Source organism: Breoghania sp., assembly GCF_030066895.1.
Taxonomy (GTDB): domain Bacteria; phylum Pseudomonadota; class Alphaproteobacteria; order Rhizobiales; family Stappiaceae; genus Breoghania.
In genome coordinates this window covers 1-57,671 of sequence record NZ_JASJAV010000015.1, presented here as the reverse complement: position 1 = coordinate 57,671, position 57,671 = coordinate 1, and the positions used below count along the sequence as shown (strand labels likewise).

At 62.1% G+C, this 57,671-nt stretch carries 31 protein-coding genes and 29 pseudogenes (1 of these 60 running past the window's edge); 46 read left to right on the top strand and 14 right to left on the bottom strand.

Translation table 11 applies throughout. The features are described 5' to 3' along the window. From QNJ43_RS15165 to QNJ43_RS15150, 4 genes and pseudogenes are all read left to right on the top strand, one after another. Positions 1 to 219, top strand: the 3' end of a protein-coding gene (locus tag QNJ43_RS15165; protein WP_300471308.1) for a chemotaxis protein CheW. The gene continues 273 nt to the left of window position 1, outside the view; only the last 219 of its 492 coding nucleotides appear in the window; its start codon lies off the left edge, out of view; its stop codon occupies positions 217 to 219. Positions 220 to 262: 43 nt separating this feature from the next. Next, complete coding sequence (locus tag QNJ43_RS15160) at positions 263 to 628, top strand: response regulator (RefSeq protein WP_300471476.1); 366 nt, start codon at positions 263 to 265, stop codon at positions 626 to 628. A 49-nt stretch (positions 629 to 677) separates the two neighbouring features. Next, positions 678 to 1,866, top strand: a pseudogene (locus tag QNJ43_RS15155) (chemotaxis response regulator protein-glutamate methylesterase). Beyond that, a pseudogene (locus tag QNJ43_RS15150) lies at positions 1,863 to 2,744 on the top strand (protein-glutamate O-methyltransferase CheR). The pseudogenes QNJ43_RS15155 and QNJ43_RS15150 overlap by 4 nt, the downstream one beginning before the upstream one ends. A gap of 206 nt (positions 2,745 to 2,950) precedes the next feature. Here the strand turns inward: QNJ43_RS15150 and QNJ43_RS15145 are convergent. Continuing rightward, positions 2,951 to 3,646, bottom strand: coding sequence for a response regulator transcription factor (locus QNJ43_RS15145; protein ID WP_300471306.1), 696 nt, complete (start codon positions 3,644 to 3,646; stop codon positions 2,951 to 2,953). Between the two features lie 379 nt (positions 3,647 to 4,025). Here QNJ43_RS15145 and QNJ43_RS15140 point away from each other — a divergent pair, with 379 nt between their 5' ends. From QNJ43_RS15140 to preA, 5 genes and pseudogenes are all read left to right on the top strand, one after another. Then, a complete protein-coding gene (locus QNJ43_RS15140) occupies positions 4,026 to 4,715 on the top strand; it encodes a hypothetical protein (RefSeq protein WP_300471303.1) in 690 nt (229 codons plus the stop codon). Continuing rightward, on the top strand, positions 4,600 to 5,361 hold the full coding sequence (locus QNJ43_RS15135) for a FliI/YscN family ATPase (RefSeq protein WP_300471474.1): 762 nt from the start codon (positions 4,600 to 4,602) through the stop codon (positions 5,359 to 5,361). Before QNJ43_RS15140 ends, QNJ43_RS15135 begins: the two co-directional genes overlap by 116 nt. Positions 5,362 to 5,403: 42 nt before the next feature. Continuing rightward, complete coding sequence (locus QNJ43_RS15130; protein ID WP_300471301.1) at positions 5,404 to 5,808, top strand: flagellar FliJ family protein; 405 nt, start codon at positions 5,404 to 5,406, stop codon at positions 5,806 to 5,808. 865 nt (positions 5,809 to 6,673) lie between these two features. Then, positions 6,674 to 8,012, top strand: a pseudogene (locus QNJ43_RS15125) (NAD(P)-dependent oxidoreductase). A 14-nt stretch (positions 8,013 to 8,026) separates the two neighbouring features. Beyond that, a pseudogene (preA, locus tag QNJ43_RS15120) lies at positions 8,027 to 9,342 on the top strand (NAD-dependent dihydropyrimidine dehydrogenase subunit PreA). 274 nt (positions 9,343 to 9,616) lie between these two features. On the opposite strand, the gene QNJ43_RS15115 reads toward preA, so the two are convergent. Next, positions 9,617 to 10,381, bottom strand: a complete 765-nt coding sequence (locus QNJ43_RS15115; RefSeq protein ID WP_300471472.1) for a branched-chain amino acid ABC transporter permease — start codon at positions 10,379 to 10,381, stop codon at positions 9,617 to 9,619. Between the two features lie 288 nt (positions 10,382 to 10,669). On the opposite strand from QNJ43_RS15115, the gene QNJ43_RS15110 reads away from it, so the two are divergent. After that, positions 10,670 to 11,122, top strand: a complete 453-nt coding sequence (locus QNJ43_RS15110; RefSeq protein ID WP_300471299.1) for a hypothetical protein — start codon at positions 10,670 to 10,672, stop codon at positions 11,120 to 11,122. Positions 11,123 to 11,464: 342 nt separating this feature from the next. On the opposite strand, the pseudogene QNJ43_RS15105 reads toward QNJ43_RS15110, so the two are convergent. Beyond that, a pseudogene (locus QNJ43_RS15105) lies at positions 11,465 to 12,132 on the bottom strand (TetR family transcriptional regulator C-terminal domain-containing protein). Positions 12,133 to 12,562: 430 nt separating this feature from the next. On the opposite strand from QNJ43_RS15105, the pseudogene QNJ43_RS15100 reads away from it, so the two are divergent. The 16 genes and pseudogenes from QNJ43_RS15100 (at position 12,563) to QNJ43_RS15025 (ending at position 28,415) form a co-directional block, all read left to right on the top strand. Then, positions 12,563 to 13,868: pseudogene (locus QNJ43_RS15100) on the top strand (aspartate aminotransferase family protein). A gap of 238 nt (positions 13,869 to 14,106) precedes the next feature. Continuing rightward, positions 14,107 to 15,020, top strand: a pseudogene (locus tag QNJ43_RS15095) (M20/M25/M40 family metallo-hydrolase). Positions 15,021 to 15,037: 17 nt separating this feature from the next. After that, entirely contained in the window at positions 15,038 to 15,226 is a 189-nt protein-coding gene (locus tag QNJ43_RS15090) for a hypothetical protein (RefSeq protein WP_300471297.1), read from the top strand. A 407-nt stretch (positions 15,227 to 15,633) separates the two neighbouring features. Beyond that, positions 15,634 to 16,368, top strand: coding sequence for an acyltransferase (locus QNJ43_RS15085; protein ID WP_346433004.1), 735 nt, complete (start codon positions 15,634 to 15,636; stop codon positions 16,366 to 16,368). A 41-nt stretch (positions 16,369 to 16,409) separates the two neighbouring features. Continuing rightward, positions 16,410 to 17,046: pseudogene (locus QNJ43_RS15080) on the top strand (LysE family translocator). A 121-nt stretch (positions 17,047 to 17,167) separates the two neighbouring features. Further along, a pseudogene (gene hydA / locus QNJ43_RS15075) lies at positions 17,168 to 18,621 on the top strand (dihydropyrimidinase). A gap of 5 nt (positions 18,622 to 18,626) precedes the next feature. Further along, the gene (locus QNJ43_RS15070) at positions 18,627 to 18,980 is read left to right on the top strand and encodes a LysE family transporter (protein WP_300471295.1); all 354 of its coding nucleotides are present in this window, start codon (positions 18,627 to 18,629) and stop codon (positions 18,978 to 18,980) included. After that, positions 18,977 to 19,249 (top strand): hypothetical protein, encoded by a 273-nt coding sequence (locus tag QNJ43_RS15065; RefSeq protein ID WP_300471292.1) that lies wholly within the window; start codon positions 18,977 to 18,979, stop codon positions 19,247 to 19,249. Before QNJ43_RS15070 ends, QNJ43_RS15065 begins: the two co-directional genes overlap by 4 nt. A 95-nt stretch (positions 19,250 to 19,344) precedes the next feature. Beyond that, positions 19,345 to 19,764 (top strand): hypothetical protein, encoded by a 420-nt coding sequence (locus QNJ43_RS15060; protein ID WP_300471289.1) that lies wholly within the window; start codon positions 19,345 to 19,347, stop codon positions 19,762 to 19,764. Positions 19,765 to 19,978: 214 nt separating this feature from the next. After that, positions 19,979 to 20,806 carry an ABC transporter ATP-binding protein gene (locus QNJ43_RS15055; RefSeq protein ID WP_300471468.1) on the top strand — a complete coding sequence of 276 codons (828 nt, stop codon included), beginning with the start codon at positions 19,979 to 19,981 and terminating at the stop codon, positions 20,804 to 20,806. A 462-nt stretch (positions 20,807 to 21,268) separates the two neighbouring features. Beyond that, positions 21,269 to 22,159, top strand: coding sequence for an ABC transporter permease (locus tag QNJ43_RS15050; RefSeq protein ID WP_300471287.1), 891 nt, complete (start codon positions 21,269 to 21,271; stop codon positions 22,157 to 22,159). A gap of 419 nt (positions 22,160 to 22,578) precedes the next feature. Next, a pseudogene (locus tag QNJ43_RS15045) lies at positions 22,579 to 23,384 on the top strand (ABC transporter permease). Between the two features lie 89 nt (positions 23,385 to 23,473). Beyond that, a pseudogene (locus QNJ43_RS15040) lies at positions 23,474 to 24,428 on the top strand (ABC transporter substrate-binding protein). A gap of 410 nt (positions 24,429 to 24,838) precedes the next feature. Continuing rightward, positions 24,839 to 25,390 carry a ferric reductase-like transmembrane domain-containing protein gene (locus tag QNJ43_RS15035; RefSeq protein WP_300471284.1) on the top strand — a complete coding sequence of 184 codons (552 nt, stop codon included), beginning with the start codon at positions 24,839 to 24,841 and terminating at the stop codon, positions 25,388 to 25,390. 33 nt (positions 25,391 to 25,423) lie between these two features. After that, positions 25,424 to 26,053 carry a hypothetical protein gene (locus QNJ43_RS15030; RefSeq protein WP_300471281.1) on the top strand — a complete coding sequence of 210 codons (630 nt, stop codon included), beginning with the start codon at positions 25,424 to 25,426 and terminating at the stop codon, positions 26,051 to 26,053. Positions 26,054 to 26,375: 322 nt separating this feature from the next. Next, positions 26,376 to 28,415: a bifunctional DedA family/phosphatase PAP2 family protein gene (locus QNJ43_RS15025; protein WP_300471278.1), complete on the top strand. Its 2,040-nt coding sequence runs from the start codon at positions 26,376 to 26,378 to the stop codon at positions 28,413 to 28,415. 506 nt (positions 28,416 to 28,921) lie between these two features. On the opposite strand, the gene hpaR is transcribed toward QNJ43_RS15025, so the two are convergent. After that, positions 28,922 to 29,353 carry a homoprotocatechuate degradation operon regulator HpaR gene (gene hpaR / locus QNJ43_RS15020; protein ID WP_300471275.1) on the bottom strand — a complete coding sequence of 144 codons (432 nt, stop codon included), beginning with the start codon at positions 29,351 to 29,353 and terminating at the stop codon, positions 28,922 to 28,924. Between the two features lie 338 nt (positions 29,354 to 29,691). Here hpaR and QNJ43_RS27265 point away from each other — a divergent pair. The 8 genes and pseudogenes from QNJ43_RS27265 to QNJ43_RS14980 all read left to right on the top strand — a co-directional run. Continuing rightward, positions 29,692 to 30,033, top strand: a pseudogene (locus QNJ43_RS27265) (hypothetical protein); the annotation flags it as partial. A gap of 85 nt (positions 30,034 to 30,118) precedes the next feature. Further along, a complete protein-coding gene (locus QNJ43_RS15010) occupies positions 30,119 to 31,066 on the top strand; it encodes a lytic murein transglycosylase (RefSeq protein WP_300471273.1) in 948 nt (315 codons plus the stop codon). Positions 31,067 to 31,336: 270 nt separating this feature from the next. Continuing rightward, complete coding sequence (locus QNJ43_RS15005) at positions 31,337 to 32,314, top strand: PAS domain S-box protein (protein WP_300471271.1); 978 nt, start codon at positions 31,337 to 31,339, stop codon at positions 32,312 to 32,314. Beyond that, positions 32,217 to 32,867, top strand: a pseudogene (locus tag QNJ43_RS15000) (PAS domain-containing protein). Before QNJ43_RS15005 ends, QNJ43_RS15000 begins: the two are co-directional and overlap by 98 nt. A 69-nt stretch (positions 32,868 to 32,936) precedes the next feature. Beyond that, entirely contained in the window at positions 32,937 to 33,434 is a 498-nt protein-coding gene (locus QNJ43_RS14995) for an ATP-binding protein (protein ID WP_300471268.1), read from the top strand. Continuing rightward, complete coding sequence (locus QNJ43_RS14990) at positions 33,431 to 33,640, top strand: hypothetical protein (protein ID WP_300471266.1); 210 nt, start codon at positions 33,431 to 33,433, stop codon at positions 33,638 to 33,640. Before QNJ43_RS14995 ends, QNJ43_RS14990 begins: the two co-directional genes overlap by 4 nt. A 57-nt stretch (positions 33,641 to 33,697) precedes the next feature. After that, positions 33,698 to 33,919: a hypothetical protein gene (locus QNJ43_RS14985; protein ID WP_300471265.1), complete on the top strand. Its 222-nt coding sequence runs from the start codon at positions 33,698 to 33,700 to the stop codon at positions 33,917 to 33,919. Positions 33,920 to 33,976: 57 nt separating this feature from the next. Continuing rightward, a pseudogene (locus QNJ43_RS14980) lies at positions 33,977 to 34,676 on the top strand (fumarylacetoacetate hydrolase family protein). A 58-nt stretch (positions 34,677 to 34,734) separates the two neighbouring features. On the opposite strand, the gene QNJ43_RS14975 reads toward QNJ43_RS14980, so the two are convergent. The 5 genes and pseudogenes from QNJ43_RS14975 to QNJ43_RS14955 all read right to left on the bottom strand — a co-directional run bounded on the left by QNJ43_RS14975 (position 34,735) and on the right by QNJ43_RS14955 (position 40,704). Beyond that, entirely contained in the window at positions 34,735 to 35,670 is a 936-nt protein-coding gene (locus QNJ43_RS14975; protein WP_300471261.1) for a hypothetical protein, read from the bottom strand. Positions 35,671 to 35,978: 308 nt separating this feature from the next. Next, positions 35,979 to 36,760 (bottom strand): annotated as a pseudogene (locus QNJ43_RS14970) (ABC transporter permease). A 22-nt stretch (positions 36,761 to 36,782) separates the two neighbouring features. After that, a pseudogene (locus QNJ43_RS14965) lies at positions 36,783 to 37,522 on the bottom strand (ABC transporter ATP-binding protein). Positions 37,523 to 37,780: 258 nt separating this feature from the next. Further along, positions 37,781 to 38,806, bottom strand: a pseudogene (locus QNJ43_RS14960) (ABC transporter substrate-binding protein). Positions 38,807 to 39,231: 425 nt separating this feature from the next. Beyond that, on the bottom strand, positions 39,232 to 40,704 hold the full coding sequence (locus QNJ43_RS14955) for a glycosyltransferase family 39 protein (protein WP_300471258.1): 1,473 nt from the start codon (positions 40,702 to 40,704) through the stop codon (positions 39,232 to 39,234). Between the two features lie 358 nt (positions 40,705 to 41,062). Here QNJ43_RS14955 and recQ point away from each other — a divergent pair, with 358 nt between their 5' ends. Beyond that, positions 41,063 to 42,937, top strand: coding sequence for a DNA helicase RecQ (recQ, locus tag QNJ43_RS14950; protein WP_346432998.1), 1,875 nt, complete (start codon positions 41,063 to 41,065; stop codon positions 42,935 to 42,937). A gap of 189 nt (positions 42,938 to 43,126) precedes the next feature. Here recQ and QNJ43_RS14945 read toward each other — a convergent pair. The 5 genes and pseudogenes from QNJ43_RS14945 to QNJ43_RS14925 all read right to left on the bottom strand — a co-directional run bounded on the left by QNJ43_RS14945 (position 43,127) and on the right by QNJ43_RS14925 (position 47,372). Further along, positions 43,127 to 44,498 (bottom strand): annotated as a pseudogene (locus tag QNJ43_RS14945) (aminotransferase class III-fold pyridoxal phosphate-dependent enzyme). A gap of 100 nt (positions 44,499 to 44,598) precedes the next feature. Then, positions 44,599 to 46,080 (bottom strand): annotated as a pseudogene (locus tag QNJ43_RS14940) (NAD-dependent succinate-semialdehyde dehydrogenase). A gap of 175 nt (positions 46,081 to 46,255) precedes the next feature. Beyond that, positions 46,256 to 46,522 (bottom strand): annotated as a pseudogene (locus tag QNJ43_RS14935) (Txe/YoeB family addiction module toxin). Continuing rightward, the gene (locus tag QNJ43_RS14930; protein WP_300471256.1) at positions 46,519 to 46,761 is read right to left on the bottom strand and encodes a type II toxin-antitoxin system prevent-host-death family antitoxin; all 243 of its coding nucleotides are present in this window, start codon (positions 46,759 to 46,761) and stop codon (positions 46,519 to 46,521) included. Before QNJ43_RS14930 ends, QNJ43_RS14935 begins: the two are co-directional and overlap by 4 nt. Before the next feature lie 96 nt (positions 46,762 to 46,857). Next, positions 46,858 to 47,372, bottom strand: a pseudogene (locus tag QNJ43_RS14925) (Lrp/AsnC family transcriptional regulator). An 87-nt stretch (positions 47,373 to 47,459) separates the two neighbouring features. Between QNJ43_RS14925 and QNJ43_RS14920 the strand changes: the two are divergent. From QNJ43_RS14920 to QNJ43_RS14870, 11 genes and pseudogenes are all read left to right on the top strand, one after another. After that, positions 47,460 to 48,845 (top strand): PLP-dependent aminotransferase family protein, encoded by a 1,386-nt coding sequence (locus QNJ43_RS14920; RefSeq protein WP_300471253.1) that lies wholly within the window; start codon positions 47,460 to 47,462, stop codon positions 48,843 to 48,845. A gap of 133 nt (positions 48,846 to 48,978) precedes the next feature. Next, positions 48,979 to 49,776: pseudogene (gene ehuA / locus QNJ43_RS14915) on the top strand (ectoine/hydroxyectoine ABC transporter ATP-binding protein EhuA). 122 nt (positions 49,777 to 49,898) lie between these two features. After that, positions 49,899 to 50,678: pseudogene (ehuB, locus tag QNJ43_RS14910) on the top strand (ectoine/hydroxyectoine ABC transporter substrate-binding protein EhuB). A 309-nt stretch (positions 50,679 to 50,987) separates the two neighbouring features. Then, positions 50,988 to 51,647 (top strand): annotated as a pseudogene (ehuC, locus tag QNJ43_RS14905) (ectoine/hydroxyectoine ABC transporter permease subunit EhuC). Positions 51,648 to 51,650: 3 nt separating this feature from the next. Further along, positions 51,651 to 52,340: an ectoine/hydroxyectoine ABC transporter permease subunit EhuD gene (ehuD, locus tag QNJ43_RS14900; protein ID WP_300471251.1), complete on the top strand. Its 690-nt coding sequence runs from the start codon at positions 51,651 to 51,653 to the stop codon at positions 52,338 to 52,340. After that, positions 52,315 to 53,094, top strand: a pseudogene (gene eutA / locus QNJ43_RS14895) (ectoine utilization protein EutA). Before ehuD ends, eutA begins: the two are co-directional and overlap by 26 nt. Further along, complete coding sequence (gene eutB, locus QNJ43_RS14890; RefSeq protein ID WP_300471249.1) at positions 53,091 to 54,104, top strand: hydroxyectoine utilization dehydratase EutB; 1,014 nt, start codon at positions 53,091 to 53,093, stop codon at positions 54,102 to 54,104. The pseudogene eutA and the gene eutB overlap by 4 nt, the downstream one beginning before the upstream one ends. Next, a pseudogene (locus QNJ43_RS14885) lies at positions 54,052 to 54,854 on the top strand (ornithine cyclodeaminase family protein); the annotation flags it as partial. The gene eutB and the pseudogene QNJ43_RS14885, both read left to right, overlap by 53 nt. Before the next feature lie 77 nt (positions 54,855 to 54,931). Next, positions 54,932 to 55,943: pseudogene (locus QNJ43_RS14880) on the top strand (M24 family metallopeptidase); the annotation flags it as partial. A gap of 15 nt (positions 55,944 to 55,958) precedes the next feature. After that, a pseudogene (gene doeB, locus QNJ43_RS14875) lies at positions 55,959 to 56,921 on the top strand (N(2)-acetyl-L-2,4-diaminobutanoate deacetylase DoeB). Positions 56,922 to 57,056: 135 nt separating this feature from the next. Beyond that, positions 57,057 to 57,623 (top strand): annotated as a pseudogene (locus tag QNJ43_RS14870) (UbiX family flavin prenyltransferase). The last annotated feature ends 48 nt before the right edge of the window (positions 57,624 to 57,671 follow it).

Genomic DNA, 57,671 nt, shown 5'->3' with positions numbered 1-57,671 from the left:
GGTATCGAATACAAGGGGGAATCGTACGGACTGGTCATCGACACTGTCGGTGAGGTACTCACGCTTCCGGTCAGTTCGCGCGAGCCAAACCCGACCAACCTTGATCAGCGCTGTGCGGAGATTTCCGCCGGCGTGCACCGTCTGGAAGGCCAGTTGATGGTCATTCTGGATGTAGAGCGTCTTCTGGGCGCAATGATGAACGAGCCTCTCGCTGCTTAACGGAGCCATATCTGGGCGTGCCCCGTGATCAGGAGTTCAGGTGATAAAAACATGCCTCGTGATCGATGATTCCAACGTCATTCGAAAGGTTGCGCGCCGGATCCTGGAAGACCTCGATTTCACCATCGTGGAGGCCGAAGACGGCAAGGCGGCACTGGATAGTTGTCGGAAGGAAATGCGCGACGCTATCCTGCTCGACTGGAACATGCCGGTCATGGACGGCCTGGAATTCCTGACAGCCCTTCGGCAGGAAGAGGGCGGGGATCGCCCGACGGTGGTCTTCTGCACGACGGAGAACGACGCCGGGCACATTGCCAAGGCCATCCGTGCCGGCGCCAGCGAGTACATTATGAAGCCGTTCGACCGAGAAATCGTCGAGGCGAAATTCCACGAAGTCGGTCTCATTTAGGCCTCTTCGAATGCGGTCTCGTGGTGAGACCTTTATCGGTGAACCAAAAATGGCTACAGCGACCCAAACTGCCGCTCCGCCTGCCGGAACGGTAACGGACTCCATTCGCGTAATGGTCGTCGACGATAGCGTCGTGATCTGTGGTTTGATCAGTCGTTGGGTCGATGCCGATCCTGCGCTGGTCGTCGTTGCCTCTCACCGCAACGGCAAGCTCGCGGTGGACGATATCGAACGTTCCAATCCGGACGTCGTCGTTTTTGATATCGAGATGCCGGAAATGGACGGGCTCACGGTCTTGCCGCTGATGCTCGCCAAGAAGCGCAACCTCGTCGTCGTCATGGTCTCGACACTGACCCGGTGCAACGCCGAGATCAGCCTCAAGGCCCTGTCGCTGGGTGCGCAGGATTACGTCCCCAAGCCGGAATCCTCCTCCTCGATCTCCACCTCCGTCGATTTTCGGCGCGAGCTGATCGAGAAACTGAAGAATCTGGGACCGAAGGCCCGTCAGGGCGGTGCCGCCGACCGTCGGCCGATGCGTGCGTAAACGCAGGCCGAGCGCACGGATGCGACCGCCGCAACCGCCGCTGCCGCTTCACCCGCGCGCCAGCCCGCCTTTCAGAAGCCGGCCTTCACCCTTGCGCGACTACTCCTCGGTGCGCCCGCGCATCCTGGCGATGGATCTTCCACCGGCGGACCGCAGGCTCTTCAGGAACTTTTCCGGGTGATCGGCAGTGCGGTGAACGACATACCCGTCGTCGTTACCCAGCACATGCCGCCAACCTTTACCGTCATTCTGGCCGAACATCTGGCCAAGACCGCGCTCCGGCCCGCCGCGGAAGCGCAGAACGGCGAGGTTCTCAAGGCGGGACAGATCTATGTGGCGCCGGGTGGCAAGCACCTGGTTCTTGAAAAGACCGCAGGCGGTGCGCAGGCGCGCCTGACGGACGATCCGCCGGTCAATTTCTGCAAGCCCGCCGTCGATCCGCTGTTCGACAGTGTGGCGGGCATCTATGGATGCTGCGGCGCTCGCCATTGTTCTGACCGGCATGGGCCATGACGGCGCAGCCGGCGTCAAGACGATCGCGGGAGCAGGCGGAAGCATCATCGCGCAGGACGAAAAAATCAGTGTCGTGTGGGGCATGCCGGGTGCGGCTGCCCAGACCGGTCAGTGTTCGGAGGTTCTGCCCTTAGACGAAATCGATCCGAAAGTGATCCGAATCCTGGGAGGCCGGCGGTGACACCGACTGAATTTGAATTCCTCAGAACGTTCCTGAAAAGCCGTTCCGGCCTGATGCTATCCAACGAGAAGCAGTACCTGGTCGAAAGCCGCCTGCTGCCGCTGGCGCGCAAGAGCGGCCTGGGCTCCCTGTCCGACGTGATCACGCGGTTGTAGAAGGGCGGCTCCTCGAAGCTGGAAAACGACGTGGTGGAAGCGATGACGACCAACGAGTCGTTCTTCTTCCGCGACAAGACGCCGTTCGATAAGTTCACCAACACGATGCTGCCTAAGTTGTTGAAGGCACGGGCGGACAAGCGCCGCATCCGGATCTGGTGCGCGGCGGCCTCGACCGTCCAGGAACCCTATTCGCTGGCGATCCTTCTGAAGGAAGCGGCGGCAAAGTTGTCGGGCTGGCGCGTCGAGATCATCGGCACGGACATCTCCACCGAGGTGCTGGAGAAGGCCAAGACCGGCGTCTTCAGCCAGTTCGAGGTGCAGCGCGATCTGCCGATCCAGATGCTGCTGAAATATTTCACGCAGAACGGCGATGTGTGGCAGGTCAACCTCGAGATTCGCGGCATGGTGCAGTGGCGCATGCTCAATCTGCTGGATTCGTTCTCCTCGCTCGGTGAGTTCGGCGTGATCTTCTGTCGCAACGTGCTGATCTACTTCGATCAGGAGACCAAGTCCGACATTCTCAACCGGCTTGCCAGGCAGATGCCGGGAGATGGCTACCTGGTGCTGGGCGGCGCGGAAACCGTGGTGGGACTGAGCACAGCATTCCAGCCGGTTCCGGGATTGCGCGGTCTCTACAATCGCGGCGGGAGCGGTGCCGGATCCTCGGCCGCATCCGGCACGGGAACCGATTTCAAGTCGCGGGTGTTCGCCGGCGGGTAAGCGACGGCTTTCTCTCCGACCTATTCAAAAAAGGCGCCGCCCTTCGGGGCGGCGCCTTTTTCATTCGGGTTGTCTCGACGTCGGGGCGTGCCGAGGGGATGCAGGCATGAAAAAAGCCTGGGCGTTGCCGGGCTCTTTCACACATGCCAATCTGGCACGAACATCGTTTTTATGGCACGAACATTGTTTTCGAAGTGGCGCCGTCCTCAGGAAGCGACGCGCTCTTCGTCGGGTTCGCGCAGCACGTAGCCGCGACCCCAGACTGTCTCGATATAATTGCGCCCGGCCGTCGCAGCGGCCAGCTTCTTGCGCAGCTTACAGATGAAGACGTCGATGATTTTCAGTTCCGGCTCGTCCATCCCGCCATAGAGATGGTTGAGGAACATTTCCTTGGTCAGCGTCGTGCCCTTGCGAAGCGAGAGAAGTTCGAGCATCTGATATTCCTTGCCGGTCAGATGCACGCGCTGGCCGTTGACCTCAACCGTCTTGGTGTCGAGATTGACCGTCAGGTCGCCGGTGGTGATGACCGACTGGGCATGACCCTTCGAACGGCGCACGATTGCGTGAATGCGTGCGACCAGCTCGTCCTTGTGGAAGGGCTTGGTCATGTAATCGTCGGCGCCAAATCCAAGGCCACGGACCTTGTCTTCAATGCCTGCCAGACCCGAAAGGATCAGGATCGGCGTTTTCACCTTGGAAACGCGCAAGGTGCGAAGGACCTCGTAGCCCGACATGTCGGGCAAGTTCAGGTCAAGCAGAATGATGTCGTAATCATAGAGCTTGCCGAGGTCGATACCTTCTTCGCCAAGATCCGTCGTGTAGACGTTGAAGTTTTCGAACTTGAGCATCAGCTCGATGCTCTGGGCCGTAGCGCCATCGTCTTCTATGAGCAGTACTCGCATGCCAATATCCTCGTCTTTCCTATTCTGGGCAAACCGCACCAACCTAGGTAGGCGATCGCGGCGAAGGACTGCTGCTAACCGCGTCTCGAAACCTCGAGGTTCTAGTTAACAAATTCCGATTCGCAGCGGAAGCGTTTTGATACATAAGCTCTGAAACTGACGAGAATTTCTTAAAATTCCCGCCGAATTTGCGCCCGTTGCTATCGACAATCCACATGAAGAATTGCCTCTAACCGATTCAACGGACTCACAGCTTCGACTCTTCGGCCTATAAAGGTTCCTAATCTGTGAACATTCTCTTCAATATGATTAACCAGAACCGTAAACGATCGGTTACCATCGCTGTTAACCGGCTTAATCAGTCCCCGGAGCGGCGCACGTGCAATCTTTGATCAACGAAATCGAATCACTGGAGGCCGTCGAGGTCTACGGTCGGGTTGTCGGTGTGCAGGGCCTGCTAGTGGAGGTTTCCGGTCCCGTGCATGAGATGAGCGTCGGTTCGCGGTTGTCCATTGAAGGGGGGACGTCGAACCACGTGCTCGCGGAGATTGTCGGCTTTCGCGATGGGCGCGCGCTTTGCCTTCCTTTCAGCGGTTTGCAGGGCGTGCGCATAGGCTGCCGTGCCGTTCTGGCGGAGCGCGAAAGCGTGGTGCGCATGTTGGACGCCTGGCTCGGCCGGGTGGTTAACGCCATGGGCGAGGCGATCAACGGCAAGGGCCGACTTTCCAAGGGCGGGGAGGCGCGCCAGTTGCGCTCCAGTCCGCCGCCTGCGACGGATAGGGCGCGAGTCGGCGGGTCGATCGATCTGGGCGTGCGGGCACTCAATACTTTCGTGACGTGTTGTCGCGGGCAGCGCATGGGCATCTTCGCGGGCTCCGGCGTCGGCAAATCAGTGCTTCTTTCCATGTTGGCACGCAATACGGCCCATGTTGGCACGCAATACGGCCGCCGCTGTGGCGGTGATCGGGCTGATCGGCGAACGCGGGCGCGAGGTGGCGGAATTCGTGCAGAACGACCTGGGCGAAGAAGGCCTGAATCGCGCTGTGGTGATCGTGGCCACATCGGATGAAAGCGCGCTGATGCGTCGCCAGGCGGCCTATCTGACGCTGGCGACGGCAGAATTTTTCTGCGATCAGGGCCTGTCCGTGCTGTGCATGATGGATTCGGTGACCCGTTTCGCCATGGCGCAGCGCGAAATCGGACTGGCTGCGGGCGAGCTGCCGATCTCCAAGGGGGTTATACACCGACGGTTTTCACCGAATTGCCGCGACTTCTGGAGCACGCGGGACCCGGGGTGGTCGGATCCGGTTCGATTACGGGGCTTTATCACCGTGCTGGTGGAAGGCGATAGCCACAACGAGCCGGTGGCCGACGCGGTGCGCGGTATTCTCGACGGGCACATCGTGATGGAGCGCGCAATCGCGGAACGCGGCCTTTATCCGGCGATCAACGTGCTGAAATCGGTCTTTCGTACCATGCCCGGTTGTGTCCAGCCGGAGGCTCTGCCCATCATTCGCGAGGCCAAGCGGCTGATGTCGACCTACGCGGATATGGAGGAATTGATCCGTCTGGGCGCCTACCGTCGGGGATCTTACGCCACGGTGGGTCTTGCCATCGACCGTCACGACGCGCTGGAAGCCTTTCTGGACAGGGAAATGGTGAGTCATCCACATTGGATGACGGTTATGGTGAACTCGCCAACCTTTTGGAAATGAGTTTGGGCTAGGGTCATCGCTCGTTAGGGGGAGTAGTGCCCGATGAAGTCCAGAGAGAGCATTATTCGGTTGAAGCGTTTTCAAGTCGACGACAAGCGTCGGCAGGTGGCGCAGATTGAGGCGATGATCGCCGATTTCGACCGTAGGGTGAAGGAACTTGACGATCAGATCCTGGCCGAACAGGAACGCGTCGGTATCACCGACGTGGCGCATTTCGCCTATCCGACCTTTGCCAAGGCGGCTATGCAGCGTCGAGATAATCTGAAAGCTTCGGCCGATGAACTGAACGGTCAGCTCGAACGCGCCCAGGATAAACTTGCCGAGGCGGTGGAAGAGCTGAAAAAGATCGAACTGATGGAAGAACGCGATCAGGAACGCGAGCGTGAGGCCGCCGACGAAGCCGAACTCGACGAAATCGCAGGGCGGAATCACGCCTTCGGATCCTGATCCCCGGCGTTTGCCGTGCTGCCTGCCTGAAGGCCCTCGGCACGCGCAACCGGTTTTGCGCGAATTTTTCAGGAGAGTGAAACAGGGTCGGCTTTGTCCGGCCCTTTCGCCGTTGGGGCGGGTGTTTTTCCCGGGAGCGACTCGCGGTTGACGGTCGAGCCGTCGGAACGGCATCGACGTTTTTTTCAGAATCTGCCTCACATCCGGTAGAGGTTTCTGCCGAATATAGTTCCCCCGTCATTGCCGGCTCCGACCGGCAATCCATGCCGTGATGCCTCATCCCGACAAGGGGCGGGACGGGGCTCTCTCTCCGGGGTTTCCTCCTGCTGCGGATCCTGAAAAGGACAAGGACGGCGCTCGCGCGCCGACTGAACCCTGGATTGCGGATCTCTCGATACACGCTTCGCGCGCACTCGGTCCGGAATGAGGAGCTCGGGGGAGGTCGCCTGGATCTGCAGCTATAGTCGGGGGATGACGACGGGGAGGCCGGCGCGTGCTTCTTCTCCCTCCCATTTCCCTGCCTTTCGCACGCAGAACGGGCAAAAGCCCGGCAAATTGCTCGAAATTGGTGCGAACGTAGCGTCAGATTGGATTTGACTATTTGGTCAAAAAAACCGCAACTGACGTTGCGATCTGCCCGCGACAAATGACGGGCGACGCGACGATCACCTGGAGTATATCCGCCGCGCGGATCCGAGACCGTCCCTGAGGCGGCGGAAGATGCGTTGCGGAAAAGGGAACATCGTCCGGATTCGCCGCGCAAGTGCTAGGGCGGGAAGATTCGGCGTATGTTCTGAGAGATGGGAAACGTGTGGGGATTCGTGCCGTTCAGCGGTGCGCCGGTTCTGCGCGACGAGGAGGTTCCATGACCGACATCGCGTCCGGTCCGGATATCGCGCGCGGGCGTCTGCCTGCGGAAGCTTACCTGACGAATTTCACCGATCTGCATCCGCCGCTCGACGCCCATGAGGCGGTGGTGGAAGCGGATCGCTTACTTCTGTTTCGATGCACCGTGCACGGTCGAGTGTCCGACTTCCATCGATATTCCGCTGTTCATTCGCCAGATCTCCACCGGCAACGACATGGGCGCGGCAAAGACTATTTTCGCGCAGAACATTCTGGGCGGGATGTGTGCCCGCGTCTGCCCGACGGAGATCCTGTGCGAAGAGGCCTGCGTGCGCATGGAGGCGGAGGGAAAGCCGGTTAAGATCGGCCTTTTGCAGCGCCACGCGATCGACCGTTTCATCGAGACGAAACCTTCAAACCTGGCGGTGCGCCCGCCTGATACGGGCAAGCGCGTGGCGGTGGTGGGCGGCGGCCTGGCCGGGCTTTCCTGCGCGCATTGGCTTGCAGAACTGGGGCACGCGGTCACCCTTTTCGATGCCCGGCCGAAACTCGGCGGGCTCAACGAATACGGCATCGCCGCCTACAAGACCGTGGACGGGTTCGCGCAGGCGGAGGTTGATTTCGTCCTGTCTGTTGGTGGGATCACGGTGGAAATGGGCAAGGCGCTCGGGCGCGACATCACGCTCGCCGGTCTCAAGGCGGATTACGATGCCGTCTTCCTCGGGATGGGACTTGCCGGGGTTAACGCCTTGAAGATGGAGGGCGAGTATCTGGACGGCGTGCTCGATGCGATCGATTTCATCGCCGGGCTTCGACAGGCCGAGGATCTGTCCACCTTGCCGGTGGGGCGCCGGGTCGTGGTTCTCGGCGGCGGCATGACGGCCATCGATATCGCGGTGCAGATCAAGCGGCTGGGTGCGGAAGAAGTGACCATCGCCTATCGTCGCGGGGCCGATGACATGAAGGCGAGCCGGTTCGAGCAAGAACTGGCGCTGACGAACGGGGTGACCATCCGCCACTGGATGAAGCCCGCCGTGCTGCTTGGCGGGGGCGGGCGCATCTCCGGCATCGTGCTTTGAGCATACGGAGCTCGATGTGGGCGGGCGGTTAGTCGGCTCGGGCGAGACCGTGCGTTTGGCGGCCGATCCGGTCTTCAAGGCGATCGGGCAGACGTTCGAGGACGATCTGCTCGAAGGGGCGATGGTGGCCGTATCGCGGTTGACGAGGAGGGACGCACGTCGCTTGAGGGCGTGTGGGCCGGGGGCGATTGCGTGGTGGGGGGAGAGGATCTCACTGTAGCCGCGGTTGCCGACGGCAAGGCTGCGGCCGATTCCATCCACCGTTCCTTTGGTCTTTGAGGGAGAAGAGGATCATGGCCGATCTTTCCAGCAGTTTCGTCGGCATCAAGTCGCCGAACCCGTTCTGGCTGGCATCCGCGCCGCCGACGGACAAGGAATACAACGTGGTGCGCGCCTATCAGGCGGGGTGGGGCGGCGTCCTGTGGAAGACGCTCGGCGACGGCGATCCGGTCGTCAACGTCACCGGCCCGCGCTACGGGGCAACCCACGGCAAGGACCGGTCGCTGACCGGCTTCAACAATATCGAGCTGATCACCGACCGGCCGCTGCAGCTCAATCTGCAGGAGATCAAGCGGGTCAAGAAGGCGTGGCCCGACCGGGCTCTCGTCGTCTCGCTGATGGTGGCGTGCGAGGAGGAGAACTGGGCCAATATTCTCAAGCTCGTGGAGGAGACGGAAGCCGACGGGATCGAGCTGAATTTCGGCTGTCCACATGGCATGTCGGAGCGCGGCATGGGCTCCGCCGTCGGTCAGGTGCCGGAATGTATCGAGATGGTGACGCGCTGGTGCAAGAAGCACACGCGCATGCCGGTGATCGTGAAGCTAACGCCGAACATCACCGATATCCGCTATCTAGCATGCGCGGCGAAAGCGGGCGGGGCGGACGCGATCTCGCTGATCAACACCGTCAATCCCATCACCTCGGTCGATCTCGACCTGATGGCGCCGCAGCCGACCGTCGACGGCAAGGGAACGCATGGCGGCTATTGCGGCCCGGCGGTCAAGCCGATGGCGCTCAACATGGTGGCGGAAATCGCGCGTAATCCCGAAACCCACGGCGTGCCGATTTCCGGTATCGGCGGGGTGACGACGTGGCGCGATGCGGCGGAATTCATGGCGCTGGGGGCGGGCAACGTGCAGGTCTGCACGGCGGCGATGACCTACGGTTTCAAGATCGTCGAGGAGATGATTGCCGGATTGTCAGACTGGATGGACGAGAAGGGCTATGCCTCGATCGACGAGGTCGTGGGCCGCGCGGTGCGCCGAATATCACCGACTGGAAGTACCTCAACTTCAACTACATCGCCAAGGCGCGGATCGATCAGGATCTCTGCATCAAGTGCGGGCGGTGTTACATCGCTTGCGAGGATACCTCGCATCAGGCGATTTCCTCCACGATCGCGGGCAAGCGCGGTTTCGAGGTGATTGAGGCGGAATGCGTGGGCTGCAACCTGTGCGTCAATGTCTGCCCGGTTGAGGGATGCATTTCCATGGAGGCGATGGCACCGGGTACGGTCGATCCGCGAACGGGTCGGACGGTGTCGGCGGACTACGCCAACTGGACGACGCATCCGAATAACCCGAGCCGGGTGATGGCGCCTGCGGAGTAAGGGGCGGGGCAGAAATGCCCGACAGCCGCTTCCCATCTTCCCGTCATTGCCCGGCTTTGTCCGGGCAATCCAGCACGATCGTAATATGCGGAGAGTGATGGATCCCCCAGACTTTGCCGGGGGATGACGATGGAGAGAGCGAGAGGTTCTCTACCTTCAGGGGGCAGTGCAAGGAGGTGGCACCTGGATCAGTCGCCTCTCTCCCTCTCTCACACCTGCGCCTTGGCCAGCGGATCGCCCGCGATGCCTCCGGGGCGCAGGATGAGGAGCAGCGTCATGGTGGCGAAGCTTGCCACGTCGCGGTAGGTTGCATCGAAAGCCGTTGACCACGCGGTCTCGAAAATGCCCAGCGCCAGAGGGTCGAGAAGCGTGCCGACGGGAGAGGCCAGGCCGCCCAGAATGGCGACGTAGAGCGCCTACAGGCCGATGGCGAGGCCGCTGTGGAATGAGGAATTTCCGTAAAGCACCGCCTCAGGGCCCCGGCCGTTCTCGCATAAAGCGAGGCGAGGAGGACCGTTCGGGCAATGATACAGTCGATGTCGACGCCGAGAAGACGGGCCATGACCGGATCCTCGCTGACCGCGCGCCACAGGCGGCCGAAGGGCGTGCGTTTCAGAAGATAGAGCAACCCGGCAACGAGAGCCGCGCAGGCTCCGAGCGTGGCGAGACGGATCGGGATGGTGCGGGCATCGAAGCCGCCGTCGGTCAGGCTGAGCGCGGTGTTGTAGACCGGTTCCATCCACAATTCGCGCGAGTCGGATGCCATGCGGATGATTTCTTCCAGAACGATGGCAAGGCCGATGGTGGCGATCAGCATGGCAAGGCCCGGCTGGCGCGCAAGTGGGCGGATGGTGAAGACGGCGATTATCAACCCCAGCAGGAAGGTTGCCGAAATCCCGTAAAGGAGCGCGAAGGCCAGCGGCAGGGCGGCACCTGCGATCAGGAACCCGGCGATCGTCATTGATCCGTCCCACATGGCGACCGCGCCGAAGGCGAGTTTGATGCGGTTGGTGGTGCCGTGCAGCAGGACATAGGCGATGGCGATGAGCGCTTAGAAAGCCTGCGATCTGCACCGTGTTCAGCCCCTGTTGCACCAGATAGCCCAGAGACATCCTTCCTCCTCCCCGCTCGCCCTTCTTCGGCCCCTCCTCCGGTCGCCCGTCGCGCGAGCGCGCTCAGGGGCACAACTTCACACCAGAGAGAGGATTTCGGTCAAGAAGACTGTCGTATCGCGCGCGCTGTTTGCAGGCAGATTGGCGGAAGATAACAATTCCTGTTAAGTTTACGTTTGGTCATTTCGCGCGGAGGGTGCTGAGGGAGGTGGAGGATGTTCCGGTACCGCTGGATTCTCGTTTTGATCCTTGCGCTTGTCGGCGGAGCTCTCTCCGGTTGCGGTGAGGACGGCGACTATATCGAGGTGGTCGGTGGGGGCTTCCTCTACAATTACCGGATTGCGGAGGCTACCTGCGAGATCGTCGCCAAGCCGCTCCGGGCCGCGCCGGAGGAGGCGAGCCTGGAGGCACGCTTCCAGAACCCGGACGGCGGAGAGGAGCTGGTCGTGCGCAAGAAGGTGTTCCCGGCGGAACGCCGATATGCCGTGGTCTCGCCGCCGCTTGCCGGGATCAAGGCCGGGCACGAATACAAGGTCTCGCTGCTGTTGCTCGATGCCGACGGCAAGACGCTCGAGACGCACGAGAAGAACTTCAAGGCGAAGATCGATCGGTCGGCGCTGCCTGAAAAACCGCTCACGATCGGGCCGGGATACGTGAAGAATCCGTAGGCGCAGTAGGGGGGCGGGGAGAGGAACTGGAGGGCCGTCCTTCGATGTTGCCCGCCCCGCCTCCGTCATCATTCCGGACCGAGCACGCGCGGGAGTGCGTGTCGAGAGATCCGGAATCCAGGGTTCAGTTGGCGCGCAAGCGCCGTCCTTGGTTCTTTCTCTGGTCTCAGTATGTCGTGATGTCGGAAAATTAAGGGCGCTGGTCGCGCCTAAGGCGCCTGTCGGCGCTTCTTGCGCTGGATCCCGGATCTGTCGACACGCGCTCTTGCGCGTGCTCGGTCAGGGATGACGACGGAGAGATACGACAAGCAGGCGTCTCGAAGGATGGGCGGCGAAAAAACTTTACCTGCGCCTCCCCCACCGAACGCTCCTCACGGGATCACCGCACTTTAGAAACAGCGTCTTCAGCGTTTCCTCCGCGCCTTTTCGGAATTTCGGTTCCCGCACGGAGTGACCGGTGATTGCCTCGATCTGGATCTCGAAATCCGCATAGTGCTGGGTCGTTGCCCAGATCATGAAGACGAGGTGATAGGGATCTATCGGTTTCATCCGGCCCTCGTCGATCCAGGTGCGGATGACGCCGACCTTGGTGTCGACCAGATCCTTCAGCGGGCCTTTCAGTACCTCCATCATCATCGGCGCGCCTTCCAGCACCTCGTTGGCGAAGAGGCGCGAGGCGGTGGGGTTTTTGCCGAATGTTCGAGCTTGCGGGAAATGTAGTCGCCAAGTTCGGTGGTGGGATCGCCTGCGGCGTCGAGCGCGCGCAACGGCTTCAGCCAGGCATCCAGGGTTTCTTCCAAAATCGCCTTGTAAATCAGTGTCTTGGATGAATAGTAGTAGAGCATGTTCGATTTCGACATGCCCGCTTGACGGGCGATCTGGTCGAGCGTGGTGCCGCGAAAGCCGAAGCGGGAAAACACGTCCAGCGCTGCGGTGAGAATCCTGGAGCGATTGGCCGTCTGGATCCGCGTCGCCTTGCGCGGCGCGGTCTCGTTCAAACTCATCGGCATCGCTCCTCGGCAGGCGTCATCACAATATATGGGCCTCCTCTGCCCCGTCCCCGGCGAATATGGGGTCCGCTATAGCGCGTTTCGAGCATCTTGCCCCATCTTCCGTGAACGACAATTCCGCCAAGCTGTCCCAAACGCCCATTTTTCAGGCGGTCCGTTGCGTAAAACGAAGAAAATTCCGGCTTTTGCGCTGATTGCTTTTGCATCGGCATGGATAGAAAATGGCCTTGACCGCCCTTGTGCGGCGCTCCTATCACTATCTGGTCAGAATTCGCAACGTGAGACGCCTGAAAAGTCTTGATCCTCGCGTAGGGTTTCGATGTTTCGTTCAGGCGTCTGGTCGTTTGGTTTCGGACGGCGCAAGGCGGTCGGACGCAGCGAAGTCTGATTCAGATGCGTGCGCGGGCAACGCGCCGTTTCCGGAGGTGTTATGTCGCAGGCCGTCACCAACAATCTCGAAGCTTTCTGGATGCCGTTCACGGCGAACTGGCAATTCAAGAAGAATCCACGCATGCTGGTGGGTGCCAAGGACATGCACTACACCGCCGCCGACGGGCGGCAGGTCCTGGACGGTACGGCGGGTCTGTGGTGCTGCAATGCCGGGCACGGGCGGTCGAAGGTGGTGGAAGCCATCCAGAAGCAGGCCGCCGAACTCGATTATGCGCCCGCCTTCCAGATGGGCCCACCCGAAGGCGTTCGAATCGGCCGCACGACTTTCCGCACTGATGCCGAAGCCGCTCGACCACGTGTTCTTCACCAATTCCGGTTCGGAATCGGTGGAAACGGCACTGAAGATGACGATCGCCTATCACCGGGCCAAGGGCAACGGGGCCAAGACGCGGCTGATCGGCCGTCAGTGCGGCTATCACGGCGTGAATTTCGGCGGCATTTCCGGCAACCGCAAGATGTTCGGCTCGCTCTTGACCGGCGTTGACCACATTCGCGATACGCACGACATCGAGCGCAACGCCTTCTCGCGTGGCCAGCCGGAATACGGGGCGGAATTCGCCGACGATCTTCTGAATGTTATCAAGCTGCACGATGCCTCGGCGATTGCGGCCGTCATCGTGGAGCCGATGGCGGGTTCGACCGGCGTTCTGATCCCGCCCAAGGGCTATCTGGAACGGCTGAGGAAGATCTGCACCGAGAACGACATTCTGCTAATCTTCGATGAGGTGATCACTGGGTTCGGGCGTCTCGGCTCACCCTTTGCTGTCGATCATTCCGGTGTGGTGCCGGACATGGTGACCACCGCCAAGGGCATCACCTCGGGCACGGTGCCGATGGGCGCGGTGTTCGTTTCCTCCTCGATCTACGAGGCCTTCATGCAGGGGCCCGAGCACGTGATCGAGTTCTTCCACGGCTACACTTATTCCGGTCATCTGCTGGCTTGTGCAGCGGCGCTCGGCACCCTCGAAACCTATGAGGAAGAGGGGCTGATGACGCGCGGGGCGGAGCTTGAGGATTACTGGGCGGATGCGCTCAACAGCCTGCGCGATCATCCGCACGTCATCGACATCCGCAATCTCGGGCTGATCGGCGCGGTGGAGCTGGAGCCCATCGCGGGCGAGCCGACCAAGCGCGCCTTCTCCGCCTTCCTGGAGGCTTTCGAGCAGGGGCTGATGATCCGCACCACCGGTGACATCATCGCGCTGTCGCCGCAGCTGATCATCTCCAAGGCGCAGATCGGCGAGTTGTTCGGGATTCTCGGTAATGTGCTGAAGTCGGTCGACTAGAATTCGTTTGCCTTCGGGCGAACAGAGATACGGCGTCATCCCCGCATGAACCCGCGTGAAAAAGCGGGGGCGGAGCTGACGGACAATAAAGACTTGGGAACAGTTGAACACACAGGCGGCATGCAAGTGATGGACAGGACATCGGTCACCAGGGGAACAGAACCTGGCCGCAACAACCAGTGCTCCGGGCGAGAGCCTGCGCATCAACCCGGATCGGCTGTGGGACAGCCTGGTGGAGATGGCCAAGATCGGGCCGGGCGTTGCGGGCGGCAAAACCGCCAGACCGTGATCGACGAGGATGCGGCAGGCCGCGCGCTCTTCAAGAAGTGGTGCAAGGACGCCGGCATGACCATGGGGCTCGACACCATGGACAACATGTTCATGACGCGGCCGGGCACAGAGTCGGATCTTCCCGCCGTCTATGTCGGCTCTCACCTCGATACCCAGCCCACTGGCGGCAAGTATGACAGCGTGCTCGGCGCGCTGGAAGTGTGCCGTTCGCTCAACGATCTCGGCATCAAGACCAAGCATTTGATCGTCGTCACCAACTGGACGAACGAGGAAAGCACCCGCTTTGCCCCCGCCATGCTGGCGTCCGGTGTTTTTGCCGGGTTGTAGGAGGAGGAGTGGGCGAAGGCGCGCGAGGACGCCAAGGGTCTGAAATTCGGCGACGAACTTGTTCGCATCGGCTGGCAGGACGACGAGCCGGCGGGTTCGCGCAAGGATAGGATCAAGGCGTTCTTCGAACTCCACATCGAGCAGGGGCCGATCCTGGAGCCGAGGGCAAGAACATCGGCGTTGTCACGCACGGCCAGGGGCTGTGGTGGCTGCAGGTGACGGTAACCGGCAAGGACGCGCATACCGGCTCCACCCCGATGCCGATGCGCCGCAACGCAGGGCTTGGCATGGCGCGGATGGCGGAGCTTGTGCACGAGATCGCCATGAGCCACCAGCCGGATGCGGTCGGGGCCATCGGGCGCTGGGCACAATGCCTGCTGGATCAACCGCGTGGCGCCGACCTCGATGGTCATGTGCCCGTGCGTCGACGGGCTGTCGCACAATGAGGCGGAAGAGATTTCCAAGGATTGGGCGAAGGCCGGGGCCGACGTGCTGTTCCACGCGGTGGTGGAGACGGCGGAGATCGTGGGGTGAGACATGCGGCGGGGGGCGTGGCGAGGGGGGGCGTCGGCACGACCTTCCCGCCCGCCATCGCCGATCTGATCGGGGATGACGGATGGCCGGTTCTCGGAAGGAGCCAGGGCTTGTCACGGGCGTCCCCCTCTCCCGGAGGGACAGGTGACTGGGCGCGGAGTGAGGAGCTTTATGAGGAGGAAGCGTGGCGGCTGCTGTCGGGGTAGAGAAGGCTGCCATTTGAACCTGGCGAACCCGACAATTGCCGCGGGACCGGTGCCGACCACGGCTATTCCCAAACTCAACGTGCTGCAGGCCGGCCGTGGCCTGGCGGCGCTGGCCGTGCTGCTTTTCCATGTGAATGTCGTCTACGCAAAGGAAGTGGCGCAGGGGTTGAAACTGTTCTCCATTCTCGGACTGGGCAGTGTCGGTGTCGAATTCTTCTTCGTTCTCAGTGGCTTCATCATGATGCTCGTGCACCAGCGCGATATCCGTGCTCCCGCGCGCGTCAAACGCTATGCGCTGGCGCGGCTTGTGCGGATCTATCCGGTCTTTTGGGTGGTGTTCACGCTGCTGCTCGTTGGGCAGGCCGTCATGGCGCGCGCTGAGCCCTCTCTGACGGGGCCGCTTTCCTATCTCTGGGATCTACGCGCTGCTACCGTTCGATGGTCATCCCCCGCTGTCGGCGGCGTGGACGCTGTCGTACGAAATGCTGTTCTACCTGATTTTCGGTCTGGCGATCGTGAACCGCCGGCTCGGCGTTGCCGTGCTGTGCCTGTGGACGTTCACCTGCGCTGCCGCGATGCTCAGGCGCGCGCTCGACCTGATCGATCTGTCCTATCCGCTCTCCTTCCTGCTGACCGATTACAACATCCTGTTTGCGTTTGGCATCGTCTCTGCCCTCCTGTTCCGCTCGCTGTCGGTGAACGGCGCCAGTGGTGTTCTAGCCGCGGGCGGGGTCGTGTTCGCGATCGCCGCCTATCTCGTGGTGTGGCACGACCAGTCGGGGTTGGCGGTGGTGTTCGGACTGGCGGCGGCACTGGTCATCACGGCGCTCGTGCGGTTCGAAATCGCAGGGAAGGTGCGCGTTTCCAAAGGCCTCGTGCGCCTGGGGGATGCGTCCTACTCGGTTTATCTCATGCATGGGCCGGTCATCGTTTTCGTCGCCATGATCCTCGACAGGCTCGGGCTGGCGAGCTGTCTGAGGACCGTCACAACCATGGGCGTGATGGTTGTTGCGGGGCTGGTGGCGGGCCTTGTCCTCCACGTCGCGGTCGAGCGCTCCATCCTGCGCGTTTTGTCAAAATATCTGGTTGGCCGGCGGCTGGGAGTCCGTTGCGGCTACCCGTCAGGCCACGATGGAGGATAGGTGATGAGCACGGTCATCAATGGCGACACGGGAGGAAATCGATGGATCTGACGACAATCCTGTCCTTCGCCGTCGTGGTGGCGTTGCTGGTGGCATCACCCGGACCGAAACGGCGTGCTGATCGCGCGGACCGTACCGACCTTCGGGCAAGGCGGCCGGGTTCGCCGATATTGCCGGGTTCGTCTCCGCCTTCTTCCTGCACGAGGCGTTGGTGGTGTTCGGCCTGTCCGTTCTTCTGGTGCGCTCGGCGGAGCTGTTCTTCGTCGTGAAGATGCTGGGGGCGCGGCCTATCTGTGCTGGATCGGGTTCAAGGCCCTGAAAGAGGCCTGGCGCGGTAACACGCTGCCAGTTTCGGCCCGTCCCGCCCGGCGCAAGCGCACACTTCTGGTGGCCTATGGCGAGGGGTTCCTCACCAATGCACTCAACCCGAAGGTCTCGATATTCTATCTCGCGGCCTTCCCGCAATTCCTGCCGCCGGAAATGGCGGTGACCGCCAACACCTTCACGCTCGTCATCATTCATGCGGCAATCAACGTGGTGTGGTTCGCGGTCATGGTGGCGTTGTTTGCGCGCCTTGCCGCGGCGACCCGGTCCGGCCGGTTCCAGCGCTTCATCAAGGCCGCGACGGGAGCCGTGTTCGTCGGCTTCGGCCTGAAACTTGCGACGATGAGGGCGTGAGGAATGCGGCCGAAAACATCCTAGAGGGGTGCGCGAGCGCAGCCTGCTCATGACGAAACTACCGACCGGCTAGAGCCAGAACGTGACAAACGCGCCTAGCCGAAACCAGATGGGAGCAGACATGGCATCGAAAATCATCAAGGGCGGCACGGTCGTCACCGCGGATCTGAGCTACGAGGCGGACGTCAAGATCGAGGGCGACGTGATCGTCGAGATCGGTCCGAACCTGTCCGGCGACGAGGTGCTGGATGCAACCGGCTGCTACGTGATGCCGGGCGGGATCGATCCGCATACAAATCTGGAGATGCCCTTCATGGGGACCTAATTCTTCGGATGATTTCGAGACCGGCACGCGGGCGGGGCTTGCCGGTGGCACGACCATGGTGGTCGATTTCGCGCTGCCGAACCCGGAGCAATCCCTGCTGGAGGCCATCCAGCGCTGGGACAACAAGTCGACCCGGGCCAATTGCGACTACTCCTTCCACATGGCGATTACCTGGTGGGGCGAGCAGGTCTTCAACGAGATGGAGACGGTGGTTCGCGAGAAGGGTATCAACACCTTCAAGCACTTCATGGCCTACAAGGGCGCGCTGATGGTGGGCGACGACGAGATGTTCGCCTCCTTCCAGCGTTGCGGCGAGCTTGGCGCCCTGCCGCTGGTTCATGCGGAAAACGGCGACGTGGTCGCTCAGCTTCAGGCCAAGCTGATGGCCGAGGGCAATAACGGGCCGGAGGCGCATGCCTATTCGCGACCTGCCGAAGTGGAAGGCGAGGCCACCAACCGCGCCATCATGATCGCCGACATGGCGGGCGTGCCGGTCTATATCGTGCACACGTCGTGCGAGCAGTCGCATGAGGCGATCTGCCGGGTCAAGCAGAACTGCATCCGCTGCTACGGCGAGCCACTAATCCAGCATCTGCTGCTCGATGAAAGCGAATATCAGAGCGGCAACTGGGGTCACTCCGCGCGCCGCATGATGTCGTCGCCGTTCCGCAACAAGAAGCACCAGGACAGCCTGTGGGTGGGCCTTGCGGCGGGCACCCTGCAGGTGGTCGCGACCGACCATTGTGCCTTCACCACCGAGCAGAAGCGGTATGGGTTAAGCGATTTCACCAAGATCTCGAACGGCACTGGCGGAGTGGAAGATCGCCTGCCGCTTCTGTGGACCTACGGTGTGGGCACGGGGCGGTTTTGACGCCGAACGAGTTCGTGGCCGTGACGTCGACCAACATCGCCAAGATCCTAAATATGTACCCGAAGAAGGGCGCGGTGCTGGTGGGCGCCGATGCCGATCTCATCGTCTGGGATCCGGAAAAGGAAAAGACCATTTCCGCCACCAGCCAGCCATCGACTACAACCTCTTCGAGGGCAAGCACGTGAAGGGTCTGCCGCGCTGCGTGATGTCGCACGGGCTGGTGTCGATCGTCGACGGCGAGGTGAAGACGCAGGAAGGCCACGGAAAGTTCGTGGCGCGCGAGCCATTTACGGCGGTCAACAAGGCATTATCGCAGTGGAAGGAAGTCATGGCGCCGCGCAAGGTCGAGCGATCCGGCATTCCGGCGAGCGGGGTCTGAGGCACATGGATATTTCTTCGCTTGCAACCTTCGCGCTCACCGAATTCCTGCTTTGCCTGACGCCGGGACCTGCGGTTCTGCTAGTGGTGGGGATTTCGATGCGGCGGGGCTTTGCCCTGTCGCACTACGCGACGCTCGGAATTCTGGCGACCAACGTCGCCTATTTCACCTTGTCGGCGGTGGGGGTGGCCTCGCTCATTCTAGCGAGCGCGACGCTCTTCACGGTGCTGAAATTCGGCGGCGCCGCGGACGGGCGGATGGCGGCGGCTTCAAGGTCGCACTGGCCGGTCTTTCCAAGACGGAGTCCGTGCCGGGGGTGGAGCTGCCGGGTCGGCTGCGCCTGTTCTGGAAGGGCGTGAGCCTGCAGGCCTCGAATCCGAAGAACCTCGCGATCTTCGTGGCGATCATTCCCCAATTCATCGATCCGGCAGGGCAGGTCGTGGGGCAGATGGTGGTTCTGGGCATCATCTCCGTGGTGGTGGAACTGCCGGTTCTGGTGGCCTACACACTCGCCTTTTCCACGCTGGCGTGGGTCATCACGGCGTCGGCGATCCTGTGGCTGGAGGCGGCGGCCGGCGGTGTGCTGGTAATGCTCGGCGGGGCGCTTGCCTGGCAACGGAGGACGTAAGGAGCGTCGATGGCGGAGGGGGACGCCGCGGGTAGGGAAAATCACAGGCCGGGAGCTGGGCGAACGCTGCTCGGCGGCACGTACTGTCCTACCTGGTGGCGGTTTTCCTCCACACGGCGCTTCCCTTCGAGCGGTTCGGCCCGTTGCCGCTGTTTTCGCTGGCGGGTCTGTGGGACTTGCAGGGGGAATGGTGGGAACTGGGCTGGATGGTCTTTGTCCCGGTGACGCGGTTTCTGCTGGCCCGCGGGCGGCGGGATTGGCTGTCCTTCGGGCTCGCCGGGATCGTCTATGCGTTCGCGACCACGATGGGCGTTGTGTTGGTCATCGTGGCGAGTACGGAGCTGGGAGGATTGGCAGGCCTCATCGTCCTGGCCCTGCTGACGGCGATCCTGTCGGGAATCTTCATCCCGGCCAACCTGATCTACTGGGCGCTGGCGATCCATCCGGGAACGCTCGGGGTATGGCAGCGGATCTGTGGAGGGGGCACCGGACGGGAGGCGAAAAGGGGCGCCTGAGCGGTCGCCGCAGATTGGGCTCCAGATGGGGGCTTTGGCGAGTATGGCGGCATGCGCCTTGCTTGTCCTTGCGGCACTTTCGATGCCGCTGGGGCCGCCATGCAGGACGGGTCGAGAGAATACGGCGGGAGGGCGAATGTTCGAGGCCGTCTCCGGCGAGTGCTGTGCAAACAGAAGAAACGGAGGACGTGAGTAGGTGACAATCAGTGAGGCAGTGAAGTCTCCGAAGCAGGCGGACGGCGGCGCACATCGAGCGGCGGCGGGCGCATCCGTCATCCATGCGCAGAATCTGAGCTTCACCTTTCCGGCGGCGGACGCGCCTGTGCAGGCGCTTTCCGACATCAATCTGGAGGTGAAGCGCGGCGAGTTCGTCTCGTTCATTGGACCGTCAGGCTGTGGCAAGACCACGCTCTTGCGCGTCATCGCGGATCTAGAACAGCCGACATCGGGGGCGATCTCGGTCAATGGCGGCACGCCGGAGCAGGCGCGGCTCGACCGCTCCTACGGCTACGTGTTTCAGGTCGCGGGGCTTTATCCGTGGCGCACGATCGCGGGGAACATCGCGCTGCCGCTGGAAATCATGGGGTTTACCAATGCTGAACAGCAAAAGCGCATCGCGAAGAACCTGGAGCTGGTCAATCTCTCTGGGTTCGAGCGCAAGTTCCCCTGGCAGCTATCGGGCGGCATGCAGCAGCGCGCCTCGATCGCCCGGGCGCTTTCCTTCGATCCCGATCTCCTGCTGATGGACGAGTCCTTCGGCGCGCTCGACGAGATCGTGCGCGATCACCTCAACGAGCAGCTTCTGCGGCTATGGGCGAAGACGGAGAAGACGTTTGTCTTCGTTACGCACTCGATTCCGGAGGCGGTGTTTCTGTCGACCAAGATCGTGGTGATGAGCCCCCGGCCGGGCCGCATCTACGACATCATCGAGAGCGACCTGCCGCGCGACCGCACATTCGATATCCGCGAGACGCCGAAGTTCCTGGAGATCGCGTACCGGGTGCGGGAAGGCTTGCGGGCGGAGCATTCCTATGAGGATTGAGGCATCAAGTTCCTCCGTCGTCACCCGGCGCAGTCCGAAGGCTGTATGTGTCCATGCTAGCCCCATATTCAGCGGCATCCCGGCTTCCGAGCCGGGATCCATTGGCGCTGCAGCGGTTGCCGGCCGTGCTTCGGCGCGCAGATGCGCGCATCTGCGCCCGAAAGGGCGCTGCGAGGTCAGGGCCGAAGGTGCGTGTCTGCGACACGCCGGGGCGGAGGCTTCGTCTGGCGAGAGGGTAATGGATCCCGGCTCGGAGGCCGGGGTGACATCGAATGTGAGGTTGGGTCTATTCGTTGGCCGCGGGCGCCAATCACCTCTCCCATGGGGAGAGGTCGACGCGAAGCGTCGGGTGACGGATGTTGGGCTATCGTGGATACGGAAAATGCGACACCCCTCACCCCGGCCCTCTTCCCATGAGAGAGGGGGGCTTGTCCGGAATTTGTCGGAACGGAGGGCTGCCGCATGACTCGCCTTTTCTCTGGTCGTACCGGGCCCGTGCTTGTCGTCGTTCTCGCTATCATCGCAATCTGGTATGCGGCGGCCGTCCATCTCAATGCGCCGTTCCAGCGCGATACCTATGCGCGCGCCAAGCTAGCGGACGTGCCGGTCTCGCAGCTTATCTCCGACACGCTCAATCAGGAGCGGCCCGTTCTGCCTGCGCCGCATCAGGTGGCGGAGGAGATCTGGAAGACGACGGTCCTGAAGAAGATCACCTCGAAACGCAGCCTCGTCTATCACGCAGGGATCACGCTTTCTTCCACGATGCTGGGCTTCATCATTGGCACCGTGCTCGGCATTCTGCTGGCCGTGGGCATCGTGCACAGCCGTGTGCTCGACAAGTCGTTGATGCCGTGGGTGATCTCCTCGCAGACGATCCCGATCCTGGCGATCGCTCTGATGATCATCGTGGTGTTGAACGCGGTGGGCATATCGGGGCTGCTGCCCAAGGCGTTCATCTCCACCTATCTGTCGTTCTCCCCCGTCACCGTCGGCATGGTGAAGGGGCTGAGATCACCGGAAATCCTGCATCTCGATCTGATGCGCACCTACAACATCTCGAAAAACCAGGTCTTCTGGAAGCTCAGATTTCCCTATGCGGTGCCCTATCTCTTCACCTCCATGAAGGTGGCGGTGGCGGCCTCGCTGGTAGGCGCTATCGTCGGTGAGCTTCCGACGGGAGCTGTCGCCGGGCTCGGCGAGCGGCTTCTTTCCGGCTCCTACTACGGGCAGACGGTGCAGATCTGGTCGGCGTTGATCGCGGCCTCCGTCATGGCAGCGGTGCTGGTGGCACTGGTCGGGCTCGTCAACGGGGTCGTTCTGAAGCGGATGGGGATGGCGCGACGAGCAAGATGAGCGGTTCGGGGTGACCGGCGTTCTTGCCGGGGGTGTACTGGTTGCCTGCCTGGCTTCGATCTTATCGCCTCCCTTTCGGTAGGCTGATTCGCAAGGGGTGAAACTTTAACTCGTCGCCGCGGCTGCGATCCTTGCAATATTGTCGCTCGGATTGTTGGAGCCGAGACTGCGCGGATTTGTTTCCGACAGCCTTCTCAGCTTCCTTCCCCCTGGATTTTCGTCATTCCGGATGCTCTGTGGGATGGCGGGACGGAACTCCATGCTCGGGCGGGGCGGTTGGCAAGCGCGTACCTCTTGCTGGCGGCGATCGCGTTTGCTTTCGTCACATTGGCGCACGCGGCATCCTTACAGCCGGGAGATGTGGCCGGCGAAATCTGGTGGCTGACGATTGCGGCCTGGGGCGCGCTGCCTGGTTGTTCGTGGAACGGTTGGCTCTCTGGCAAGCTCGGAGCTGCACGATACAGCGATTGATCAACCTGTCGATACCGTTGGCGTTCGGCATGACGATCCTGCTTCTGTGGCAAGTCGCCGTCACCGGTTTCGGCGTGCCGAAAGTGCTTCTGCCTGCACCATCCGAAATCTGGGTGCGACTTGTCGGCGGGTTCCCGACGCCGCTTTGGGAGGATTTCTGCCAGACGTTCCTCAAAGCCGTGCTGATCGGCTACGCGCTGGGCTGCGGGACCGGGTTTGTCGTCGCCATTCTGGTGGATCGGGTGCCGTTCCTGAAACGCGGCCTGTTGCCAGTGGGCAATCTGGTCTCCGCGCTGCCGTCGTGGGCGTGGCGCCGATCATGGTGATGTGGTTCGGCTTCGACTGGCCGTCGAAGGCGGCGATCGTCATCATCCTGACCTTCTTCCGGATGCTGGTGAACACGGTGTCGGGGCTGGCGGCGGCCGATCACATGCAGCGTGATCTGATGCGCACCTATGTCGCTTCGCACTGGCAGACGCTCGTCAAGCTCAGGCTGCCGCAGGCGCTGCCGTTCATTTTCAATGTCCTGAAGATCAATTCCACGCTGGTGCTGATCGGCGCCATCGTCGCGGAATTCTTCGGCACGCCCACCGTGGGCATGGGCTTTCGCATATCGACCGAAGTCGGCCGGATGAATGTCGACGTGATCTGGGCCGAGATCGCCGTAGCGGCGCTCGCAGGCTCCGCCTTTTACGGGTTGATGACGCTTTTGGAGAGGGTTTTCAAGTTCTGGCATCCTTCGTTCTGCACATAAAAAACAGGGAACGGGTTTGCCGAAACCAGAGGGAGAAGAGAAATAAGGAAGGTAGTGTGGGGGGCCTGGCCTTGGCAGCCGGGTTCGGCATGGCAAGTGCGAGCATGTCCGGGGCCCAGGCCGCCGACGAGGTGACGCTGCAGCTCAAATGGGTCACCCAGGCACAGTTCGGCGGCTACTACGTGGCCAAGGACAAGGGTTTCTATGACGAGGAAGGCCTCGATGTCACCATCAAGCCGGGCGACCCGGACATCGCGCCGCCGCAGGTGATCGCCGGTGGCGGGGCCGACGTCATCGTCGACTGAATGCCGTCCGCTCTCGTAAGCCGCGAAAAGGGCGTGCCGCTGATCAATATCGCCCAACCGTTCAAGAAGTCCGGCATGATGCTGACCTGCCTGAAGGAAAGCGGCGTCAAGACGCCGGAGGACTTCAAGGGCAAGACGCTGGGCGTCTGGTTCTACGGCAACGAATATCCGTTCCTGTCGTGGATGGCGCATCTCGACATTCCGACGGACGGCGGTCCGGACGGCGTGAAGGTGCTGAAGCAGGGCTTCAAAGTCGATCCGCTTCTGCAGAAGCAGGCGGCCTGCATCTCCACCATGACCTACAACGAGTACTGGCAGGTGATAGACGCCGGTATTTCGGCCGACGATCTGGTCGTCTTCAAGTACGAGGACCAGGGCGTGGCGACGCTTGAGGACGGGCTCTACGTCCTGGAGAAGGACCTTGATGAGTCCCGCCTTCGTCGACAAGATGGCGCGGTTCGTGAAGGCTTCGATGAAGGGCTGGGCCTATGCGCGCGAGCACCCGAACGAGGCGGCCGACATCTTTCTGGAAAACGATGCCACGGGCGCGCAAACGGAAAAGCACCAGCGCCGGATGATGCGTGAGATCAACAAGCTCACGGAAGGGTCCGACGGCTCGCTCGATGAGGCCGATTATACGCGCACGGTCGAGACGCTGCTGTCGGGCGGTTCGGACCCGGTCATCACCAAGAAGCCGGAAGGCACCTGGACGCACGCGGTGACCGACAAGGCGATGTGAGCCAAGGCACTATCGCGGACAAGGCTCGGGCGAGGGGGAGACCTCTCGCCCGAGGCGTTTTGGGGGAAGGCTGGGCATTTCTCCTGACCTCTCCGTCGTTTTATCGCTGTAACGATCTTACGCCGGAAAGCTGGAGCCGGATCGGGCACGTTTTGCCCGTGACTGTCATCTCCCCGCGCAGGCGGGGATCCAGTACCCTGTGAGGGGCGCCATCCCACTCCATGTGCGAAATCCTGGGGTTACTGGGTCCCCGCCTGCGCGGGGATGACAACCGTGCAAAGGAATACCGGCGGAGGCACACGACGGTATCTCATCGCATGGGAGCGATGCCTTATCGTCGAATTTTGTTCGAACCTTCAAAAATAACGCAAGGTCATTGAATGAAATCCGATCGCGGATAGCATGGGCACATGGATCCGTTCATCCTCATTGTCCTCTATATTGCGATAACGCTTGCGCCACTCGTCCTGGCCGTTGCGACGAATTTTTCTCTGCGCAATCTCGGCGATGAACTGACTGCCGGGCTCGGGATGGCTACCTTCGCGATGATCCTGGTGGAGTTCGTGCTGTCGGGGCGGTTCCGGCTGGTTTCTCGGCGCATTGGGTCGGACGTGACCATGCGCCTGAATCAGTTGCTTGCGCGCACCGCGCTCGTCTTTGCGCTGCTGCATCCCTTCTTCTACATCTCGCCGCTCACGGTGCCGCGTCCCTGGGACGTGACGCGTGATGAGATCCTGCTCTACCGCGCCGATTTTCTGGTAACGGGAACATTGGGCTGGGTGCTGTTGGTCCCGTTCGTTTTGATGGCGATCGGGCGGGACAGCCTGCCCTTTCGATATGAGACATGGCGGGCGATGACGGGGCGGGGGCGGCGCTCACCGTTGCCGCGCTCGGCTATCACACGCTGGTCGGGGGACGCTATGCGGGCGATCCGGTGCTCGCTGCGTTCTGGTTTGCGCTGATTGCGATTGCTGCGGCCGCGGGCGGGCGGCTCGGTGTTTGTCTACAAGGCAGGTCAGTTCGCCTGGCTCAATATCGGCCACAGTCCGTTTTCGCTCCATGAAAATCCGTTCTCGATCTCCTCGGCCCCGGCGGAGCGGGAGAGGGTGTGCTTCCTCATCAAGGAGGTCGGCGATTTCACCCGCACGCTCGGTACCATCAAGCCGGGAACGGTCGCCTTCATGGACGGGCCGCACGGCCATCTGACGATTGCGGGTAGAAAGGCAAACGGCGTGGCGCTGATTGTGGGCAGGGTGGGGCTTGCTCCGCTTCTCGGCATCGCCCGGCAAGCGCAGGGGGAAGGCGACACGCGGCCGATGGTGCTGATTTACGGCAACCGCACGCAGCATCAGATCGCGCATCGTGACGAACTGGAGGCCATGAGCCTGGAGCGGGAGACGTCCAAGGTGGTGCATGTGTTGAGCGAGCCGCCCGACGACTGGCAGGGCGCGCGCGGTCTGGTCAGCGAGGACATCATCCGTGCATCTTGTGGCGGCGATATTCCCGCCGATTGGCTTTTCGTCTTATGCGGCTCTGCACCAATGCTGTCGGCGGTCGAGACGCTGCTTCGTTGCACGGGCGTTCCGGCCCACTCGATCCTCAGCGAACGCTTTGATTGCGATTGAGGATTTTCCGTTCATGACGTCGGATCAACGCCATCTTCTCGTCTATGCCGGGCTGACGCTCGTTTTGGTCGTCGCCGTGATCGTTTTCGCGATGCGGTAGAAGAGGCGGAATGTATTGGTCTGTAAATTGGTCCCGAAACCCATTAGATAGCGCTTGCGGTCGGCTCGCTCCGAGTCCGGCCCTTTTCTTTCGCGCACGAGCGGATTCGGTTCGATTTGAAGCGGATCTCGGTTCTAACTCTTTGTTTTTGTGCAAGTCCGGACGAAGCAGCTGCGTCCGCCTGTCCCGGACTTGCTTCAGGCGGGATTGCAAGGCCTACCCATGAGCCCCATGACCTTCACGTTGGATCTGGCAAATTGGGTGATCTCGTATCTCGGCGAAAACCCGCACCTCTCCGTCGCTGTTGTCTTCATGATCTCGATGGGCGAGGCGCTGCTGATCATCGGGCTGTTCGTGCCCTCCACCGTGGTGCTGGTGGGCGCGGGGACGCTGGTCGGCGGCGGGAAGCTTGATTTCTGGCCGATCTTTGTGGCGACCACGATGGGCGCGATCATCGGCGATGCGGTGTCCTACTGGGCCGGGCGGGTTTATGGCGCGCAGCTCAAGCGCATGTGGCCGCTGTCGCGTTATCCGGGGCTGGTAACCAAGAGCGAGATGTTCTTCGCCAATCACGGCGGCAAGTCGATCGCCGTCGGCCGGTTCGTGCCCGGCGTGAAGGCGGTCATTTCCGGCATCGCGGGCATGATGGGCATGAGCAACCCGCGCTTTCTGACCATCAACGTGCTGTCGGCCTTCGTTTGGTCGCTGACCCATCTGCTGCCCGGCGTCTTCATCGGCAAGGGACTGGCGGTGGCGAACCAGGTCTCGGGCCGGTTCGCCATCGTGCTTTTCGCGCTGATCGGGGCCGTGTTCATTGCTGCGTGGGTGATCCGGGTCGTCGTCATGAGCGCGATCCCGCTGCTGATCAATCTGCAAACGCGCTTCGTCACCTATGCCGCAGCGCGGCCGGAGCGCGTGTGGCAATGGCTGGCGGACACGCTGGCGCCGGAAAATCCTAAGGCGTTGCGCGTGGTGATGCTGAGCGCGGTGCTGGCGGCGGGTGGCATCGGTTTCGCCTCGCTGCTGGAAAACCTGATCGCCCAGAACTCGCTCGCCTATGCGGATCTCTCCATCGCCAATCTGGCGCAATCGGTGCGCAACACGCCTGCTGACCGGGTGATGGTGGCGATCACCATGATCGGCGACGGCACGGTGCTGATCGCGCTGGGGGCGGTGATCGTCACCTGGTTGCTGGTGCGCCGGGCCTGGACGATCGCGGCTGCAGCCATCGTGACGATGGCGTCGGCGGCGCTGTTCGTCCCCTTCATGAAGCTCATCCTGCAGAGCGCGCGGCCGAACGACATTTTCGGCGGCGCGGATCTCTATACCTTCACCTTCCCCTCCGGCCACGCGACGCTTGCGACGGTGGTGTTCGGGGTTCTGGCGGTGCTGATCGGGTTGGGGCTCGGGCGATCGGGCAAGGCGGTGATCTTTGCCTGCGCGGGCGCCATCATCGTGGCGACCGCTTGTTCGAGGATCTATCTCGGCGCGCACTGGCCGTCCGACGTCGCGGGCGGGTTCCTGTTCGGGATCTCCATGACAGCGGCCTTTGCGCTGGCGCTGGAAGCGACGCGGCCGGAAAAGATCGCACCGGTGGCACTCGGTGTAGTGTCGCTGGCCATCTACGGCATCGTCTCCTTCGTCTATGTCTCCAACGGACATGCCACGGCGATGCTGTTCTACAGCGAGCCGATCCACACGACGGTGATCACCGAAACCAATTGGCGCGAGACCGGCTGGGCGGACATGCCCGCGCGCCGCATCGAGCTTACGGGCGAAACCGGCGAGCCCTTCATCGCGCAATGGGCGGGGCCGGTGGACGCGCTGGAAAAGCGCATACGCGACAACGGCTGGGAGATCGTGCCGACCTGGTCATGGGTCGACGTGCTGGCCTATTCCGACGGGCGCAACCGCATCGACAAGCTGCTGCCGCGTCCCTCGCTGCATGAGGGACAGCTGGCCAATCTCAGCGCGACGCGGGCGACTCCCGCCGATGACGGGCGACTGGTGCTCCGGGCCTGGAAAACGGACACGATCGTGACCGGAAAGGACGACGAACGCTGGCCGCTGGTGCTCATCAGCCTGACGCTGGAGCGCAAGAAGGAACTACCGCTGGTCGCGCTGCCGCACGACGTTCCCGCACCGCAGGAAGACGTGATTCCGACCCTGCGTCTGCTGGCGCGCGATGCGCGGACCGAACCGGTTCAAAAGGAGCCCGGCTCTAAGCGGTGCCCGCCGATGCTGATCCGGGCGATCCGGTGAGGCCTTCCGATTTTTGACGGAAACGGATGGGAGCTGTCCGGTTGAACCGTCGGGTCACCCATCCTTCGAGACGGTGCTCACGCGCCTCCTCAGTATCTGGCCCGAAAATGGTATTGGGGTGTTCCAGTTCCATTTCTTCCGTCATTGCCGGCTCCGACCGGCAATCCATGCTGTGAAGTTTCAAAGCGGTAAGAGGCAGATATTGTGGAATAATCCAACCGCTTTCCATGCCGATAGATCACGGAATGGATCCCGGCTCGGAGGCCGGGATGACGAGCGGAGAGTATTACGGGCAACCCGATACCGTTTTTAGGCCGGGCATTCAGGATGGGCCGCACAGCCGAAACCCGTCGGTGTGGAGCTTGTCGGCTCCACTCCCCAAAGGATGCTCCCCCGAGCGCCGTGTTTTCCGATTGTGACGTGAGGATTTTTCAGTGGGCTTTCGAGCCTTGTTGAAGGCCGGGGCGAGAAAGGGCCGCCGTGTGCGATCCCATCAGGTCGCCCGGTCACTCCATCGCGCCGGTTTCCGCGCTCGTGCGTTTCGACTTGAGGGCGCTGATCATGCGCTCCAGCACGTCATAGGCCTCGTGCATCAGGTCATGCCCGATATCGGAGATGATGGATTCGTACAATCTGTCCGACTCGGGCGCGATCTGCTTGAACAGAGCCCGTCCCTTGGGGGCGATGGTTACGATAACGCGGCGCTGGTCGGCCGTGTTGGGGCGCCGGTCGATAATGCCCGCGGCGTCCAGCTTCGGTAATATGCGCGACAGACTGGCGGGATGAATGCCGCACACCTCGCTCAAATCGAGGATCTCGCGCGAATTCACCTCCATCAATGCCCTAATGATGCGCCATTGCTGGTCGGTCAGACCATTCGCATGGAGATGTGGGCGAAACCGCAGCATCACCTCCTCACGGGCAGCCATAAGTTGCATCGGCAGCGACTGGTGAAACGGACGTAGCTCACCTTCCTCACTGCTTACGTTGTGTTGCGGACCGGACTTCAAATTATTTGCCGTCAATTGGATCGCCTTGTGTTTTGCTCAATGCTGCGGCAATGGGAAGTCGTGCCAGTTTCTATCAATGTTTCCGGGGTATTGGAGACCGTCCCGGTTATTAAGTTGACTTATAAAATATATTTATTACCGGATCTTATATCATATTATCGGTAATGGAATAGGACTGTACCGGCACTTGTCAAAAAACATTTCGCGTGTTTGCCCGTATCGTCACGACTTTGGTTGTAGATTTGCGCCGCGCCGCGCCGCGCGGCATGGCAGGGTATGGAACGGTTCGAAGGGGTGGTTTTCACAAACGTGATTCGGACAGGGCCGATCGTCGGGTGCATCGTTCGGGATGCGGATTGCGATCGTCTCGGGGGCGTGGACAAACGTGGAGTGCGCGAATGCGGCGACTTGCAACGACAATAGCGGGCCTGGCTGCCCTGACGACTGCAGCCGTGGCAATGGCGGGGGGATTGGCCGTGTGGGAAGCCCAGGCCGTCGGGTGCCGCAATAATCCGGGCGATTTCAGCCGCTGGCTTCAGGACTTCAAGGCCGAGGCGCGGAAGGCGGGCATTTCACAGCGCACGATTTCCGCCTCGCTCGACGGTCTGCAATACGATCCCTCCATCGTGCGCAAGGATCGCGCGCAGAGCGTTTTCTCCCAGAGCTTTCTGCTTTCTGGAATTTTCCAACCGGATGGTCTCCGGCTATCGGATGAAGCACGGCACGCGCCTGCTTCGCGAGAATGCGGCGAAGTTCCGCGAGCTGGAACGCCGCTACGGCGTGCCCGGGCCGGTCATTATCGGCTTCTGGGGGCTTGAGACGGATTTCGGCGCCAATATCGGCAATCTGCCGGTGATGAAATCGCTGGCGACGCTGACCTTTGACTGCCGTCGTCCGGAGCTTTTCCGCGAGCAGTTGATGAGCGCGCTCAAGATTGCGGAACGCGGAGACCTGCGGCCGCGGGAGATGATCGGCGCGTGGGCGGGCGAACTCGGCCAGCTGCAGTTCCAGCCCAAGGATTATTACGAGCTCGGCGTCGACTATAACGGCAATGGCCGGGTCAACCTGCTCACGGAAGTGCCCGACGTGCTGGCCTCCGGCGCGCGGCTCATCCAGAGCCACGGCTGGCGGGCGGGCGAACCGTGGCTGGTGGAAGTGCGCGTGCCGCACTCGATGCCCTGGCAGGAAGCGGGACTTGAGATCCATCACGGAGAGGCCAAGTGGTCGTCCTGGGGCGTGACCCAGCGCGACGGCTCGCCGCTGAAATCGACGGGTCTGGAATCGTCGCTGCTGTTGCCCATGGGCCGCAACGGACCGGCCTTCCTCGCCTATCCTAATTTCGACGTCTATCTGCAGTGGAACCAGTCGCTGGTCTACGCCACAACGGCGGCTTATTTCGCCACCTGTCTGGCCACTGCGCCGCCGCGTTTTGCCGGCAATGCCAAGGTGGAGGCGCTGAGCTTCAGGCAGATCAAGCAACTGCAGCATCTCCTGCAGGGGCGCGGTTATGGCGTGGGCTGTGTGGATGGCATGATCGGCGCCAATACGCGCGCCTCCGTGCGCGACGTTCAGGCCAAGCTCGGGCTGCTGGTCGACGGCTATCCCGCGCAGAGCCTTCTGCAGCGTCTTGCGGGTAACTGACCCGTGACGGGCGGTTCCCGGCCGTCTCCTGATCGTCCCTCGTGTCGGCTCGCCTGCAGGCCGAAAGGCCACAGACAGATATAACAATACCTTACTTAACAGCCCGGTGTTATCGTCATCCACGTGAGTTGTCATTAGAACGGAACATGCAAAAGCGGCATCGTTTTGTAGGCAGCCCGAGGAAGGGCAACGTTACCCCGCTTGTTTCACGTCTCAAGATCCCGGCATGACGCGCTTTTAAGCTTCTGGTGATCCCCGCAGGACGGTCGGATGACGGGTATGCTTGGCAGGTACAAAGGCAGCGTCGCTAACCGGATAATCTTCTGGCTCGTCGTCTTCAGCATCCTGGCCGGCACGGTAGTGACGGCTGTTCAGTTCTACTTCGTATACGAACGACAGGTCTCGCGTATGGAGAAAAGTCTCGCAGGCGCGGAACGCTCCTACATGCCGAGCGTGAGCCGCGCCCTGTGGATCCACGACACAACGCAACTGGAGATGCTGGTCGAAGGCATCGAGGCGGCGGGCAACATCGTCTATGTCTGCGTGTCGGAGAACGATCGTCCGTTGGTTGAGGCGGGGACCCATCCCGGCGACGACGCGGTCGTGTGGAACAAGCCGATCACCTTCGTCCATCGCGGAACCTCGGTGAATATCGGCAGGCTGCTGATCTCCGCCGATCTGAGCAACATTCATCAGCATATGCTGGGGCTGGCGGTCCGGCTGTTCGCCACGAACATGGCGATCACCGTGGCGGTGGCGATCTTCGTCTATTTCGTCTTCTCGCGCCTGGTGACGCGGCATCTGGGCGCCATTGCGGACCAGTTGAGCGGCATAACCGCCCACGATCTGGGATCCGTTCTCAAGCTGCAACGTCCGGGGCGGGGCGCGGGAACGGCCGATGAGTTCGACCTTCTCGTCTCCGCCTTCAACGGCCTCAGGGAACGGTTGCGGGAAAGCCAGCGTACCGCCGGAAAAGGGCGCGACGAGCTGAAGGCGGGCGAGCGGCGCTATCGCAGCATTCTCGACGAGATGCTGGATACCTACTACCGCACGAATGCGGAGGGGTGGGTGACGATGGTCACGCCCTCCATGTACGACCTGCTCGGTTGGCACCCGGAGGAGGCGCTCGGGCACAAGGCGGCGGAATTCTATGTCGATACGGAGGACCATCGCTGGTTCCTGGAGGCCTTCAAGCATCAGGGAGGTGCGGTGCGTGGCATCGGGACGGTCGCACGATCTGGGTGTTGACGACGGCGCGCATCTACCAGGAGACGATCAGAGGAAAATCGCCGGCATCGAGGGGATTGCGCGCGATATCACCGAACAGAGAAATGCCGCGGATGCGGTGCGCACCAGTCGCAACCAGTTGCGTCTCATTGCGGATTCCGTGCCTGCGCTGATCCTCTACGTTGATCGCGATCTCAAGATCCGCTTCGCCAATCGGGAGGCGGCGGAATGGTTTGCGCGCGACATCGACGAGCTTGTCGACGCCGATATCGCGGCGGTCTCGAACGATGTTTGGGTAGAGTGGCTGCAGTCGCATTGGGAGGCGGCGCTCAAGGGTGAGATGTAGCTTGTCTCCGACACGCTCCCCAATCCCGACGGCAAGGAGCGCGTGCTGGAATTGCGGCTCGTCCCGCGTGTGCGCGCCGACGGCCGTGTGGAAGGCTTCTTCGCCCTCGGGCTGGATCTGACGGAGAGACAGGCGCTGGAGGTGCGGCTATTCCAGTCCCAGAAGATGGAGTCTGTCGGTCAGCTCACCGGCGGCGTTGCCCATGATTTCAACAACCTGCTCGGGTGATCCTGGGCAATGTGGAGTTGTTGAGCGAAGAGCCGGAAATGGATGTGAGCGAACGCGCGACGCTGCTCGGTGCGATCCAGCGCGCAGGCGAACGCGGGGCGCGGTTGGACGCGGCAGCTCCTAGCGTTCTCGCGCATGCAGCCTCTGGAGCCCGCCGCCCTCCATCTCGACCGCGACCTGAAGGAATTCGTCTCCATGCTGCGCCCGACCATCGGCGATGCGGTGACGCTGGAAGCGGAGCCGGACCTGTGGCCGTGCATGGCCGATCGAGGTTTTTTGGAACTGGCGCTGCTCAATCTCACGCTGAATGCACGCGATGCGATGCCGGAGGGCGGCGACGTGCTGATTTCGCTGTCGAATGCGGACCTGAGAGAGGGCACGCAGGCGCGGCAACTGGGGCTGACGCCCGGCGCGTATGTCATGGTCTCGGTCTCCGATACGGGGCAGGGCATTCCGCTTGAGTTGCAGCAGAGCGTGTTCGAGCCCTTTTTCACGATCAAGGATGTGGGACGGGGCTGGGACTGTCGATGGTCTACGGCTTCATCTCCCAGTTGGGCGGGTAGGTGACGCTGGACAACACGGTGGGGGCGGGCACCACGATCCGGCTCTATCTGCCGATGGCGGAGGGCGATGCGGAGGTTCCGGCGAAGATCGAGCTGCCGGTCAAAGTGGGCATGTGCGGTCAGCGCGAACGCATTCTCCTGGTGGTGGACAATGCGGATTTGCGCGAACTTACCGCGATGATGCTGGAGCGGCTCGGTTATCAGGTTTAGCTCGCCTTTGATGGGCCGAGCGCGCTGGCTTCTCTGGAACAGGCGCCTCCCGATATCGTGCTGACCGACATGCGCTTGTCAAACGGCATGCTCGGCCCCGACGTGGTGCGTGCCGCGCGGGCGATCGAACCCGTGATCCGGGCGATCTACATGACCGGCTATGCCGATCCCCATGAGGTGGGGAGCGATGGTCTTGCCAGTGACAGCCCGCTAATCAAGAAGCCGTTTCGTTCGGACGATTTCGCCCTTATGCTGGAGCGCGTGCGCAGCGGCGCATGAACAGTGCGCCCGCCGCGATCCCCTTCTTGCCCTTCAATTTTCCGGATGATTCAAGACATGACCACGAACGAGGCCGGTTTCGTCATTACCCCGCCGGCTCGGCCGGTTCTGCCGGTCGTCGGCATGGATGAGATGTTCCCCGTGCAGCGGATCTACTGTATCGGGCGCAACTACGCCGCCCACGCGATCGAGATGGGTCATGACTCCGATCGCGAGCCACCCTTCTTCTTCCAGAAGAACCCGGACAACATCGAGACCTCCGGCCGCTTCGTCTATCCCGTGAAATCGGCCGACGTGCATCACGAGATCGAGATGGTGGTGGCGCTGAAGGCGGGCGGGTCCAACATTCCCGTCAAGGCGGCGCTCGATCATGTCTTCGGCTACGGCGTCGGGCTCGATATGACGCGCCGCGATCTTCAGGCGGAGGCCAAGAAGCTCGGCCGCCCGTGGGAGATCGCCAAGGCGTTCGAGGGTTCCGCGCCGATGGGCCGCTGGTTCCCGCCTCCCGGACCGGTCATCCGGATGCGGGCCGGGTGGAACTGAAGGTCAACGGTGCGGTGCGCCAGCAGGGCGACCTCAACCAGCTGATCTGGAAGGTGCCGGAGATGATCGCCTATCTGTCGGATTATTTCGAACTGGCACTGGGCGATCTCATCATGTTGGGCACGCCCTCCATCACTTCGCCGCAATTGAGCGCGGCGACGTGATGGAGGGCAGCATCGAGGGCGTCGGAGAGATCCGGGTCGAGGTGATTTAAAAATCCTCGTGCCGACAGCCCCCGCAGGATTTGGAGGGCTGTCCAGATGCCGTGCGCCTCAGGCTGTTGCCTTTGATTCCGGAGGTTTCTTGCCTGCTCCCCGGATATTGACGAACTTCTGGAGCGTGTCGAACCAGAACGGCGCGCCGAGTGCGACCGCGAACCCGGTGAAGAGCCAGCCGATAATGGCGGAAAGCCAGGACTGCCATGTGGGAGCCGTGCAAAGAACGGAATTTTTCCAGCCGATCGGCAATGGCGCAATCTCCTCGTAGAGTTCGTTTACCTCTGTGTAGACGCATTTGGTGTATTCGGAACCCTCTTTGTCTTTGCAAAGTTTCTGCATCGGAGAGCCCGCGTAATCCTCGGCCGATGCCACGATCTGCTGCCTGAGTGCGGTGTTCTTCTGCAATTCGCTGGTAATACGCAGGGTGTCGATATTCAGGAAAAAGGCAAGGGCGAGGCCGATCACCAGTGCAATCGTCTTTTGATGGCGGGTGTATTCGCCGCTGAGGCGCGCCATGGCCGTGTCGTACCAGGCCGCAAGTCTGGTTTCGAAAGTCGTCACGGACTCCTGGGCGTCCGAAAGCATGGCCAGCAGAATGTCGCGGAGCCGGCTTTCTTCCAGTTTTTCGACGGCCCCTTTCAGATCGTCGAAGGTGATGGCGGATGTCAGCTTGGAGGCGTCTTCCAGCTTGACGACCGCCATGGTGAGCGCCTTGGCGAAATTTTGCCCTTCGATGTAGGAGGGGTGGTTCTTTGCGTTCTCTGCGATGTTCTGATCTGCGGATGTCCGCTTGGCAGAGACAATGAACCCGTTTTCGTAGAACAGCTTTCTCAGATTGTCGTCATCGATAAGCATGCTGATCGATTTCAGCAGCATTGCGGAACGGTGTTTGAGCCAAACCGCAACGAATTCGGTTATCGATGTGACGATGAAACTTACGATCAGGTAGATGAAGATGAGAGAAATCGCGATTTCAATATAGGGGCCCATGAGTTCTCTTCTGCCAAGGCTTCGGGAAATTGTATTCTAATATTATTTTCTATCCCGAGTTTTGATGCCCGATTTAAATTGGAGTTATATAAGTTTATTGGTCAAATTCACGGCTGTTCTTGAGGACATAATTGACTGTGCTTGAGGCGGACTCAAGCGAAAATGCGCCGTATCGGATGCGGAAAAGCAGGGACGCGACGTCCATCCTTGGATGAGTACCGGCAGGGCGCCTCTCGGAGGATGGACGTCGGTCGTTTTCGGTCTCACGTCCTCCAGCGAAGGAAGTATTTCTCCGCCAGGCCGATGGCTCAGGCGATGATCAGGCCCATCACCGAGAGGATGGAGACGCGATTAGCTGGTCGGTGGCCATCAAGCTGCCGGCCATCAGGATGTAGGCGCCCACGCCGTATTCAGCGCCGATCATTTCGGCCGCGACAAGCAGCACGATGGCGATCGAGATGGAAATCCGAAAGCCCGACAGGATCGCGGGCATGGCGCCGGGGATGACGATCTTCCGGACGATCGAGGTTCATGACAGCCCGAAGGACTGGCCCATGCGGATCAGCGTGCGGTCGATATTGTCGACGCCGGAATAGGTGGAGATCACGGTCGGGAAGAAGGTGCCGAACAGGATGGTGGCGACCTTGGAGCCCTCGTCGATGCCGACCCAGATGACGAAGAGCGGCAGAAGCGCGATCTTCGGCACGGGGAACAGCGCGGAGACGAGCGGTTGCAGGCCGGAGCGCGCGACCGAGGAAAGATCGATCGCCAGCCCGGCAACGATGCCGAGCGCGGTGTCCGCCGTCCAGCCGACGATGAGACGGCCCAGCGAGGTGCTGAGATGCTTCCACAGCAGGCCGGAATGGACCAGATCCATGAAGGTGGCCCAGGCTTCGGAGGGAGCGGGCAAGACGAACGGGCTGATCCAACCCATGCGGCACCCGATCTCCCAGATGGCGATCAGCACGAAGAAGACCAGCGGGCCGGCGGCATGTATGGTCTTGTAGACGAAGCCGCCGCCACGGAATGGCACGGGCCGAACGGCGGAGTTCGTGTCTGCGGATGAGGTTTTGTCGCTCGTCTCGGACATGGCCGCTCCGCTCATGGTGGTGTCAGACATCGGCAAGCTCCCGGTCGGCGGCGCTGGCTTGCTCGCGCATGAGGTCCCACAGGTGTTTTTGTTTGTGTTCAAGCTCGTGGACCCGGTCCTTGCGCTCTTCGAGCTGCATGTCGACCTCGACGATATCGCGAATGCGCCCCGGTCGGCGAGAGAGCACGACGATACGGTGGCCGAGACGCACGGCTTCGGCAAGGTTGTGGGTGACGTAGACGGCGGTAAACGGCTCGCGGGTCCACAGATCGACCAGATCGTCCATCAGCAGGTCGCGCGTCTGGCTGTCGAGCGCCGACAGCGGCTCGTCCATCAGCATGACGGCGGGGCGAACGGAGAAGAGCGCCCTGGCGATCGCCACGCGCTGCTTCATGCCGCCGGAAAGCTGGCGGGGCAGCGTCTTGGCGAAATCGAAAAGATTGGTGCGTCGGCCTTGGGCAGCTTGTGATCCTCAAGCGCCAGGCTGATATTGCCCTCCACCGAGCGCCACGGCAGCAGCGTGAAATCCTGGAACACATAGGTCAGCGGATTGAGCGAGGCGGCCGGTGGCTCGCCGATCTGAAGGATCTCGCCGGATGTGGGGCGCCCAAGCCCGCCGATAAATCGCAGCAACGTGGACTTGCCGCAGCCCGAGGGGCCGATCAGGCAGACGATCTCGCCTTTCTTCACGGTGAGCGAGATGTCGTCCAGAACATGCGTGTGGCCGTAGTGGTGGCTGATTTGGTCGAGTTTCAGGTCCATCGACCGGATCTCCTGCGACGCGCCGTGCCTGTCGACCTGTCTTGGCTTGCGCCGAATTCCCGGGCGGGGCCGGGAATTGGATAAGGTGGCGTCGATTGAAAGATGCACTGGGAAAACGCCTGAAACGGGGCCTCATCCGATTTGGGAGATGAAGTCCCGGAGACAGGCAAGAGCGCCTGTCGCGTTGGGAATGGGCGTTTTCCGATTGAAACCGAAAGCGATGCCCGCCCGTTCAAGGCAGGCGCCGGGTCGTGTGCCTCAGTAGGTTTCCACGAAGCTCGTGTCGACCAGCTTGTCGAGCGTCAGGTCCGCGGGCGCCAGATGTTCGGCCTTGAACCAGGCGAGCTGGTCCTTGACGTTCTTCATGTCGAGCTTGGCGTTCAGGTTGAGTCGCATGGCACCGTTGATGATCGACTTGGAGGCCTTTTCAAAGGGGCGGTCCACGTAAACGTACTTGTGGATCAGCTTGGCCATCTCGATCTGGCCTTCCTTGCCCTCGGTCTTGTCGACGAACGCGGCGTTGAAGTCGGCGGCTCCTTCGGAGAAGACGGCGAGGAAGCGCTTGATAAGCTCAGGATTTTCCTTGATCATCTTCGTGGAGGTGAAGACCGTGGTCACCTGATAGTCGGGGGCGTAATCCGCGACCATGCCGACCTTCTTGGCGGCACCGGCTTCGATAAGCGCCTTGGCAATGTGCGGCTAGATGGCCCAAGAATCGATCTGGCCCGACTTCAGCGCGTCGACGATCGCGCCCACCTTCTGCAGCGGCTTCACCTTCATGTCCTCCAGGGTGAAGCCTTCCGTCTGGGCGATCTTGGCGGCCATGTAGTGGAAGGAAGAGCCCGTCTGGGTGATGCCGAAGGTGCGTCCCTTGAGCTTGGAGGGATCGGTGACGTCTTCGTCATAGGCCTTGTTGGAGGTGAGGATGATCAGGCCGTCGATGCCCTTTTCCTCGTGCAGCACGCCACCGATGACCTTGATGACGCCCTTGTCGGCCAGCCCCATCAGACCGCCGGAGATCGCGGTGACGCCGAAATCGACATCGCCGGATGCGATCGCCACGGCCATGGGTTGGACTGCCTGGAAGAATTTGAACTCCACGTCGAGGCCGTGCTTCTTGAAGTAGCCGCGCTCATAGGCCACGTAGCTGGCGGCGTGGGAAGTCAGGCGGATCGTGCCGAGAGTTACCTTTTCGGCGGCGACGGCCGAGGCCGAAGACAGAGCCGCGAGCGCCAGTCCGGCGGCTGCGGCGCGCATCAGGGTCTTGCGGATACTGAATATCATGCTGGCACTTCCTTCCTGTGGAGCATCGTCAATTATTGCGCAAGCGGTTGACGCTTATCCGGATCGCGCATGCGGGCAGGAAATCTATTCTAATCAGTCCACACTCACGCGCGCGGCCGGAGGCGGCCGCAGCGCTGATGCTTTCGGCTATAGCCTGTGCAAGTGGAGTGGGTAAACCTGAATCTTCACCAAAAGCGCGGTTGCGAGGCCTGTGCGCGAAGGTGACGTATGGGTATTACGTTAGGGCAATAAGTAAAGAGAAAGGGAAAACGATGGCTTGTCTTCCCTTCTTCTGCTCTTGCCGCTGTCATTGTCCGGCCTTGTCCAGGCAATTCAGCACCGTCGTTGCGCGGTGAGGGCGATCGATCCCCCGGACTTTACCGAGGGATGACGGTCGAGAGGTGTGGAAATGAGCCCGCCGGGGCTCACGGGCGCGGTGGGTAGATCTCGTAATGCAGCATCAGCGGCTTTGCGCCCGACCACGGGATCTCGACATCGCCGATGGAACTGGCCGTCATGCCGGGCTGCGGCGGGGCGAGCTTGTCGGCGAAGCTGACGATCAGCAGGCCGTCGCGCTTGAGATCGGCGCGGGTGACCCACGGCGAATAGGCGAGATCGCGGTCGACGACTATGGCCGGGTGATCGATGCTGCCTGCGGAGACGAGACCGGCAAGCCAGGTGCTGCCGCCGACATAGCGCAACGGGTGCCCCGTCGCCGCGCGCCAGGCGGCCGTGACGGATCCGGCGATGGCGGGCATGGGCGCGCCGTCGCGCGGCGGTTTCTTGACGAGCTGAAAGGCCACGGGCACCTGGGCTGCGAAGGCGACGGGCAGCACCACCAGAAGGACCGCAGCCCCGGCCAGAAGACGGCGTGCCGCCGTATCGGTGAGGCGGCGCGACAGCAGCGCGACGGCGAAAAGTCCCGAGGTGGTGAACATCGGCGCGCCCCACATGTCCTTGAGCCCGGCGCCGATGAGGGCAGCCCCTGCGGCGGTGGCAAGGACCGGAGCGAGCGTCATGATCGCCAGAAAACGGACGGCTTGAGAGGGGGCGGACAGCTGCTCGCTTTCAGGCGCGCGCGCGAGCCAGGGCAGAAACGCGAAAAGAAGCGGCACCAGCATGGGCGCATGATCGCCCAGTTGCGCCAGCAGGAAGCCTGCCGGGCGCCACGGACTGTCGGCGGCTGCCGCGCTGCGGGCCTCGGCATAGGTGATGGGCATGAAGTCGGTCCGCACCAGCCAGACGAGATGCGGTGCGGCGACGAGAAGGGCGAGCACGGCTCCCGCCCAAGGGCCGATTGTCAGAAGGGCCCGTCGCAGGCGCGGTTCGACGAGGATCCAGACGCCCAGCACCGCATAGAGCAAGACGACGGAATATTTCGCGTAGATACCGATGCATGCGGCCAGTCCGAGCCCCAGCCACGGGCCGATCTTGCGGGGATCTTCGCGGATGACGGCGAAAAGCCAGAAGCAGGCGGCCCAGATGGGCATCTGCACCACATTGTGATTGAGTTCCGGGGTCGGCCAGGAAAAGTAATAGACGCCGGTCGAAAGCGCGGTGCCGAGAAGCGCGTTGCGCGCGCCCAGAAGCCGTTTGCCCAGCAGAAAGACGAACACGAACGTCAGCGCAACAAGTAGCTGGCTGGCGACCATCGGCCCGAGAATCGGTTCGCCGGTGATCATGCGTGCGGTTTGCGCGATCCAGGCGGGCAAGGGCGGATGCTTGTAGTAGCCGAGCTGCCAGTGCTCGCCCCAGGCCAGCATCTCCACGATGTCGAGCGGCGGGGCCGTGCTGGTGGCCGCGGGCAGCACGCTCCAGAAGGCGACCTGCATCAGGCAGATGACGAAGAGCCCCTTTCCCGGGCTTTCGAGAAAGCGCTGGCCTAGTCTGGAAAACACGGGGCGTCGATCTCCGTTGGATGTGAACTGAAGCGGTCGGGAAGACTGCATGTTGTCCATCCTTCGAGACGCCGTCTTGCGACGGCTCCTCAGGATGACGTTGTGTATATTGATGATTTCTTGCGAAATAACAACACGATAACGTCATCCTGAGGAGGTCGCAAAGCGACCATCTCGAAAGATGGGCGACACGCCTCGCGGTGCGATTACAATGCGATGCGTCCCGCGCCGAGTGACCCGCGTTATCGGGCCTTGCGGTCGAGAAAGCAAGCGGGTGAGCGATTGCGTGCGAGCGGCGAACGCGCTACCCGGAGGGCCACGGCAGATTTGATTTGCGATGCGTGAGGGATCCAGACGCGTGGACGGGAACGGTGAGGTGCAGCAGGACGGTGCGGCAATCGCAATGGGGGCTCCGGAGCGCTTTCGCGGGCCGCTCGACGTGTTGCACGACGTATTCGGCTATCAGGCATTCCGGCCCGGCCAGCGCGAGATCATCGGCCTTTTGACCGGAGGCACGAGCGCGCTTGCCGTCATGCCGACGGGGGCGGGCAAGTCGTTGTGTTATCAGATCCCTGCCATCCTCTCGGAGCGGCGCACCGTGGTGGTTTCGCCGTTGGTCGCGCTGATCGACGATCAGGCCGCAGCCCTGCGGGCCAACGGGGTGAATGTCGCTGCCATCCATTCCGGTCGCGCGCGTGAGGCCAATGTGGAGGAGTGGCGCGATTTCGCGGCCGGGCGGTCGAAACTTCTCTATCTCTCGCCGGAACGGTTGATGACCCCGCGCATGCTCGCTGCAATGAAGAGAATCGATCCGGGCCTCTTCGTGATCGATGAGGCGCATTGCATTTCGAAATGGGGTCCGAGCTTCCGGCCCGAATACGAACAGCTCGCCGAACTCGGCCAGCATTTTCCGAATGCCACCATCGCGGCCTTTACCGCCACCGCCGACAGCGCCACGCGCGCCGATATCGCCGACAAGCTCTTTCACGGCAACGGGCGGACCATCGTGCACGGGTTCGACCGTCCGAACCTGCAACTGGCCGTGCAGCCGAAGACGAACTGGCGGCGGCAGCTGATGGAATTCCTGGGCGGCAAGGAGGGGCAGTCGGGTATCGTCTACTGCCTGTCGCGGCGGTTGACGGAAGAAGTGGCCGATTACTTGTGCGAACAGGGGATCAAGGTGATCGCCTACCATGCCGGTCAACCCGCCGATCAGCGCCGCGAGGGCCAGGACCGGTTCATGAGCGAGGATGGGGTGGTGATGGTCGCCACCATCGCCTTCGGCATGGGCATCGACAAGCCGGATATCCGCTTCGTCTGCCATCTCAATCTGCCGGGCTCTATGGAGGCCTACTACCAGGAGATCGGGCGTGCGGGCCGCGACGGGGCGCCTGCGGAGACGCTGATGCTCTACGGGCTCGACGATATCCGCATGCAGCGCCAGTTCATCGAGAATGACGGCGAGAACGACGAGCACAAGCTGCGCGAGCACAAGCGGCTCGACGCGCTGCTTGCCTATTGCGAGGCCTCGGGGTGCCGGCGCCAAGCCCTGCTCGCCTATTTCGACGATGCCAGTGAGCCTTGCGGCAATTGCGACAATTGTCTGCATCCGCCCAAGGTGGTGGACGGCACGGGCGAGGCGCGCGCGCTTTTCGAGGCCATCGCCAGCACGGGGCAGTTTTTCGGGGCCTCTCACATCATCGATATTCTGCGCGGGGCGGAGACGCAGAAGATCGCGGAGCGCGGGCACGACAAGCTCGACGTCTTCGGCATCGGCAAGGCGCGGCCCAAGGATTTCTGGCAGGGCTTCATCCGTCAGGCGGTGGCGGGAGGGCATCTCGTCATCAACATCCAGCGCTACGGCTGTCTGGAACTGACGCCGAGCGCCGATGCGATGATGGTGGGGCAGGAGACGTTCTCGATCCGCGAGGAAGCGTTGATGCCGTGCGCAAAATCGAAGCGCGAGGAAAAGCGCGCCGCGCGCGTTCAGGCGGCGGCGAACGAATTGTCCGAACGCGATCAGAGCCTGCTGAAAGAGTTGAAGGCGCTCCGGCTAGACCTTGCCCGCGAGCGCGGCGTTCCGGCCTATGTGGTGTTCCCAGATGCGACCCTGATCGAACTGGCCAGGGTGCGGCCGACATCGGAGGCGCAGATGGGAGAGGTCAACGGCGTCGGCCCGAAGAAGCTCGCCGAATACGCGGAGCCGTTCCTGAAGGTGATTGCGGCGGCTTGAGTGGGGCTGCAAGCGGCGGAATTGGGTGGTTTGCGATCTGCGATTTGTGGCCCATCCTTCGAGACGCCCGCTCCTCCGTCATCCCCCGGCTTCGTCCGGGGGATCCATTGTGTGGTCCGGGCATGGTGCGAGCGGCAATGGATTGCCCGGACTTCGCCGGGTAATGACGATGGAAGTGACTGACGGGTCTCAGCCCAGCACTTCCGCAACAGCTTCCGCCGTCTTGGCAACGACGATGTCGGCTTCTTCCTTGGAGAGGCAGAGCGGCGGGGCGAAGCCCAGGATGTCGCCCTGGGGTATGCCGCGGTCGAGCACGTCGCGTGCGGTTAGAGCTGCGGCCACGCGGGGGCCGACCTTCTCGGCCGCATCGAAGAACACCACGTCGTCCTTGTCCTTGACGAACTCGACCGCCGCCAGCATGCCGTGGCCGTGGATGTTGCCGACATGTGTATGATCGCCGAGCGCCCTGGTGAGTTCCGCACGAAGATAGGTGCCGACCGTACCCACATTCTCCACGAGGCCGAGCTCGTCGATGATCTGCAGGTTGGCAACACCGGCGGCCGCACAGATCGGGTGGGCGGAGTAGGTCCAGCCGTGGCCGATCCGGCCCATGGCGTCGGAGCCCTGCACCAGCACGTTCCATATCTTCTCCGAGACCACGGAGCCCGACAGCGGCGCTTAGGTCGAGGTCAGGCTCTTGGCGATGGTGATGAGGTCGGGCTTCATGCCGTAGTGGTCAGAGTCGGACATGGTGCCGAGACGCCCTAAGCCGGTGACGACCTCGTCGGCGACCAGCAGGATGTCGTACTTCGCCAGGACAGCCTGGATCTTTTCCCAGTAGGTCGCGGGCGGGGGCACGATGCCGCCGGTACCGAGCACCGATTCGCCGATGAAGGCGGCAACCGTATCCGGGGCTTCCGCCAGGATCAGTTCCTCAAGCTTTTCCGCGCAGTGGGTGGCGAACTGCTCTTCCGACATGGAACAGTATTCGCGGCGGAAATAGTAGGGGGCTTCCGTGTGAAGGATCGGCGCGCGCGGCAGGTCGAAGGCCTGATGGAAGGCGGCGAGGCCGGTCAGCGAGCTGGTCATCACGCCGGAGCCGTGGTAGCCGTGCTGGCGGGAGATGATCTTCTTCTCCGGACGGCCTAACACGTTGTTGTAGTACCAGATCAGCTTGATGTTGGTTTCGTTGGCATCCGAACCGGACATGCCATAGTAGACGCGGCTCATGCCTTCCGACGCGCGGTCGATGATCATCTTCGATAGCGTGATGTTGGCTTCCGTGCCGTGGCCGACATAGGCGTGACAGTAGGCAAGGTTCCTGGCCTGCTCGGCGATGGCTTCCGCGATCTTCTGACGGCCGTAGCCGACATTCACGTAGTAAAAACCGGCAAAGGCATCGAGGCTTCTTCTTGCCCATGGAGTCGGTGATGTAGACGCCCTCGGCATCGGTGATGACGCGGGGCGGGGTCTCGCCGCGCGCATGCTGGCCCATGTGAGTGGAGGGGTGGAAGAAGTGATCGCGATCCCACGCGGTCAGTTCATTGGAACGGTCGAGCATCGGATGTCCTCTCGGGTTGGTGTCTGTTGACGGGTGATTGTGTCTTATTGCTCCCTCTCCCAATGGGAGAGGTGAGTAGGCGAGCCGTTTGTCTGCGAACTCACGCGGCGTCGCTGCACACGTATTTGAGCTCGGTGAAGGCCTCCAGGCCGTGCCGCGAACCCTCGCGGCTGAGGCCGGATTGCTTGACGCCGCCGAAGGGAACCGGCGCGCCGGTGATCTTCACCCGGTTGATGGCGACCATGCCGTAATCGAGCGCGCGGGCCAGACGGCGCTGACGGGCGCCGTTTTCGGTCACGACATAGGCGACGAGCCCGTATTCGGTGTCGTTGACCCGGGCGATCACCTCCTCTTCGCTCGCAAACGGCGTCACGGCGACGACGGGGCCGAAGATCTCCTCGTGCATGATGGCGGCATCCTTCGGCACATCGGCGAGAAGTGTCGGCGTCACGAAAAGGGGATCGGCAGGGTGGAGATCGCCGCCGCAAAGGATTTTCGCGTCTTTGGCCGCGGCATCGGCGATGTGATCTTGCGCCTTCTTCACCGCGCGCTCGTGCATCAGCGGGCCGATTTCGGCTCCTTCGTCCAGACCGTTGCCGACCTTGAGCCCGGCCACGGCTTGTCTCAGTCGGGCGCAGAAGCGCTGGTAGATCGGGGTCGGCACGAAGATGCGGTTGGCGGCAAGGCAATCCTGACCGGAGGTGGCAAACTTGGCGTCAAGCGTGGTCTTCACCGCACACTCGATATCCGCATCTTCGAAGACGATCAGCGGGGCGTGGCCGCCCAGTTCCATCACCAGCCGCTTCATGGTGGGCGCACACTGAGCGGCGATCAGGCGGCCGATCTCGGTGGAGCCGGTAAACGACAGGGCGCGCACGCGGGGCTCGGCGCAGAAGCGTCCGACGATTTCCGATGCGCTGCCGGTCAGTATGTTGAGGACACCCGCCGGGAGGCCTGCGCGTTCGCCCAGTTCCGCCAGCGCCAGCGCGGATAGCGGCGTCTCCGACGAGGGGTGAGCGACCACGGTGCATCCGGCGGCAAGGGCTGCTGCGGCCTTGCGGGTCAGCATGGCGCAGGGAAAATTCCAAGGCGTGACAAGGCCGACAACGCCGAGCGGCATGCGCTCCACCGACATATGCGCGCCGGGCAAGTGGCTGGTGGCGCCTTTGGCGTTCAAGCGCTTGGCCTCTTCGGCGAACCACTCGACGAAATCGGCGGCATAGTCGATCTCACCGTGCGCCTCCGCGATGGGTTTTCCCTGTTCGAGCGTCATCAGGAGAGCAAGATCCTCTTTGTTGACAAGGATCAGGTCGTATCAGATGCGAAGGATGCGGGCGCGCTCCTGCGGCAGGAGGGCGGCCCAGGCGGGGAAGGCCGTGGCGGCCGCTTCTATCGCCGCATCCGTTCCCTTGGCGGACAGGGCGGTGACCCAGGCAAGCGGGGCGCCGGTTGCGGGATCGGTGACCTCGAAGCCACGCCCGGTCTCACCTAAGGTTCAGGCGCCGTTCACATAGGCAAGCTCGCGCAAGAGACGGCGGTCGAGAGCGTCGTGGCGGTCGCGGCGGGCATGAAGCGCGGTCATGGGTCTCTCCTCCCAGATAAGAGGGCCAGAGGGCGGCCAGAGGCGGCGCCGGGGCCTGTTGCGGAAGGAGTTTGGCCGCGAAGGAGAAGAGAGAGAGGCTGTTCGGGACGCTACGTGGAGAGAAGTGGACTATTTTAGTGCGCCGGAAGGAGAGAAAATCTCTGCAACGAGCGGTTCAGTAGTGAAAGCGCAATTGCGCTATTTCGAGGCTTTGGTCGTTTCCGGAACCCTTGACGCGGTACACCATGCGATCATCGCGCGAGATGCGGCGGGATCACCATACTGCGAGGTCTCCGCGAAGCGGTTCGGGTTTGCCCGTGCCCCTGAAGGGCGTTCGGGTGCATTGCTCGATCAGCTCATTGATCTTATTGCGGATTTTTTCGTTGTTTGCGGCCCAATACAAATAACCCTCCCAAGCCTGACTGGAGAACACCAGCTTCACTTGATCAGCTCGTGTTCCCGGCCGCCGTCTGCATCGAGTTCGGTGATGGCGGCGCGCAAGCGAGAGGCATTGTTGGGAGTGGAGAGTAGGTGGAGCGTCTCGCTTATGGCGTTCCATTCGTCGAGCGAGACGACAACGACCGCCTCGCCCTGCTTGCGCGTGACGATGACCTCTTGCCTGTCGTTGATGGCTTGGTCCATCACCTGCTTGAGGTGGGCTCTGGCATCCGAGTAGCTCATGACGTCCATAGGGGGATCCATTTTTCTGTCCCATAATATGTACAATATTTTGTACTTATCAAGGTCAGAATGCGAAGGGCCTCCTTTCCCTCGCCCTCACCCGTTATCGGGCAGCAACTCCGCCACGGGCATTGCGATCTCGTCTTTCACCGTCTTCGTCACGATGTAGGTGAGAAGTAGCGATCGATGCCGATTTCGCGTTCCAGTAGATCATCGACGAGGCGCTGATACGCGTCGATGTTGCGGGTTGTAACCTTCAGCATGTAGTCGATGCCGCCACCGACCGACCAGCAGGAGACGATATCCGGCACGTCGCGGATCACCCGCTCGAACCGGTCGAAATCGGTCTGGCGGTGATTGGCGAGCGTCACCTTCATCAGCACCACGGCGAAGGGCGCGACGGACTTCAGGTTCAGCCTTGCGTGATAGCCGGAGATGATGCCCGGCTTCTCCAGCCGGGAAAGCCGCGTCCAGGCGGGCGTGGGCTACAGCCCCACCTTTTCGGCGAACTTCAGTTTGGTGATGCGGTCGTCGCGCTGGATTTCGCTCAGGATCCGGAGATTGATCGCGTCCAGTTTGGCGGTATCCGGCTTTCGGACAGAGCTTGCCATGGGCGGGTCCGTAGAAGTGTGTTGAGGACCAGATGAAAATGCCAGAAAATGATTGTCAATTGACCCGATTTTCCTCTCTTATATGTCATGACATTCTGGCGCCCCGACCCAACCCGTCTCCGACGCCCCGCCTATCTCTCGCTCGCTGATCAGATTGCGCGAGCGATTCGTGAGGGCGTGCTAGTCAACGGCACGCGCTTGCCGCCGCAGCGCAAGATGGCGATCGATCTCAACCTTTCCGTCCAGACCGTGTCCCGCGCCTATGAGGAATTGGGCCGGCGCGGGCTGGTGACCGGCGAAATCGGTCGCGGCAGCTTCGTGCAGACGCTGCGGTGTGAGATGAGGCCTCCCTATCTGCCGGACCGGCTGGGCGAGGTGATCGATCTCTCCATTCTGAAGCCCGTGTGCGAGACCATGCACGTGGACAAGCTGAAGGAGGCGCTACATTGGCTCAGCGACAATCTGCCGGCGCGCTCTGCCCTGTCGTTTCGGCCGAACGTGGTGTTTTCCGCGCATGTGGCGGCCGGGGTGGAATGGCTGAGGGCCTGCGGGCTTGATTGCTCGACCCAGAACGTGACGCTGACGAACGGCGCCACCGGGGCCCTGACGGTCGCGCTGATGAGCGTGGCGCCTCCGGGCTCGCTGGTTGCCTGCGAGGCGGTGACCCATCACACGCTGGGGCCGCTGGCCTGTTATCACGGCTTCACGCTGACAAGCCTTGCCATGGACGAGGAAGGTCTGGTGCCCGAGGCGTTGGAGGAAGCCTGTCGTCAGAGCGGCGTGCGTGCGGTGTTTCTTCAGCCGACCGTCGTCAATCCGGTCGCGGCACTGATGGGCAAGGGGCGGCGGGAGGCGATCGTCGAGGTCGCGCGCCGCTATGATAGCGCGATCGTCGAAAGCGACGTGCTGGGGCCGCTGGTCACGCACCAGCCGCCGCCGATCGCGGCGTTGGCGCCGGAGCGCACGCTCTATATCACTACCTTCACCAAGGTGACCGTGCCGGGCCTCCGGATCGGCTATCTGGTGGCGCCTGACCGCTATGTGGCGGCGACCTCCAACCGGCATCTGGTGACGAACTGGATGGCGACGCCCATGGTGGCGGAAATCGCGACGCGGTGGATTTTCGACGGAACGGCGATGGAACTGGTGCGCTGGCAACGCGCGGCGCTGGCCAAGCGGCATGCGATCGCGGTGGAGATGTTGCCGGGTGCGGCCTATGTCAGCCATCCGCAGGCATTGCATCTGTGGTTACCGCTGACGGACGGGCGCACCGAGGAGAGCTTCGTTGCCCAGGCGCGGCTGATGGGCGTGGCGATTGCGCCGGGCTCCGCCTTCCATGCCACCCGTGAGTCGCGGTCTCCCGCCGTGCGGATTTCCATCGGATCGACCACCGAGGACGAATTGCGCACCGGTCTGGACGTGGTTGCCAAGCTTCTGCGCAGCGATCAGGAAGTCGTTTTGCCCGTAATCTGAATGGATTACCTTGAATCTCAGCATTTGACGATAGATTGATATGATATCATTTTATTGATTGAAATGATTTGAAAGTCATTTCATCGTTCAGGGGAGCTACTGACGCGTACCGTATTTCTTGCGAAAAGCTCCGATGAACGTGCCCACCCAAGAGCCCATCATCGAGATCGACGCCATCTCCAAGAGCTTCGGGGACTTTCAGGTCCTGAAGGGGTTGTCGATGAAGGTCATGCCCGGCGAGAAGCTGGCGCTGATCGACCCGTCCGGATCGGGAAAGACGACGATCCTGCGGATTTTGATGACGCTTGAGGGTATCGACGACGGGCATATCCGCATCGACGGCGAAGAGCTTTATCATATGCCGAAGAACGGCACCCTGGTGCCGGCCAGCGAGGCGCATCTGCACCGCATGCGCCAGAAGATCGGCATGGTGTTCCAGCTCTTCAACCTGTTCCCGCACAAGTCGGTCATCGACAACATCACCATGGCGCCGATGTTGACCAAGGGCGTTTCCCGCGCGGATGCGGAAAAGCGCGCCATGGAGCTTCTGGACATGGTGGGCATGGCCGACAAGGCGAAGGCCATGCCGGCCCAGCTTTCGGGCGGCCAGAAGCAGCGCATCGCGATCGCCCGCGCGCTCGCGCTTTCGCCCAAGATCATGCTGTTCGACGAGGTGACCTCCGCGCTCGATCCCGAGCTTGTGTAGGAGGTGCTGAGCGTCATGCGCAAGCTCGGCGAGGAGATCGACACGACGATGCTGTTGGTCACGCATGAAATGGGTTTTGCCCACGATTTTGCGGACCGGGTGCTGTTCTTCGACGGCGGCTGGATCGTGGAAGAGGGGGCGTCGTCGGAAATCTTCACGAACCCCAAGGAGGAGCGCACGCAGGCGTTCCTCAGCAAGATCATCGCCGCGGGGATGCGCGTGTGAGCGCCTGACGCTCACGGGCCCCGTGTCAAGAAACATAAATAAAAACAATAACACCGCATCACGAGAGGAGTAACGAGATGAAAACCATCGGATGGATTGCCGCGATCGGTGTCGCCGCTGTCATGCTAGCCCAGCCCGTGCTTGCCGCGGATCTGGATCAGTTGAAGGAGCAGGACTTTGCCCGCGTCGCTATCGCCAACGAGCCGCCCTACACGGCGGTCGGGGCTGATGGCAAGGTTTCGGGCGCCGCACCCGATATCGCACGCGAAGTTTTCAAGCGCCTCGGCGTGCCGGAGATCGTGGCGTCGGTGTCCGAATACGGCGCGATGATCTCAGGCCTGGAGGCCCGCCGCTTCGATGCGGTCACCGCCGGTCTGTTCATGAAGCCGTAGCGTTGCGCGGCGGTAGCCTATTCGGAGCCGATCCTGTGCGATGCGGAAGCCTTTCTGGTGAAAAAGGGCAATCCGATGGGCTTCAAGAGCTTCAAGGACATTGCCGACAACGCGGACGCCAAGATCGGTGCGCCGGGCGGCGGCACGGAGGAGAAACTGGAAGCCTGTGTGCCGCGCAATCGCGTCATCGTCGTGCCGGACGGACAGTCTGGCCTGAAGATACTACAGGACGGACGTATCGACGTCTATTCGCTGCCGGTTCTCTCGCTCAACGATCTGGAGAAGAAGTCGGGCGACGACAGCATCGAGGTGATGGCCCTGGTTCAGGGGGCACCGGTCTATTGCGACGGCACGGCCTTCCGCAAGCAGGATACCACCCTGTGCGACGCCTATGACAAGGTGCTGACGGAGATGAAGGCATCGGGCGAATTCGCCGAGATCATCGAGCCTTACGGCTTCTCCGCGGTGGCCGCGAAGTCGACCTCGCGCGAAAAGCTCTGCAAGGGCTGAGGACAAGGGCAGGGCGACGAGCACGTCGCTCTGCCGCCCTCGCGTCGCTGGAACGGCGCGGGGTGGACTGGTGTGCATGGAAGTCGGGTGCCTGGAGCCGATCCTTCGAGACGACCCTGTCGGGCCTCCTCAGGATGACGTCATCGTGTTGGTGATTTCGACGATACGAGCCACACGCACAGCGTCTCCCTGAGGAGGTCGCGTGAGCGGTCGTCTCGAAGGATGGGCTGCAGACACCTCTCGCTCTCCATACGCATCACCTCGGTTCTCTGCGCCTCTCTTCCAACTGCCAAGTGCAAGTGAAACGCCATGATCGATTAGTCCGGATATTTCAGTCTGATCCTGAAAGGTGCGCTGGTCACCGTGGAGCTGACGGTGATAGGCTGCGCGCTGGCTCTTGTCATGACCTTCATCGCGGGGCTCGGGCGGCTGTCGCGCTATTTCGTTCTCAGGGTGCTGGCCACCGCCTATATCGAATTCTTCCGCGGAACCTCGATTTTCGTTCAGCTCTTCTGGGCCTATTTCGTGTTGCCGCTGTTCGGCTTCGAACTGACGCCGCTGCAAGCCGGCGTGCTGGCGCTGGGGCTCAATGTGGGGGCCTACGGGGCGGAAGTGGTGCGCGGGGCGGTGCAATCGATCGGCCGCTCGCAATACGAGGCCTGCGTGGCGCTCAACCTCACCAGATACCAACGCATGCGTCACGTGATCCTGCCGCAGGCCTTCCTCATCATGCTGCCGACATTCTGCAACAACGCCATCGAATTCCTGAAGGCCACGGCGATCGTGTCGCTGATCTCGCTGTCCAACATGACGTTCCAGGCGCAGGTGGTGCGTGCGCAGACCGGGTCGACGCTGGTGCCGTTCGCCACCATTCTCCTTCTCTATTTCCTGATGGCTCTGGCTATCTCCCGGTTCGGGCGTTCGCTCGAAAGGCGACTGTCGCGCGGCCTCGACGGTGTGAGGGTCTAGACGATGGAATGGGACTGGGACTTCGTCTGGAAGATCATGCCGACCCTCATCGGGGGCGTGAAGATCACCATCATTGCCACGCTGCTGGGCTCAGTTCTCTCCACCGTGGTGGGGCTCGCGGTCGCGCTCCTGCGACGCTCGGCGGTGCCGGACGTGTCGCGCGGCGTGGGATTTGTCGCGGAGTTCATTCGCGGCACGCCGCTTCTGGTGCAGCTCTATTTAATCTTCTACGTGCTGCCCGATTTCGGCATCCTGCCGCCGCCGCTCCTGGCGGGCGTCATCGGGCTTGGGCTGAACTACGGCACCTACTACACGGCGGAGGTCTATCGCGCCGGTATCGACAACGTGCCGCGCGGCCAGTGGGAGGCAGCCAAGGCGTGCAATCTGACGGGTCGGCAGACCTGTACGCACGTGATCCTGCCGCAGGCGATCCCGCCGATGATCCCGGCGCTCGCCAACTATTTCATCGCTATGTTCAAGGAGACGCCGCTTCTTTCGGTGATCACCGTTCTGGGACTTATGAACCAGGCCAAGAGTGTGGTCAATTCCTACTACCGTTACATCGAGCCGATGACCCTCGTCGGCGTTTTCTTCCTGACGATCAGCCTGCTGTCGGTCTTCGGACTGCGCTGGCTGGAACGGCGTTACGGGCGCATCGAGAGCGGCCGTGTTCGGCGGATTGTCGCTCGATGACCGCGCGATCGAGAAACGGGTCGGGCTTATCGTGCTGGCAAGCGATCACACCAGCGAAGCGAACTATGCCCGCATGGTTGCGAGCCGGCGCATCGGCGTCTTCACCAGCCGGGTGCCTTACGCCAATCCGGTCACGGCGGAAAATCTCAAGGCGATGCAGTCGGATCTGACGGAAGGCGACGGGTCTGATCCTGCTGGAAGAGGCGCTCGACGTGGTGTGCTACTCGTGCACTTCGGCTTCCGCGGTGATCGGCGATCAGGCCGTGATTGATGCCATTCGGGCCGTCAAGCCGGATGTTCCGGTTGTCACGCCGCCGCTGGCGGCCTCCGCCGGGCTGAAGGCGCTGGGCGCGCGGCGCATTGCCATGCTCACGCTCTACACGGTGGAGACGAGCTGCCCCGTGACCGACTATTTCAAGGGCGCTGGGTTCGACGTGGTGCGGCTGACCTGCCTCGGTTTCGACGATGATCGCGTGATGGCGCGGATCCCGACAAGAGTGCTGATTGCGACCGCGCGCGAAGCGATGACGGAGGAGGCGGACGCGCTGTTCGTTTCCTGCACCGCATTGCGCGCACCGCATCGGTGCTGGCGGAGATGGAAAAGGCGCTCGGCAAGCCGGTCGTCGCCTCCAACCAGGCAACCGCCTGGATGTGCCTCAGGCTTCTGGGCGAGACGGCGCCCAAACCCGAATACGGACGGTTGATGACGTTGCAGCTTGGGAGCGACAGCGTGGTTCGTACGGGTGCCGCATGACGATCGACTGCCTTCCGCTGCCTGAAATTCTTGAGGCGCGCCGGCGCATTGCCGGACTGGTGGAGCGCACTCCTTGCGGTTCCTCCGCGCATTTGAGCGAGCGGGCAGGCGTGCCGGTTCATCTCAAGATGGAGCATCGCCAGACGACCGGCAGTTTCAAGCTGCGCGGGGCCTCCAATGCCATCGTCTGTCTTTCTCCCGAAAAGCGCGCAAACGGCGTTGTGACGGCATCGACCGGCAATCATGATCGGGTTGTTGCCTATGCGGCGGCGCGTGAGGGAATTCCGGCGACCGTGTGCATGTCAGATCTGGTGCCGCAAAACAAGGTCGACGAGATCCGTCGGCTGGGGGCGGAGATCCGCATCGTCGGCAAGAGCCAGGACGATGCGCAGGAGGAGGTCGACCGACTGGTCGCCGAGAAGGGCATGGCGATGGTGTCGCCCTTCGATGCGCGCGAGGTGATCGCGGGCCAAGGCACGCTCGGCTTTGAGATCATGGAAGACGTGCCGGAGGCCGCATGCGTGGTCGTGCCGCTTTCCGGCGGCGGGCTCATTGCGGGCGTGGCCAGTGCGGTGAAGGTCGTGAACCCGAAGGCGCGTATTGTCGGCATTTCCATGGAGCGCGGCCCCGCCATGAAGGCAAGCCTCGATGCCGGACACCCGGTGCAGGTGGAGGAGGAGCCCTCGCTTGCGGATTCTCTTGGCGGCGGTATCGGGCTCGACAATCGTTTCACCTTCTCCATCTGCCGGGCGTTGGTCGACGAGGTGATCCTCCTCACCGAAGAGGAGATCGCCTCCGGGATCCGCCATGCCTACGCCAGCGAGCGCGAGGTTCTGGAAGGGGCCGGTGCAGTCGGGATCGCGGCCTTCTTGAGCGGCAAGCTGACGCTTTCCAGTCCGGGCGTGCTGGTTCTGTCCGGCCGCAACATCGACATGGATGCGCATCGCGAGATCGTCTGTGCCGAACCTCGACAGTTTCGCGATCAAGATCAGTCAAGGCTTCTTCGATAATCCGAAGCTGGGTCTTGCGAGCGTCAACGGGCTGATGGTGCTGTTTTCCTCGCGAACGGGGTTCGTCGAGGCGCTTTTCCTCGACAATGGATACCTGACCGACGTGCGCACGGCGGCCGCCGGAGCGGTGGCTGCGAAATATCTGGCGCGTGAGGATGCGTGTGTCGCGACCGTTTACGGGGCTGGCGTTCAGGCGGGATTGCAGCTTGAGGTCTTGATGCTGGTGCGTTCCATCGCGCAGGCGCGGATCTGGGCGCTCGATCCGGCAAAAGCGCTGCTCAAGGCGGAAGAGCTGAGCGATTGGCTTGGCATTCCCGTTACCGCAGTGGAAGACACGCACGAGGCTTCTGCCGGGGCGGACATTCTCATCACCACGACGCCGGCGGAGACGCCTGTTCTGATGTCCGACTGGCTGGAGGCGGGCTAGCACGTCACCGCCATGGGGTCGGACGCGGAGCACAAGAATGAGCTGGATCCGGCCGCAATTGCGCGTGCCGACATCTATGTCGCCGACAGCTTTGCTCAGACGCGGCGGCTCGGCGAATTGCATCATGCATCGAGGTCGGATTGATCGGTCCCGATGGGACGTTCCCGGAGCTTGGCGACATTGTTGCCGGTTCAAGCCCCGGGCGGGAGACGGCGATCACAATCGCGGATCTGACCGGCACCGGCGTTCAGGATACGGCCATTGCAACTCTCACCAGACAGCGGGCGACCGCTGCCGGGGCGGGAACAGTTTTTGACACGTGACGCTCGCGGCCGTTGGGCCGCGCTTACCGAGGATCAGCCCATGACGGGTCCCAACTTGAAATTTTTCCGCGCGGAGTATGCCGAGCGACGGCGAGCCGCTCTGGTTCGGCCGCGGGCAGGATGCCAACGGCGCCAAGCGCACGACCTGGCTGTCCCACCGCAATATCGTCGGCTACGCGGACCACTACGTGCAGTCCACGGAGCGGCACCCGATGGACCGGCTGGCGGAGGTGCTGAAGGCGTGCTGTCTCGACAAGGGCGTGATCGGCGTGGAACTGGACAATTACTGGTTCACCGCCGCCTATCTGGCGCTTCAGAGCCAGTTGCCCAATGCGCGCCTTGCTGATGGCACGGCTCTGGTCAACTGGCTCCGGGCGGTGAAGAGCGAGACGGAAATCGAGTACATGCGCCGCGCGGATCGTTGAGCGGGTTCACGAGCGCATTCTGGAAAAGGCGGAGTCGGGGGCGCGCAAGTGCGATCTGGCCGCTGAAATCTACGACGTGACCCTGCGCGGTGCGGAGCATGAGGAAGGGGCCTTCGGCGGCGACTATCCGGCCATCATGCCGCTGATGCCGTTGGGCGCGGATGCGTCTGCCCCGCATCTGACTTGGGACGACAAGCCGATGAAGGAGGGCGAGGGCACCTTCTTCGAGGTGGCGGGGTGCTACAACCGTTACCATTGCCCGCTCTCGCGCACGGTCTTTCTCGGCAATCCGGGGCAGGCCTTTCTCGATGCGGAAAAGGCGACGCTCGAGGGCATGGACGCCGGGCTTGAGGCGGCGAAACCCGGCAACACCTGCGAGGACATCGCCAACGTCTTCTTTGCGGTTCTGGCAAAGTACGGCATCGTCAAGGATAACCGCATCGGCTATCCGATCGAGCTTTCCTATCCTCCCGACTGGGGCGAGCGGACCATGAGCCTGCGCACCGGCGATAAGACGGAACTGCAGCCGGGCATGACCTTCCATTTCATGACCGGGCTGTGGCTGGAGAACATGGGACTGGAGATCACCGAATCCATTCTCATTACTGAGACAGGCGTGGAGTGCCTCGCCGACGTGCGTCGCAAGCTTTTCGTGAAGGACTGAGCCTTGTCGGTCATACTGGAGGCCGCGCCGCTGCGGCCCTCGCTCATTTCTCCCACCGTCGATTTCGAAAAGGACGGGGTGCAGCACGGGCTGTTGCGTCTGCCCTACAGCCGCGACGATTCCGCCTGGGGGGCTGTGATGATCCCCATCTGCGTGATCCGCAGCGGCGAGGGGCCGGTGGCGCTTCTGTCAGGCGGCAATCACGGCGACGAAGAAGGCCCGCTGGCGCTTTACGATCTCGCCAACAAGCTGAAGCTGGAGGAAATTTCCGGCACGGTGATCATCGTGCCGGCGATGAACTTCCCCACCATTTCAGAATGGCTCGCGTACCTCGCCGGTCGATCACGGCAACATGAACCGTACCTTCCCCGGCAAGCCCGACGGTACGGTGACGCAGAAACTCGCCGACTACTTCCAGCGTCACCTGCTGCTGATGGCCGATATCGTGCTCGATTTCCATTCCGGCGGGCGCACGCTCGACTTCCTGCCGTTTTGCGCCGCGCACGTGCTGGACGACAAGGATCTGGACGCGCGCGCCTTTGCAGCGGTGCAAGCGTTCTCCGTCTCCTATTCGGTGCGCATGCTGGAGATCGATGCTGTCGGCATGTACGACACGGCGGCGGCGGGACGGCGCGTGCCTCCACCGTGCGGATTGTGCGGGCTGGCGTGGTGAATGTGCTGAAACATGCGGGCATTCTGGCGGGTGAGTCCGTTCTCACGTCGACGCACTGGCTCGACATGCCCTCGGTCGACTGCTTCTCGTTCGCCGAGGACGGCGGGCTTTACGAGACGATGGTGGATCTCGGCGAGCGGGTGGAGAAGGGCGACGTGATCGCGCGGGTCCATCCTTACAACCGCATGGGCCGGGCACCGCAGGAACTGCGCGCCAAGCTCTCCGGGGTTTTGTCGGCTCGGCATTTCCCGGGGCTAATCAAACCGGGAGATTGCGCGGCCATGGTGGCCGTTCTGACGGATTGAGAGAGGCATAAGGCGCCGCGTGATCCCCTCTTCCCCACGGGAGAGGGGACTTGTCCGTTAAAAGCTGCCGTCTACCTTCATGCGTGAATCGTCCTACAGAATGGCGCAAATCGGAACCGATAGCGGATATTCGGCGTGGACACAAAACGGCTCATCATCGCGATCACCGGCGCATCGGGTGCGATCTACGGTATTCGCGCGCTGGAACTCGTCCGGGACGTGGAGGGCGTGGAAAGCCACGTGATTCTGTCGCCTGGCCGTGTCCACGCTCGCGGCGGAGACCGAGTACACGCTGGAAGACGTCACGGCGCTGGCCGATGTCGTCCACGATTTCCGAAATGTCGGGGCGTCGATTGCGTCGAGGTCTTTCCGTACGCTCGGTATGCTGGTGGCGCCGTGCTCGATCAAGATGCTGTCAGGCATCGCCAATTCCTATTGCGACAACTTGACGGTGCAGGCCGTCGACGTGTGCTTGAAGGAACGGCGCCGTGTCGTGCTGATGGTGCGCGAGACGCCGCTTCATGCCGGCCATCTGGACCTGATGGAACGTGCGACCCGCTCCAGCGCGGTGATCATGCCGCCGGTGCCGGCGTTCTATACCAAGCCGGAAACGCTCGACGATGTGGTGACGATTCCGTTGGCCGCGCGCTCGATCTTTTTGATATCGAGACGGCGGGTGTCAGGCGGTGGCAGGGGAAATAGGCGGCAGCGCCGTCTAGGCCCCGATCCCTCCGTGGGGGGGGCGGCGGG

What these genes read in the sequence shown, in the direction of transcription:
- QNJ43_RS15145 (WP_300471306.1), bottom strand. Translation starts at nt 3,646, where the DNA reads ATGCGAGTACTGCTCATAGAAGACGATGGCGCTACGGCCCAGAGCATC.
- QNJ43_RS15130 (WP_300471301.1), top strand. Translation starts at nt 5,404, where the DNA reads ATGAAGTCCAGAGAGAGCATTATTCGGTTGAAGCGTTTTCAAGTCGAC.
- QNJ43_RS15110 (WP_300471299.1), top strand. Translation starts at nt 10,670, where the DNA reads ATGTTCCGGTACCGCTGGATTCTCGTTTTGATCCTTGCGCTTGTCGGC.
- QNJ43_RS15070 (WP_300471295.1), top strand. Translation starts at nt 18,627, where the DNA reads ATGGATATTTCTTCGCTTGCAACCTTCGCGCTCACCGAATTCCTGCTT.
- QNJ43_RS15050 (WP_300471287.1), top strand. Translation starts at nt 21,269, where the DNA reads ATGACTCGCCTTTTCTCTGGTCGTACCGGGCCCGTGCTTGTCGTCGTT.
- QNJ43_RS15035 (WP_300471284.1), top strand. Translation starts at nt 24,839, where the DNA reads ATGGATCCGTTCATCCTCATTGTCCTCTATATTGCGATAACGCTTGCG.
- QNJ43_RS15025 (WP_300471278.1), top strand. Translation starts at nt 26,376, where the DNA reads ATGAGCCCCATGACCTTCACGTTGGATCTGGCAAATTGGGTGATCTCG.
- hpaR (WP_300471275.1), bottom strand. Translation starts at nt 29,353, where the DNA reads ATGCAACTTATGGCTGCCCGTGAGGAGGTGATGCTGCGGTTTCGCCCA.
- QNJ43_RS15010 (WP_300471273.1), top strand. Translation starts at nt 30,119, where the DNA reads ATGGTCTCCGGCTATCGGATGAAGCACGGCACGCGCCTGCTTCGCGAG.
- QNJ43_RS15005 (WP_300471271.1), top strand. Translation starts at nt 31,337, where the DNA reads ATGACGGGTATGCTTGGCAGGTACAAAGGCAGCGTCGCTAACCGGATA.
- QNJ43_RS14975 (WP_300471261.1), bottom strand. Translation starts at nt 35,670, where the DNA reads ATGGGCCCCTATATTGAAATCGCGATTTCTCTCATCTTCATCTACCTG.
- QNJ43_RS14930 (WP_300471256.1), bottom strand. Translation starts at nt 46,761, where the DNA reads ATGAGCTACTCGGATGCCAGAGCCCACCTCAAGCAGGTGATGGACCAA.
- QNJ43_RS14920 (WP_300471253.1), top strand. Translation starts at nt 47,460, where the DNA reads ATGACATTCTGGCGCCCCGACCCAACCCGTCTCCGACGCCCCGCCTAT.
- ehuD (WP_300471251.1), top strand. Translation starts at nt 51,651, where the DNA reads ATGGAATGGGACTGGGACTTCGTCTGGAAGATCATGCCGACCCTCATC.
- eutB (WP_300471249.1), top strand. Translation starts at nt 53,091, where the DNA reads ATGACGATCGACTGCCTTCCGCTGCCTGAAATTCTTGAGGCGCGCCGG.